At 56.2% G+C, this 47,281-nt stretch carries 37 protein-coding genes; 16 read left to right on the top strand and 21 right to left on the bottom strand.

Annotated features, from left to right (window positions below):
- Window positions 1-378: 378 nt before the first annotated feature.
- The 7 genes from AABO57_26020 to AABO57_25990 all read right to left on the bottom strand — a co-directional run bounded on the left by AABO57_26020 (window position 379) and on the right by AABO57_25990 (window position 10,755).
- Complete coding sequence (locus tag AABO57_26020; GenBank protein MEK6289185.1) at window positions 379-654, bottom strand: DUF4242 domain-containing protein; 276 nt, start codon at window positions 652-654, stop codon at window positions 379-381.
- 358 nt (window positions 655-1,012) lie between these two features.
- Window positions 1,013-4,255: a carboxypeptidase regulatory-like domain-containing protein gene (locus tag AABO57_26015; GenBank protein MEK6289184.1), complete on the bottom strand. Its 3,243-nt coding sequence runs from the start codon at window positions 4,253-4,255 to the stop codon at window positions 1,013-1,015.
- Window positions 4,256-4,382: 127 nt separating this feature from the next.
- Window positions 4,383-5,606 carry a hypothetical protein gene (locus AABO57_26010; protein MEK6289183.1) on the bottom strand — a complete coding sequence of 408 codons (1,224 nt, stop codon included), beginning with the start codon at window positions 5,604-5,606 and terminating at the stop codon, window positions 4,383-4,385.
- A gap of 261 nt (window positions 5,607-5,867) precedes the next feature.
- On the bottom strand, window positions 5,868-6,113 hold the full coding sequence (locus AABO57_26005) for a hypothetical protein (protein ID MEK6289182.1): 246 nt from the start codon (window positions 6,111-6,113) through the stop codon (window positions 5,868-5,870).
- 113 nt (window positions 6,114-6,226) lie between these two features.
- Complete coding sequence (locus AABO57_26000; GenBank protein ID MEK6289181.1) at window positions 6,227-7,387, bottom strand: FAD-dependent oxidoreductase; 1,161 nt, start codon at window positions 7,385-7,387, stop codon at window positions 6,227-6,229.
- Between the two features lie 26 nt (window positions 7,388-7,413).
- Window positions 7,414-8,253, bottom strand: a complete 840-nt coding sequence (locus AABO57_25995; protein ID MEK6289180.1) for a tetratricopeptide repeat protein — start codon at window positions 8,251-8,253, stop codon at window positions 7,414-7,416.
- Window positions 8,254-8,265: 12 nt separating this feature from the next.
- Entirely contained in the window at window positions 8,266-10,755 is a 2,490-nt protein-coding gene (locus AABO57_25990) for a fibronectin type III domain-containing protein (protein MEK6289179.1), read from the bottom strand.
- A gap of 223 nt (window positions 10,756-10,978) precedes the next feature.
- Here AABO57_25990 and AABO57_25985 point away from each other — a divergent pair, with 223 nt between their 5' ends.
- The 10 genes from AABO57_25985 to AABO57_25940 all read left to right on the top strand — a co-directional run bounded on the left by AABO57_25985 (window position 10,979) and on the right by AABO57_25940 (window position 19,748).
- The gene (locus AABO57_25985) at window positions 10,979-12,625 is read left to right on the top strand and encodes a S41 family peptidase (protein ID MEK6289178.1); all 1,647 of its coding nucleotides are present in this window, start codon (window positions 10,979-10,981) and stop codon (window positions 12,623-12,625) included.
- A 106-nt stretch (window positions 12,626-12,731) separates the two neighbouring features.
- Entirely contained in the window at window positions 12,732-13,457 is a 726-nt protein-coding gene (locus AABO57_25980) for a DUF2270 domain-containing protein (GenBank protein MEK6289177.1), read from the top strand.
- Window positions 13,458-13,649: 192 nt separating this feature from the next.
- Window positions 13,650-16,115, top strand: coding sequence for a protein kinase (locus tag AABO57_25975; GenBank protein MEK6289176.1), 2,466 nt, complete (start codon window positions 13,650-13,652; stop codon window positions 16,113-16,115).
- Between the two features lie 67 nt (window positions 16,116-16,182).
- Window positions 16,183-16,422 (top strand): type II toxin-antitoxin system HicB family antitoxin, encoded by a 240-nt coding sequence (locus AABO57_25970; protein ID MEK6289175.1) that lies wholly within the window; start codon window positions 16,183-16,185, stop codon window positions 16,420-16,422.
- A gap of 109 nt (window positions 16,423-16,531) precedes the next feature.
- Window positions 16,532-16,738: a hypothetical protein gene (locus tag AABO57_25965; protein ID MEK6289174.1), complete on the top strand. Its 207-nt coding sequence runs from the start codon at window positions 16,532-16,534 to the stop codon at window positions 16,736-16,738.
- A 131-nt stretch (window positions 16,739-16,869) separates the two neighbouring features.
- Complete coding sequence (locus tag AABO57_25960; GenBank protein MEK6289173.1) at window positions 16,870-17,595, top strand: hypothetical protein; 726 nt, start codon at window positions 16,870-16,872, stop codon at window positions 17,593-17,595.
- Window positions 17,576-18,286, top strand: a complete 711-nt coding sequence (locus tag AABO57_25955; GenBank protein MEK6289172.1) for a hypothetical protein — start codon at window positions 17,576-17,578, stop codon at window positions 18,284-18,286. The genes AABO57_25960 and AABO57_25955 overlap by 20 nt, the downstream gene beginning before the upstream one ends.
- Window positions 18,287-18,481: 195 nt before the next feature.
- The gene (locus AABO57_25950) at window positions 18,482-18,766 is read left to right on the top strand and encodes a hypothetical protein (protein MEK6289171.1); all 285 of its coding nucleotides are present in this window, start codon (window positions 18,482-18,484) and stop codon (window positions 18,764-18,766) included.
- A complete protein-coding gene (locus tag AABO57_25945) occupies window positions 18,766-19,230 on the top strand; it encodes a type II toxin-antitoxin system VapC family toxin (GenBank protein ID MEK6289170.1) in 465 nt (154 codons plus the stop codon). Before AABO57_25950 ends, AABO57_25945 begins: the two co-directional genes overlap by 1 nt.
- Before the next feature lie 41 nt (window positions 19,231-19,271).
- Window positions 19,272-19,748: a hypothetical protein gene (locus tag AABO57_25940; protein ID MEK6289169.1), complete on the top strand. Its 477-nt coding sequence runs from the start codon at window positions 19,272-19,274 to the stop codon at window positions 19,746-19,748.
- A 181-nt stretch (window positions 19,749-19,929) separates the two neighbouring features.
- Here AABO57_25940 and AABO57_25935 read toward each other — a convergent pair whose 3' ends face one another.
- The 4 genes from AABO57_25935 to AABO57_25920 form a co-directional block, all read right to left on the bottom strand.
- The gene (locus tag AABO57_25935; protein ID MEK6289168.1) at window positions 19,930-20,598 is read right to left on the bottom strand and encodes a hypothetical protein; all 669 of its coding nucleotides are present in this window, start codon (window positions 20,596-20,598) and stop codon (window positions 19,930-19,932) included.
- A gap of 189 nt (window positions 20,599-20,787) precedes the next feature.
- Window positions 20,788-22,152, bottom strand: a complete 1,365-nt coding sequence (locus AABO57_25930; GenBank protein ID MEK6289167.1) for a serine hydrolase — start codon at window positions 22,150-22,152, stop codon at window positions 20,788-20,790.
- A 14-nt stretch (window positions 22,153-22,166) separates the two neighbouring features.
- Window positions 22,167-22,613 carry a cysteine peptidase family C39 domain-containing protein gene (locus AABO57_25925; protein MEK6289166.1) on the bottom strand — a complete coding sequence of 149 codons (447 nt, stop codon included), beginning with the start codon at window positions 22,611-22,613 and terminating at the stop codon, window positions 22,167-22,169.
- Window positions 22,614-22,616: 3 nt separating this feature from the next.
- Window positions 22,617-22,937, bottom strand: coding sequence for a hypothetical protein (locus tag AABO57_25920; protein ID MEK6289165.1), 321 nt, complete (start codon window positions 22,935-22,937; stop codon window positions 22,617-22,619).
- A gap of 172 nt (window positions 22,938-23,109) precedes the next feature.
- Between AABO57_25920 and AABO57_25915 the strand changes: the two genes are divergently transcribed.
- From AABO57_25915 to AABO57_25905, 3 genes are all read left to right on the top strand, one after another.
- Window positions 23,110-23,481 (top strand): rhodanese-like domain-containing protein, encoded by a 372-nt coding sequence (locus AABO57_25915; GenBank protein MEK6289164.1) that lies wholly within the window; start codon window positions 23,110-23,112, stop codon window positions 23,479-23,481.
- Between the two features lie 94 nt (window positions 23,482-23,575).
- A complete protein-coding gene (locus AABO57_25910) occupies window positions 23,576-23,791 on the top strand; it encodes a hypothetical protein (protein ID MEK6289163.1) in 216 nt (71 codons plus the stop codon).
- Between the two features lie 27 nt (window positions 23,792-23,818).
- On the top strand, window positions 23,819-25,486 hold the full coding sequence (locus tag AABO57_25905; protein MEK6289162.1) for an MDR family MFS transporter: 1,668 nt from the start codon (window positions 23,819-23,821) through the stop codon (window positions 25,484-25,486).
- A gap of 81 nt (window positions 25,487-25,567) precedes the next feature.
- On the opposite strand, the gene AABO57_25900 is transcribed toward AABO57_25905, so the two are convergent.
- The 4 genes from AABO57_25900 to AABO57_25885 all read right to left on the bottom strand — a co-directional run bounded on the left by AABO57_25900 (window position 25,568) and on the right by AABO57_25885 (window position 30,126).
- Entirely contained in the window at window positions 25,568-26,455 is an 888-nt protein-coding gene (locus AABO57_25900; GenBank protein MEK6289161.1) for a glycerophosphodiester phosphodiesterase, read from the bottom strand.
- Window positions 26,452-26,946 (bottom strand): HIT domain-containing protein, encoded by a 495-nt coding sequence (locus tag AABO57_25895; protein MEK6289160.1) that lies wholly within the window; start codon window positions 26,944-26,946, stop codon window positions 26,452-26,454. The genes AABO57_25900 and AABO57_25895 overlap by 4 nt, the downstream gene beginning before the upstream one ends.
- Before the next feature lie 194 nt (window positions 26,947-27,140).
- Entirely contained in the window at window positions 27,141-28,049 is a 909-nt protein-coding gene (sppA, locus tag AABO57_25890; GenBank protein ID MEK6289159.1) for a signal peptide peptidase SppA, read from the bottom strand.
- 136 nt (window positions 28,050-28,185) lie between these two features.
- On the bottom strand, window positions 28,186-30,126 hold the full coding sequence (locus AABO57_25885; GenBank protein MEK6289158.1) for a 30S ribosomal protein S1: 1,941 nt from the start codon (window positions 30,124-30,126) through the stop codon (window positions 28,186-28,188).
- A 968-nt stretch (window positions 30,127-31,094) separates the two neighbouring features.
- On the opposite strand from AABO57_25885, the gene AABO57_25880 reads away from it, so the two are divergent.
- Window positions 31,095-35,726, top strand: a complete 4,632-nt coding sequence (locus tag AABO57_25880; GenBank protein ID MEK6289157.1) for a putative Ig domain-containing protein — start codon at window positions 31,095-31,097, stop codon at window positions 35,724-35,726.
- 9 nt (window positions 35,727-35,735) lie between these two features.
- Here AABO57_25880 and dacB read toward each other — a convergent pair whose 3' ends face one another.
- Both dacB and AABO57_25870 read right to left on the bottom strand, forming a co-directional pair.
- Window positions 35,736-37,481, bottom strand: a complete 1,746-nt coding sequence (gene dacB / locus AABO57_25875) for a D-alanyl-D-alanine carboxypeptidase/D-alanyl-D-alanine-endopeptidase (protein ID MEK6289156.1) — start codon at window positions 37,479-37,481, stop codon at window positions 35,736-35,738.
- A gap of 196 nt (window positions 37,482-37,677) precedes the next feature.
- Window positions 37,678-38,847, bottom strand: a complete 1,170-nt coding sequence (locus tag AABO57_25870; GenBank protein MEK6289155.1) for a helix-turn-helix domain-containing protein — start codon at window positions 38,845-38,847, stop codon at window positions 37,678-37,680.
- Window positions 38,848-39,682: 835 nt separating this feature from the next.
- Here AABO57_25870 and AABO57_25865 point away from each other — a divergent pair.
- A complete protein-coding gene (locus AABO57_25865; GenBank protein MEK6289154.1) occupies window positions 39,683-40,567 on the top strand; it encodes a tyrosine-type recombinase/integrase in 885 nt (294 codons plus the stop codon).
- A gap of 9 nt (window positions 40,568-40,576) precedes the next feature.
- Window positions 40,577-41,806, top strand: coding sequence for an IS91 family transposase (locus tag AABO57_25860; GenBank protein ID MEK6289153.1), 1,230 nt, complete (start codon window positions 40,577-40,579; stop codon window positions 41,804-41,806).
- Window positions 41,807-42,386: 580 nt separating this feature from the next.
- Here AABO57_25860 and AABO57_25855 read toward each other — a convergent pair.
- From AABO57_25855 to AABO57_25840, 4 genes are all read right to left on the bottom strand, one after another.
- A complete protein-coding gene (locus AABO57_25855; GenBank protein ID MEK6289152.1) occupies window positions 42,387-42,947 on the bottom strand; it encodes a hypothetical protein in 561 nt (186 codons plus the stop codon).
- A gap of 17 nt (window positions 42,948-42,964) precedes the next feature.
- Window positions 42,965-45,493: an RHS repeat-associated core domain-containing protein gene (locus AABO57_25850; protein ID MEK6289151.1), complete on the bottom strand. Its 2,529-nt coding sequence runs from the start codon at window positions 45,491-45,493 to the stop codon at window positions 42,965-42,967.
- A 170-nt stretch (window positions 45,494-45,663) separates the two neighbouring features.
- Entirely contained in the window at window positions 45,664-46,305 is a 642-nt protein-coding gene (locus tag AABO57_25845; GenBank protein ID MEK6289150.1) for a tetratricopeptide repeat protein, read from the bottom strand.
- 11 nt (window positions 46,306-46,316) lie between these two features.
- Window positions 46,317-47,281, bottom strand: a 965-nt coding sequence (locus tag AABO57_25840) for an RHS repeat-associated core domain-containing protein (GenBank protein MEK6289149.1), incomplete at its 5' end; no start/stop codon positions are given.

Raw genomic sequence — 47,281 nt, 5'->3', positions numbered from 1 at the left:
CGGCTCGGAGGTTACGAACGTTCCCGGCGATACGCTTTTCCGAGAACACGTATAGCGGAGTGCCGTGCTGCTGGGCCAGGAGCACGGCATCGGCGCCGTCAACCGTCAGGTGGCCCGCTCTCGTCTCGAGATATCCCGGCGCCTGCCACGATTGCCTTCGTTGTTCTGCCATGAATGTCCTCGAATGAATTGATCAGAGAGGAGAGTCTAAGTGACAAAAGCAGGCGCGAGCAAACACGGAGCGTGCTCTAAAAGAGGCCGCCGGCTATCCGGGTCACCGGAGCAACGCGGTGACGCCGAAAAGAAAAACGGTTCAAGGCACTCACGGTATCTGCGGTCTCAGCGTCCGACCTGTCTCTTGAAATGTTGCTGATTTCGTCACGCTTCGGCGGTGGTTGGATCGATAATCGACTTTATCTCCGAGATGCGGTTCGCGGGAAACCCGCCCTGCTGCGCGTGCGCCCGTATCATTTCTTCGTTGGGGGCGATGTAAACGCAGTAGATCTTGTCGCCTGTCACATAGCTATGGAGCCACTGAATATCTGCGCCCATCTTCTGCAGCACCCCGCAGGAGGTTTGCGAGATCGCTTGCAGTTCCTGTGGCGACAAGGCGCCGGCGCCTGTGATTTCGCGCTCGATTACAAACTTTGGCATAACGGTTCTCCTCTCTTTGGCGGTGTCCGAAAAACTTCAGTTTGTTGTGTCTGTTCCGATGCAGCGAACGACAATCGGAAGTTTGTCGGACACTGAACTCCAACGCAAGTCGAGAGATGGGGCGCGTCAGATTTTTTTCGCGCATACTCACCTCGTCAAAGATTGTGTGAAACTCCGGAAATCCCCTCAACTTCTGTTGGGCGTTCGCCCTTCGTTAGGAGGGCGATCCCGCAACTGTGTCGAGGTGGGTATGCGTGAAAGTGTGACACGCTTGAGAGATCACGCAATCGAGTCGGCAAAAGCTGAGGCCGGCCCCTTCCGAGGTCGGCCTCAAATGAACCAGCCTGTAGCTACCTGGTTAGAAGTTGAACCGCGCACCGAACTGAAGTTGGCGCGCAGGGGCCGCTGCCGTAAAGCCGAACACCTGGGTCGGAGCGCGGCCCTCAATGCCCCTCGGCCTGCCTACGGTGAGCTGCGCGGTGGGTGTGGGCACCGGGATTGCGTCCTTGCTGGGGTCACGGGCGCTGAGGAAGTTGTTGATCCCGATGAAGTTGGTATGGTTGAACAGATTGAACGCTTCAAAGGTCAACTCGAGGTATTTGCCTTCGGCAAAACTGAAACGCCGAGCCAATCGCATATCAACCTGATAGAAGGATTCGCCTCGCCCGGTGTTGCGGCCAACGTTTGAGCCAGGATTACAAGCTGCGGTAGCCGACTCGCGCACGCAGGGACGATCTCGGGTCGAAACTCCGTCGCCGTTGGCATCTACACCGAGCAGGACGTTGAACGGCCGCCCGCTGCCGGCTATGAAGATGGGCGATAGGACCCAATCACCGAAGACTCGTTGGATTGCTGAGCTTCCTTTGAGCGGGCTGCTGAAAACCCCACTGAAAACGAAGCGGTGTCGTTGGTCGAATGCCGACAGGGCGCGGTCCGCGCGCAGATCGATCATGCTCTGCGCCGAGAAGTCGCTGTTAAAGTCTGTGACTTCATCAATCGTCTTCGAGAAGGTGTAGTTTGTGTTGATCGCATAGTTGTGCGAGAACCGCTTCGCCAATTGGACCGTCCCCGCGTGATAGAACGAGTTCGCAGTTGACTCGTAGTTGTTGTCCTGGAGTCTGAGTGGATTGAAGAAATCGGTTGTTTGACCCGCTCCTGGGAAGCGAACGAAAGTCGCCGTGCCCGAGAGGGGGCTTACCGGCCCACTCTGCTTGAACCCGTTTATGTCGTGGTTACGAGTGAGGTGCGCGCCGCGACTGAACAGATAGCTGACTTCAACGCCGTAGCCCGCACCCAGATCGCGCTGAATGGCGAGACTCGCTTGCTGGGTGGTTGGGTTCTCGTAATTCGGGCCGATCCGGAATCGCACTTCAAGCGGCTTGCCCGGTCCCGGCACAACGCCGAACTGCACAAGATCAGCGGCAGTGATTGTGCGCGCCCCGATGACGCCTTGCGCCAGCAACGTCTGGTAAATCGCAATCGAAGTCGGCAGACCCAACGCATTCGATGTGGCAGTCGCGAGAACGATGTTGATATTGCTCGGATCGCCTGAACCGCTCAGCTCGTTCACCACGTTCACAATCTGATTATCAATCTGTCCAACGTAAATCCCATAGCCGCCTCGTATGGCAGTCTTGCCGTCATTCCACGGGTCCCACGAAAAGCCCAGGCGCGGCTGGATGTTGTTCTTGTCCAAGGGGAGCGGCTTAACGTTCTTTTCAAGGTAGTAGCGAAGGCCAAAGCTGAACGTAAAATTCGGGCGTACCTTCCACGTGTCTTGTCCATAGAAGGAAGAGCGATGACTCCCCGAGTCAAAGCCCGATTCGCCGAATCCCTGCTGGTACACGGTTGGAGCGTTAGCGTTGAAGGCTTGCACGGAAGTGATCGGCGTATTGGTGACGGCTATCAGATCGGCGCGGCCTGCCCCAGTCAAGAACCCGATCAACGATGCCCTGACCGCTGTCGGAACGAGCGCGATGAGCGGCAACTGCGGGGTAAAGTTGAACCGCCCGCCGAAGAATGTCTGAGAGTTCGTTGAGTAATCCGCGGCAATGTACTGCCCGCCGAACTTGAACGTGTGAGCGCCGCGAGCCAGCGAGACGTTGTCGCTAATCTCGTAGCGGCGCTCAATCGCAATAGACGGCAGGAAGATGTCACGCCCGAAGTTACCAAATCCATCGATGTTGAATTCCGGGCCGATCCCGTCGTTCGGAATGACATCATTGTTCAGGTAGCTGTACTGCGCCTTCACTTCATTGATCGTAGTCGGGTTGAAGAAGTGGGTTTCCGATAGCAGTATGCCACCGGTGAAAGTGTCTATCGTGCGACCGCGCGAGACCGCAGTCAGCGCTCCCGCGGCCTGGTTCTCAAAATGAGAATCGGCCACGCTGAACCGCGCGTATCCGCTGTCGTTAGCGCTGAAACTATGGTCCAGACGAAACGTGCCGACCACATCGAATGCGTCGAACGGAAATTGCCCGCTCGCTTTCTGGAATAGATCACTGGTGCGCGGCTGGGTCGAAATGGCAGCGCGGATCCCCGCTGACAACGGCCTCAAGGCAGCAGGACCCGCATCGAGGAAATTGAACAGCGCCGTCTGCCCCGCGGTCAGATTGAAAATGCTGGGGTCGTTAAGCAGATTCACAAAAGCGGTCTGCTTCTGGCGCAATCCTTCGAATGCCATGAAGAAGAACGTCTTGTCCCTGGTTATTGGTCCCCCCAGGCTACCGCCAATTTGTTGCCGGTTGAACGGCGATATGCCTGCCGGATTCTGGTCAAAGAAATTGCGGGCATCGAAGGTGTCGTCGCGGAAGTATCCGAACACACTGCCGTGCCAGTTGTTCTGGCCGGTCTTTGAAAGAATGTTGACGACGCCGCCGAATGCGCCCCCATATTCGGCGCTGTAGGAGTTGCGATTGACTTGAAACTCCTGCACGCCTTCCTGGCCTATCACCTCGCGGGCCGCGCCCGAGCCGGTGTCTGTTGACGCGCCATCCACCATGATGGAATTGCCGCGCCCGTTGTTGCCCCCGAACGATAGTCCGGATTGCGGCGTCTGAGCCACGCGAAAATCGCTCGAGTCGTTGATGTTGTCCGAATCGGTGACGCCCGGTGTCAGCAAAGCAAAATCCAAATAGTTGCGCCTGTTGATCGGCAGGTTATCTATCTGAACTTGATTGATGACGGTTGACTGCTGGGTGCGCTCTACTTCAACCACCTGAGCGCCGGCTGCAATGTTGACTTCAGCTTGAACACCGCCCACGCCCAGCGCGACAGGCACATTGCCGGTCTGCCCCACCGCAAGTTGAACGTCGCTGATTGTCTTGGCAGCAAAGCCGGCCGCCTCGACTTTCATGTTGTATGCGCCCGGTGGCAACGACAGAAAGACATAAAGCCCATTCTCGTCAGTCGTTGCTGTCCGAGTGGTGCCTCTGGTCTGGTCGGTGACGGTTATGGTGGCGCCGGCAACTGCGGCGCCGTTCTGGTCGGTGACTTGTCCCCGCAACTCCGATGTCGAGATGGAAGCTTGAGGGAATACCAATTCGACCCTGATCGTCAGAACTAGGACAACTAGAAAAGTGAGCTTTTTCATGTTTCGCATTAGAAGTAACCTCCCGAATTAGCATCCACGGAACTGGATGGGCACGTCAGAAGAGGTTATGGCTTCTAAGGTTTGAAGTCAAGAGAGCGATTTCCCGAGGGTGTGCTAGCAGACAAATCACACCGTTTCAATCTATCACCCTGCGCACTGACCGCCTCTTTGCTCGGGTCGATGTGGTCTGAGGCCGGCGCGGATCGCGGCCGGAGGACTCCATCGCGATTGGTGACGCCGCGCCGGACGCCGCAGGTAGCCGTCCGCCATGAGAAATCTGATATTCGCGGGTGGCGACGCTGTCGATATAGGAGAGGAGGCGCTGAAACAAAACGTCGCTCTCATCCTCGCTCAGGTCGTTCCTTGATTTCTCATTGGTGTAACCGCTCGCCGTTAGCTTGAGTCTCGGATCGTGAATCAGCATCTGGATGAGCAGATTCGAAACCGCAAAATGCAGAGGGCGCGCCACTCGGACCGGCGCCCCAGGGCGCTCGAGCCCCAGCATCACACGCGTCAGCGATGAAAGCTCCGACGTGTCACCGCCGCTGGTCGTTTCAATCTCACTCTCCGCGCGGCGGACGACTATCATCTTGCTTTTTGCCGGACTATAGTCTTTCGAGGCATTTATTATCCCGAGCGTCGCAGGCAAGAACAGCCGATCCTGCGGCCGCGGGTTAAGCGTCTTGTATATCTCGGGGCGAAAAAGCCTCCCGGCGTTGCAAGCCCCGATTACGCAAAGGCGCACCCCAAGGCCTTCAAGTTTTTCTTGCAAAGCTGCGATCGAAATGTACGAGCGTCCCGCTCTGGGCGAAGGTCCGGCCTGCAGCTTTAAGCCATGTCCGTTTGTGCCGTGAGTCTCGAGGATGATTGTCTCGATGCGATCTTCAGGATGCCAATAGTTCCGGGCGATGATCTCATTTAGTGCTTTTCGCCAGCTCGCGTCCTCGATGTAAAGAAACCCGAGCCTCTCATAGACCTCGCGATTGCCGGGCTCCGCAAAGTCGGGGCTGAAGATCACTGCTTTGTGGCGGCCGACGTCAGACACGCGCTCGATTGGAACGCCTGCAGGCCACGCCTCTGGTATCGTGCCGGATCTGGGCGCTGAGCTTTCAGCCGGGATCTTCGCGGGCGGCCTGGCCGGACTGGTCGGGGGCCCGGTCTGTTGAGCGAGCGCAATCCGCGAGGTAACTATTGACGCGGCGAAGACCGCAATGAGAAGCAGGCGCCTTGCCGCGCTCGACAAGAACTGGGACACGCCGGTCTTGCACGGCCGTGACTGATAACTTACCGGCGTCACCGAGTCGAATAGTTCGATGGCGCGCGGAATATTGCGAAGCGAGTTGCAGAATCGAGCTGTCATATCGATGTTCCCGCCGCCAGCTTGCGCTTTGGAGCGACGTCTCGCCGCTGCCGCGGCAACGCGATTATACCGGAAAGCCCGACGAGACTCTTCGTAAGGGTCGGTGTCACATCAAAAGGCATGGAGTTCAGGCTTTAGCCTGGTAGTACCCCTGCTTGATCAACGTACGAACCAGGCTAAAGCCTGAACTCCATGCTGTTATGAGGGCCGGTTCCACGTTCACCGGCCCGAAATGAAATGGAGACTCTTGCTTCGCCAACGTTACGACTTTTTGCTATGTCGGCGGTGTTTGCGGCGATGATGCTTCTTCCCCGAAGACTTCTTCGTCGCTCCGCTGGCCGCGCCCCCTGAGGCCGCGCCGCCCGCAGTAGCGCTGCTGCCGCCGCTCGTTGGTTTCGCCTTCGCGGCAGACCTGGTCTTCTTCGGTGAGTTGTCGTTTTGAACCGCAAACACAGAACCGGCTCCCAGAGCCACTATCATCAAGACTGATAAGACTAGCATTTTCATATGGAACCTCCTTTGCGTTGTTTAGAGTTCAAGCTTTAGCTTGGCAGCCTGAAGGCTGAACTCTGAACCCTGAACTCTGAACCCTGAACCCTGAAAACTGAAAACTGAACTCTTCACAGCACAGCCGTCTCTTCAAACAGATTCCCTTCGGCGAACCTCTCGGCCCCCAGCCTCGACGCATCGGCAAAACTCGACGTTCCGTTCAGCATCAACTCAGAAACTATCTTGCCGGTTGCCGGAGAGTGCATTACGCCGTGACCGCTGAAGCCGTTCGCCAAGAACATTCCTTCTACTCCCGGAGCGCGCCCGATGATCGCGTGATGATCCGGCGTCACCTCATACATTCCGGCCCAGCAGCGGCGAGGATTCACCTCGACATCGGCAAACACCGGCACGCGGTTCACCGCGTGGGTCAGAATCTTTTCGATGAATCCATAGTCGAAATCTGTTCTAAACCCGTAGGTTTGTTCAGGGTCGGGCCAGGCCAGAAGGAAGCTCGATCCTTCAGGCCGAAAGTGAAAGCCGCTCGACATATCGATCACCATTGGAAGCCGCGAAGAGAGCTGAGGGAAAGATTCTGTCTTGACGATCTGACGCCGCAGCGGCTCCACAGGTATGTCCACGCCGGCAAGCCGCGCGACGCCGGCCGCCCACGGCCCAGTGGCGTTGACCACCGAGCGCGTTGAAACATATCCGCGAGAAGTCTGAACTCCCGCAACGCGTGCTTGCCGCACGTCAATGCCGGTCACTTCGGTTTCCAGCCGGATCTTAACGCCGCGCTCGCGAGCGCGCTTCGCGAATCCGGTCATCACGCTGTAAGGGTCAACGAAGCCATCAGTCGGGCAGAAGCTCCCTCCAACCACGTCGTCCGCGATCAGTTGGGGGACGGTTCGCACGATATCTTCCTGCGAAACCATTTCGACATTGCTGAGCCCGCAAGCCCTCTGCTGGAGTAGGTTGGCTCTTAAGTAATCGAGGTGTCGCTCGCTGGTTGCAACGAACATATAGCCGTGAGGCTTATAGCCCGCCGTGTGACCTGTCACTTCTTCAAACTTCGAAAAGAGGTCTATCGAGTAGACCGACATCCTGATATTGATCGGTGTGGCAAATTGAGCACGCACGCCGCCCATGCTCTTTGCGGTGGAACCCATTCCCTGTCGGTCTTCACGCTCGATGATCAAGACATCCGTGCAGCCCGCCTCGGCCAGGTGATAAGCCACGCTGGACCCAACAATACCTCCACCGATGATTACTACATCTGCTGTCTCTGTCATAGCGTCTTGCTGATTCCAGGAGAACTCTATTGCGCGCCTATTGCAGCGCGCACTCGGGTTTCCAATTCGAGTGTTGCTTTCGTCATGCGATGACGCGGCGGAAGCGATTCGATTGCAGTGAGCGCTTTCGCAAAAGCCTGGCGAGCGTCGTTTAGGCGCCCGGCCGCAAGCATTATCTCGCCGCGTCGCGCGAGCCACAGCTCCTTGCGCGGCGATTGTGCGGCAATTTGCTCGAGACGCGACAGAGCCGCGTCGTGGCGCTTGCCGGCAAGTTCCAGTTCTATCGCAAAAAGCTGCAGAGTGACAATGGGACCCAGCTTCTTTATTCCTTCGTCAATCCCGCTTAACGCTTCGTCGTGATGCTTGCTGCCTTCGTCACGCAACGCCTGAGCACGCTCGATGTAATATTCGGGTTTAGGCTTAGCCAGTTGCGCGATTGCGACCGAGTAATCTTTGGCGGCCGCAACGCGCTGGCCGAGCTTTACCAGCACGCGCGCTCGCGTGACAAGCGCATCGACGTGAACTGGGCGCACAGCCAAAAAGCGATCCAACTGACCAATAGCTTTCTCAGGCTTACCTGCATCGTAATACATTCGCGCCCGCGCAAAGTTCACCTCTTCAAGGTGAGGGTTCAATTGCTGTGCGAGGCGATAATCGGCAAGCGCTGCATTCCACTCACGGTGAAGACGGTAAAGCTCGCCCCGCTTCAGATACAACGACGCATTCTTAGGCTCGCGCTTGATCTGACTGGTCGCTACGGCGATTTGCTCGTGCACGCCTTCGTGGGCAGCGATGGGCAAGACCACCGAGGCCACAAGCCACGCCACAACGGCGGCGGGCCGGATGAAGGAATTCAGCCTATTCACTTTCTGGGTCACCTAACGCTTCGGCGTCTTTGCGCTTGCAGTGTTTGAATAAGCGGAATTGCCTGCGGCGTTGAATGCACGAACGCGATAGCGATAAGTCGTGTTCCTCGACAGCCCCGTGTTCGGGAAAGAGGTCACGTTGGAGCCGACCTGAGCAATCTGAGTGAAGTTGGTGCAGTTCACCCCAGAGCATCGCTCGATCTTGAATCCATCCTCGTTGTTTGAACCGTCCGACCAGACTAGATTTATCTGGCTCACTGAGACTGCGGTCGCTGCAAGAGCCGTTGGCGCGGCGGGCGGGGCCTGTAGAGTCGTTGCGCTCGCCGTGTTTGAGTATGCCGAGTCGCCTGCCGTATTGAACGCTCGAACACGGAAATAATAGATGGTAGCAGGAACGAGTCCCGTCACCGAGTGAGCAGTAGCATTCGGACCCGCTGTGGCAATCTGCGCAAAGGTGATGTTGTCGGTTGACTGTTCGATCTTGAATCCGTCTTCGTTTGTTGAACCGTCTGTCCAGGCCAGATTAATCTGGCTGCTTGATACTGCCGCTGCTGTCAGACCTGTCGGCGCCGCGGGAGGAGTGACTGGCGTGGTTCCTTTTATGACGGTGAAGTGATCGGCCACCACACCTGTGCTATTGAGGAACTTTGCGTCGAGCCGGTTGCCGTCCACGTCGAGAACCATCGAGCCAAGCGAGTTGAGCGATATGAACATTGCGGGATGGTTCAGCAATCCGCCACTGGCCTGGCCCGAGCTTCCCGCGACTGCGTACACAGCTCCGTCATGCGGGGCAGGGAGCGCCGACGCCTTCGTATAAGCGCCATTCCCGTCCGCGCGGCCATCCCCGCCGTTCTTCTTCATCGAGTTGTTGAATGTGCTCGACAACCCATAGTGGCCGTCGATCAGAAAAGAGCGCTCATAAGAATGGCTGTGCCCTGTGAGCACGAGATCGACGCCGCCTGCTTCAAGAACGGGCAAGGCATTCTGACGCATCTCGATGAGCTGGTTCTCGGTGTCCGAATTGTGCGAGCCTTTGGTGTAAGGGGGATGATGCCAAAAGGCTATGATCCAAGGTTGCAATGTAGAGGCCAGATCGCTTTGAAGCCAGGTCATCATCGGTCCGGCGGGAGCGCGATCAGACGTCATCGAGTCCAGGCAAATGAAATGAATGTTGCCATAGTCAAAAGAGTAATAGTCTTCGGTTCCGGATGCCAACCCTCCCGCTTCTGCGTTAGTTGGCAGAGTGAAAATCTGGTGGTAAGGCAGACCGGTAGGCGGGTTGGTTGACTGCGCCGTGTCATGATTGCCGATTGTCGGCCAGAGCACGGAATTCCTGAGCACCGTCGGATACATATTGAAGACGGCAGCCTGATACTCGCTATCGGTGCCGTTGTCATAAGCATTATCGCCCAGCATCAGCCAAAGGTTTGTGCGAGTCGCGCCGGTGAAATTCAAGTAAGCATCTCGCACCGCCTGAGCGTTGGCGTTTGCCGTGCCTGAATCACCGAGCACCCATATGTGCGTGGGTTTCTGCGCTCCCGTGGCTGGCGAGCTCGCGAAGAAATGATTAACGTCGCCTCCAGCAAGCGTCCCTGTGGCCGTGCCGACAGAATAGTAGTAAGTCGTATCCGCGGAAAGTCCCGTTACTGTGACCTCGTGCTCTGTAGTCAGCGCCGGGTTGTCTGCATTTAAGTTCAGATTGCCCTGAGAAGTGCCGTATCGAACGCGGCTGTCCGTTGCAAGATCAGTCCTCCATTTCACAATCACGCTCGCCGGCGTGCCTGTTTGCAGGTAAGGTCCTCGCGTTACAACTGGAGTTGCCGGGACGTCGGAGCCGGTGAGCTGAAGATCAAAACTGATGTCCGAACTGGTGACATTGGCTTGATGAATCTCAACTGCTAGTACGTTGGTGCCGCTTGCCAGAAGGCTTGGACTTATTGTTGTTTGAAAGAATGTAGACTCATCCGCGCCGCCAATCGCCAAAGTTGCCGGCGTTGTATGACTGACGGTCCCCGAAGGCATGTTGGTCCGCCACACTTCCGTGCCGTTGAGATAGACAACTGCCCCATCGTCTCTCAAGACCCGCAGGGTGAGGCTCGTGAAGATAGAGGCATCGGCGACATTGAACGAATGTCTGAAGTATGTCGTGATGAACTTGTTGTTGATGTCGGGTCCATAACTCACCAGGGTCGCTTCACCGCCGTCGCCATACCCCAACTGCGCGGGGCCGGAAGCCCAGCTATTACTGTCAAAAGAAGGCGCGCGCCAGGCCGTCCCCTGATTGGAACCGTTGTCCAGGTATTTCCACGTAGACCCGGCGGCAACAATCGTAGTTTCCGCGGCTCGCGCTTCGGTCGTCCAAAGGCCGCCCAACACAATGAGAATGAGCGTGAAAACAATCTGCAAGCGCGCGCTCCGAGCGAACCTGTTTGTTGATACCAAAGAGAAATTCGGCAAAGCAGCGGGCTTCCTTCGCGCGGATGAGAGTCTCTTTGCCAGCATCAAGGCCTCCTTTTGGCGTAAGCTTCCATATTGGGGGTAACTCATAGGTGAGTAACAATCGGGCATAGCTTACCACTGTCGAATAGGGATGGCTACGGTTTGACGACCAGAAGAGGGTTAATGAAAGAGCGAACAAACGCCGCATCGAACCCCACGCCGCCGGACCGCACTTTTGACGCTTTCTGTCTTTTGTACTATTCTGAAACCAAGGAGCTCTTGAAGTATGAAGAATAGGGCGCTGCCGCTGCTGGCGATCGCGGTGATCGCATTGTCAACGCTGGCCGGCGGATATTATGTATCGGCGCGCCCCCCGCACGTAACCGATGCCGAGACGGACTTGACCGATCAACTGGCGGACGACTTCAAGGAGGCGCTCTCCGAGATACAAGAGAGCTATGCCGGCAAGGTTGACCTCGAGAGTCTAGGCAAGAACTCGATACAGGGGATGCTTCATCAACTCGATCCTCACTCCGCGTTCTTCACCAAAGCTGAGTTTGACGATGTGCAAACCGAACAGAGCAGCCGCATCTACGGCATCGGTGTTACGATCGCCAAACGCTATGACCATGTCTACATTCTCTCCGCAACTCCGGGTGCGCCCGGCCATCGCGCCGGGCTTCGCTATGGCGATGCGATCGTCGCTCTCGACAAACAAAACGTTGACGAGTGGACCACCCAGCAAATCATGCATCGCGTGCGCGGCGAAAAGGGCGAGCCGGTCGAAATCACCGTCGAGCGCGCAGGCATACCGAACCCAATAACCGTCAACGTGCGACGCGATGAAGTGAAGCTGCCTTCCGTGCGCAATGCTTTCATGGCAGGGCAAGGAGGCACAGGCTACATCGCGTTGACCGGCGGCTTTTCAAGCAAGACCGACGAGGAGCTGACCGAAGCGCTGGCGCAACTCAAGAAAGAGGGCATGCGCCAGCTAATTCTGGATCTACGCAACAATCCGGGCGGACTTCTGGATGAGGCGATCAAAGTCTCGAAGAAGTTCCTTGCGCCCGCCGAAAAGATCGTCGAGGTGCGAGGACGTGACGAGCAGAGTTCGGCTCACACCTACGAGGTCCCCGACAACAACGTGCCCGAGACGATGCCGATGGTCGTGCTGGTGGATCGCTCGACGGCTTCCGCTTCCGAAATCGTAGCCGGCGCGGTGCAAGACCACGACCGCGCGTTGATAGTGGGAGAGAACACGTTCGGTAAGGGGCTTGTGCAAGGGGTCTTTCACTTGTGGGGAGGAACCGGGCTGGTGCTTACGACCGCGAAGTACTACACGCCTACCGGCAGATCGATTCAGCGCAACTATTCGAACGTTTCCTTCTATGACTATTACTTGAATCGCAGCGGCGATCGGAGCGCGCCGGAAAACCCGCAGCACGGAGATGGGTTGCGCACCGACCTGGGCCGCACGGTTTACGGTGGAGGCGGCATCACGCCCGACGTGGAAGTCAAAGCTCCGCCGGTATCCACCCGCTTGTTCTACGGGATATTCGACTTCGTGAGGCAGTTGGTGGCCGGCCAGATGGGGGGCTTGCGAGAGTATCGAATCGCCGAGTGCCAGTACAAGATTAAGGTTTCGCCCGAAGACATCAATCGCTATCCGGTAACCGACGTGCTGTTAGCCGCGTTCCGCCAGTACATATCGAACAAACCGCAGTTCAACGTTTCAGAAGAACGCCTCAGCGCCAACCTGAACTATATTCGCGCGCAGATGCGGCGCGAGATCATCACCGCTGCTTACGGACCGGAGGCCGGCGACGAAGTCTACTTGTCAGACGACGCGCAGTTCCGCAAGGCGTTCGAATCGCTCGACCGCGCGCGCGTGCTCGCCGAGAATGCAACTCGAGCTCGCGGCGAGAGGCAGTGACCATGGCGCACGCGGCGCGCTCAGTTCGTCAAGATCCGAAGTAGCAGTCTCATTAATCACACAGCGACCCTCTCAACTTTAATCCGTCTCACATGCGAGGCCCGTTATGATAACCGAGAAAGACATAACCATCAGGCCTGACTCATCCTCGAAACCTGGGCCGCCTATCTTCCCAACGAACTCCGTCGAATTCGTCAACGCGATTTCCCATTACTATCGAGGCGAGCTGTCGCGGATGATGAGCTGGCGCGACCGGCTCGATCGAACAACCAACTGGGCCATAACCGGAGTCGGCGCGATGCTGTCGATCTCGCTGTCGTCATCGCAGTCGCACCATGGAGTTCTGCTGTTTGCGATGGTGCTCATCTTCTTGCTGCTGTTCATCGAGTCGCGCCGCTATCGTTTCTTCCACGTCTATCGCACGCGCGTTCGCTTGATCGAACGCAACTACTACGCGCGCATTCTCGCCCCGCGCGACCTGATGGACCCGGCCCATTGGATGAGTCAACTCGGCGAAGACTTGCGGCTGCCGCGCTTCTCGATGACGAGCAATCAGGCGATGGCCAGACGCCTGCGCCGCAACTACATCTGGCTTTTCTTGATCCTTCTGCTCGCGTGGCTGCTCAAGACGACGACTAGCGTGCTGCAAGCTACCGGGGCCGCCGAGATGGTTCATTCCACCGGAGAGTTGTTCAAGAACGCGGCGATCGGCTACCTGCCGGGTTGGCTCGTGGTGATCCTCGTTCTTTTCCTCTATGGCTGGATGTTTTACATCATGCTCAAGCATCGAGAGACGAGCGGCGAGCTGGCGTACGGCGAAGTGCACGTGTGAGAAAGACTGGGGAAAACATTGAAAATTGAAAAATGAGAATTGAAAATTGCAAATTGGCGGGCGGCCCAAATTTTCATTTTTCAGTTTTCATTTTTCAATTTTCAATGCTTCCTTTCCAAGTTGCTCCCTGCCTTGCGCGTTCGCTGATTTGCATCATACTGTTAATCACAGGCTGGATCACCGGGGTTTAACATGACAGGCACCAACGTGCTTCACTACAGGATCGGCGAACGTCTCGGCGCAGGAGGCATGGGCGAGGTCTATCGTGCGGAAGACACCAAGCTAGGCCGCCACGTCGCGCTCAAGTTTCTGCCTGCCTCCTATCAATATGACCCCGACCGCCACGAGCGTTTCCTCACCGAAGCGCGCGCCGCGTCGGCGCTGCGCTCACCCTATACCGCCTCGATCTATGATCTCGGCGAATACGAGGGCTCGAGCTTCATCGTGATGGAGCTTGTAGAAGGTGAAACTCTATCGAGTAAGATCGGCCGCGGCCCCATCGCCGTCTTCCAGGCGATTGACATCGCCATGCAGGTCGCGGATGCGCTTGATGAAGCTCATTCGGTCGGCATCGTGCACCGTGATATCAAGAGCTCGAACCTGATGATTACTGAACGCGGGTTGGTCAAGGTGCTTGACTTCGGGCTCGCGAAAGTGACGGGCAGCCTCCTCGGTCCGCCGGGTAGTGACAGCGACCAGACGGAAAAACTCGGACAGGAGACGGTCACCGGTCTCGTGCTCGGCACGGTCTCGTACATGTCACCTGAGCAGGCGCTCGGCAAACAGATTGACCACCGGTCGGACATCTTTTCTCTCGGAGTTGTGGCTTATGAAATGTTGACGGGGCAGTTGCCTTTCACCGGCGAGAGCACGACTGCGGTGATTGATCGAATAATCCACCGCGAGCCGCCGGCGCTTGCGAGGCTCAATTACAACGTGCCGCCTGAATTCGAGCGAATCGTTCGCAAGACGATGGAGAAGGACCCGGCGTTTCGCTACCAGTCCGCTCGCGAGATGTACATAGACCTGCGCAATCTTCAGCGCGACCTCGACCTAAACAATCGCACTGGCGCCGTCAATTCGCAGCCAACTGAACATCAGGCCACGGCGCTACTCTCGGAACCAAGGCCAATCGCGGACGTCACGGCGATGGCGGCCAAACTCGAAAATGCCGTTGCGGTGATGACCTTTTCCAATATCACCGGAGAGCCCGCCGATGAATGGATCGGATCGGGGATCGCCGAGACGGTGACCTCCGACCTTAAGAAAGTCCGCGGCCTATCGGTCATCGGCCGCGAGCGCACATACGAGGCGCTCAAGGATCTGAGTACGGGCGCGCTCAAAGAGTTCGACGAGACGATCGCGATCGACATCGGGCGGAGGCTCGCGGCGTCGTGGATACTCGGCGGCGGATACCAGCGCATCGGCGAGATGATCCGAATCACCGCTCGGGTCATCGACGTCAACACCGGCGAGGTAATCAGGACAGTAAAGATCGACGGGAATATTAAAGAGATTTTCGATTTGCAAGACAAGATAGTCTACGAGCTTAGCAAGGGCCTGAACCTCGAGCTTGGCACGTCCGAGATCACTGATATCGAAGCCGACGAGACGCAGTCGGTCGAGGCCTACGAAAGCTTCTCGCGCGGCATGATCAATCTGCGCACCGGCAGCCGCGATTCGCTCGACCGTGCGATTCACTACTTCGAGAAGGCAGCCGAGCTTGACCCGAACTACGCCGGAGCGTGGGCGGCGTTGAGCGTGGCGTATGATCTGAAGGGCGGATTCCTTAGCATCCCCGAGCTGTCGCAAAAGGCGGTCGAGTATGCGGAGAAGGCGGTCAAGCTGAACCCGCGCCTCTCGCAGGCGCATCAGTTTCTCGGAGGCGCCTATAACACGCTTGGCCGCTACGATGAAGCTATCGCAGAGATCAGCGAAGCGGTGAGGCTCGAGCCAAACAACGCCGGCGCTCACGGTTCGCTTGCTCGCGCATACTGGATCGGCAAGGGGATGGTCGAGGAAGCGATCGTCGAGCTCGAGCACGCGGTGGCGATCAACCCTCAAGCGGGTTACTCATATCTTCAGCTTGTGTTTTTGCACACGCTCGTCGGCAACTACTCGCGCGCCGAAGCGGCCGCCAAACACGCGATCGAACTGCAAGAGAAATTCATCTCGGGCAAAGAGGGGCTTCAGGTTGTCGGTGCGCACACGCGGCTTGGGTATTGTTACTATCGGCAGGGCCGCTACGATGAAGCGATTCAGGAATATGAACGCGAGCTCGAGTTTCTCAAGTCAAGCGACCATGCGCTGCGTGACCGCTCGCTGACCGAGCTCGAACAGAAGATGGGCGCGGCATACCTCAGGAAAGGCATGACTGAAGAAGCCGGGCAGCACTTCAAGAGCGCGATCAAGCGATTCGAGGATCGGTTAGGAAAAGGGAGCGGCGATCCGTTTACGAAGTATTACATGGCTTGTTTGTACGCGCTTAAAGGCGACGCCGACCGCGCGCTGAAGTGCCTGGGCGAGTCGCTTGGCCCACTCAAAGCGATCAACACCCTTCGAGCGAAGACCGACCCAGACTTCGAAAACCTCCGCGAGGATTCGCGTTTCCGTGAGCTTATTGGAGAGCCGGCTCCAAGTGAACAAGATCCCCAATAGGAGCGGAACGGACGAAACAGAGATTCGATTATGCCTCGTAAGATCCGAGAATTGATCGGAGACCTGAATGAATGAAAGCGCTCGCTACATAAAGATTGTCGAGTGGTCCGATGAAGATCAATGTTTTGTGGGTCAGTGCCCAGGCATCATTGGCCCTTGTTGCCATGGGACTGATGAAGCACAAGTCTATGCAGAGCTTTGTCAGATTATCGATGAGTGGATTGAAATCCTGAAAAAAGAAGGAAAACCGTTACCGCCACCAACAGCCGGTAAAGACGCAGCAAAGAAGCTGTTGGATGCAGCGTGACGACCTCCCGGCCGTTCGTTTTGTGTCTGCTTGAGCGACCGAGCAACGCTTGACCCGTTTTGCCCTAAGCCTTAACGTGTAAGGACAGAATGACTGAAGGAGACAGAATATGTACGCGATCGAATTTCAAACCAAAGTAAAGGACGGAAGCATTACTATCCCTGAAGAGTACAGGGATCAACTTAAGGGCAGCGTGCGCGTCATCCTTTTGGCCGAGGAGAGCACAGAAAAGTTCGATATGATCGAACATCTTTTGGCAAACCCCTTGAACCTGGAAGGCTTCAAGCCTCTAACACGAGAAGAGATTTATGAGTAGCGGTAGTCAGACCTGTTTTATCGACACCAATATCTGGCTATACGCCTTTATTCCCAGCCAGGACGCAGATAAATCAGCCAACGCAAAAGCAATAATTCGACAAAGGATAGAGGTTCATATTCCCAATCACCATGCTATCCGACGAAGAAAAGAATCGAATAATAGAAAAAATCCAGCTTGAAGAAGAGCTCAGGAAGACTCTGTCAAAGAAAGAGCCTTCACGCCGGTCTTTGATAAGCACGATCTGGGAGAAGGCAGGCAGCGGCCTGGGTCTATTGCTCATAGGCGCAGTAGTAACCGGAATCCTCGTGCCCATATTTCAGAACCGCCAAAAGACGTTAGAGTGGGAACGGCAAATCAGGTATGAGAACGTAAAATACAATTTGGATATGAGGCGGGATTGCTTGAAGGAGTTCATGCTGGTCGGGACTTATCTTTCAGAAGTGATCGAATTGGTTGAACCCTACAAGAACGACGAGCGAATACCCGACAGGGAGTTTGAACGATTGCAGGAGAAAATCTTTGGGATACAGAGCAACAGATTCAAACAGAACGCCAAGATAAGGGCCATGCTCGTCTACTTTTCAGACTTCGACGCCGCTTCGAGGTTATTCGACGAGCATACGAGGGCCACGACCATATACCTGGAGAACAATATTGAAAGGTTTGTGTCCCTGAAGCACTCGCTGCCGGCCACGACAAATCGCAGCAACCCGGGAGACCTAAAAGAACTGCGGGATTTGAGGAGTGAGATAGACAACATCAGTGACTTGAACGAAAAGTTCAGTCTGGTTGTGAACCATATGCTTCAGGATATCAGAACAAAAGAGGAAGAATATGCTAAAGCTAGATTCTAGGCTTTTGCTTGGAGTGACGATGCTCTCTCTATCCGTAACAGCCGGCTACTCATTCGATGGAGGAGGGCGAAGTGAAATATCGCCATATTCCTCTAAGGACCTAATCACGGCGGAGAGAGTAAACAGGCAAAAAGATTTGGCGCGCACCTCGATGACTGCGACCTATGAACTAAACGGCGCGAAAGAGAACATAGGGGAGGTTGGTCTTACGTGGACCAAAGCCGGGGTTAGTGGGGAAACGGGTTATCAACTGAAAGGAGTGATGAACGGACGATCCAGAGTTGTTGACTTCAGCGAGATTCAGGAACTATCAATTGTCAAAACTGAGACGACGAGTTCGAAGGTCAGGGTTCTAATCAAGGTAATCGCCTTCCCCAATGTTTCCGCGGAGCAGCTTGTGAACGAGCGCCCAACTTATTCTGAGTTGAAACAGAAGTATTCCAGAACGCTGGAGCTGTGGGTGGACGTCAAGACGAAGGCCTCGGGCGATTTCTGCTTTGTGGGAAAACAGGTCGCTCCTCGGCCTCTGGAGGACTTCAAGAATGCCGTCCAATTTGAGTACTCGGGTTTGAGTAAGGATGATAGCCACTCCGGAATGTGGAAGGGAGGCGGGGAAGGTATCTGGTGGGCAATACCATCGGTTATTAGGGATCCGAATTACCCTTACAGACGGCCAATCAAGTTAGGCTGAAACTATGCCGTATCGAAAGAGGTCTTGCCCACGGCGGAGCGGACCGAACCGTCGAAGATGTGCATGAAAAGTTTGGAGTCAGCAAGTGAACTTCAATTTGGACCCAGCAAGTGAACTCCACGAAATTCGTAAACACAAAGCGCTACCGCGACGCGCCATCGTGGTAGAATGAACCCTGCCTGCAGGGAAAGTACGATGACCGCGACAGACGTGTTAACCGAGATTCGGAAACTGACTCTGGACGAAGCCCGCGAAGTTGCCGCGCGGCTAGCAAACTACTTGCGCGAACACGAGAGCGCAGCGCTCGCCGCAGAGGAAACCGAGGCCCGAGAGGATGAGTTTGAAGGCCAGCTATTAGCCAAAGGCGTGATCAGTCATATCCCCACTCGCGACGAGACCGACGAAGAATTCGACAAGTTCGAGCCGATTGAAGTTGCAGGCGAACCACTTTCTGAAACCATCATCCGCGAACGCCGCTGATGCCAGCGTACTTCCTTGACAGTAGCGCTTTGGTCAAACGCTTTGCTCAAGAGCAGGGCAGTGCGTTTGTGCTGAGGCTGTTGCGTCCTTCAGCAAAGAATCGTCTCTATGCCGCAAGAATCACCGAAGTCGAGGTTTGCGCGGCTTTGGCGAGACGGAGAAAGGCAAACATGATTAACGCCGTCCAGGCGGCCAAAGGTTTGCGACGATTGCGTCATGATCTGCCCCGAAGGTTCACTCAAGTCGCGATAGGAGAAGGCGTACTAGTCGAGGCTTGTCGTCTTGCTGAGACTTTTGCGTTGCGCGGATACGACGCTGTTCAGTTAGCGGCGGCGATAGCGGCGAACAATGAAAGAGTTTTGAACGGACTTTCGCGGTTGATTGTGGTGTCGGCAGATGGAGAACTGAACGACGCGGCGCGAGCTGAAGGCTTCAACGTTGAAGACCCTAACAATCATCCTTAAAGCGAAGGCCGATGGCTTCGACCTGTGCGGAGATTTCAAACATGACCGATGATCAAGCCAACGTTCCGAACATAGCAGAGATATTGGGCCGGGTGCTTCGAAACATAGATCCCCAGCTCCAACCACTACTTCTCGCAAAGCTCGAGAGACTCGCCGCTCAGCGGTATCGAACCTGGGCAACCGATCACCCCGATCAATCCGTAAGAGAAGGCCTGCTAGCTTGCGCAGATCGCGAAGAGGAAATAGCCAGGCGGGTTGAGTCGCTTAACCCATACGCTTCTGCTATCCAGGACAAGCTTCTGTCCGGTAATCCTGAATTGTTGGAATTGAATCGCACCTTGTTCAAAGACCGCCCCCTCAAGATCCAGTTCGCGATGCAGGTTGCCGGCGAGCGCGCGGGAGCGGCGGCGTGGAAAGCCTTTGCCGCGGGCGCATCAGATCCGACTGCTAAGGAGCTGCTGCAAAGTTGCAGCCCTTTGGAGCAGGCAAACGCCGACTTCCTTCAAACCTTGTTGTAAGTGACACACCTGGTTCGCGGGCTGATCGTCCTCGCGAGCATAGCAATCGGCGATTCGCCACTCGGATCAAATGATGATCGGGCGGCAATACTTTCACAGGTTGGCGCGCTTCCTGAAAGAGAAGAAACAAGAGGGAGGCGACGAAGCCTCCCTTGCTCAAGAACCAAGTGGTTCCTAAAACCTATTTCAACTCGACCAGAATAATATGAGCAGGCTTGGCGGTTGTATTCTCAACAGAGTGATTTTCCGCCGCTGCCCAGGTCACTTCTCCCCGCTTGCCGCCGCCTTCTCTGGTCTTTCCGTCAGCAAGCGTGAATTTGGCTTTTACATCCGTCAGGTAAATCGCCACGCCGTTTGGATGTTCGTGCTGCTTAGTCTTGTCGTGCGCCTTGAATTTGACCCTCAGCACGCGCACTCGATCGTTCTCGAACACGACTTTGTGGTGAGCGGGGTCCACCTTCACGGGATCTAAAGCTACTTTGGCTGAGCTCATCGCCGCCCCGCCTTTTAGCTCGACCAATATCCCTTCAAGCGTCGCGCTGCCAACGTTCTGGGGCAGGTGCTTCCCCGCGTCGGCAAACTGGACGTCACCCGCCTTGCCGCCGCCATCCACCTTGCTTCCATCGGGGAGGGTAAACTTGACCTGGGCGTTGTTCAGGAAAACCACGACGCCAGCCGGATGTTCGTGCATTACGGACTTCTCTTTCGGACCGTATCGTATCTTGAGCACTCGAACCTGGTCATTGTCGAGCATTACCGTGTAATGCTTGCCGTCTACTTTGACGGGATCTTGTGCAAGAGCAATCGGAGCTGCAATCAAAAAGAAAGTGAGAAACAGAATCCTACGCATGTCCGCCTCCTTACCTGGGAAGATCTTTGAATTCACCTATTGTGCGGCGCGAGACTATCTCAATCTGCAAATGGCCGTCAATGCCTCGGGAGTCTCATTTCGCGGGTGGCTCCGAGGCGTCTTCCAGTCAGCCGTCAGAGCGTTGTCCAAAACCTCGCCTCGGCCGAGATCGGTCTGAATCGGAGCTGCCTAATTGATCTTCTTCGCCGTTTGGTCTCCGCCCTGATGCAAGATCAGATGCGTGACCTTTCCGGTGTCGTCTTTGACAAAGGTGACCTTTGCGTCCACGACCTTCAGGAAGAACTTAGTTTCAGATTCGGGGAACAACTCGAGCTGCGGTTGCCCGGTAGCCTGTGCCATCAAACGCCCGCCGTCTTTGCTTACGGTGATGATGAAGGTCGGGGTCAATTCGTACTGTCCGACATAAGCATCGTAGATCTTCGGGTCGACGTTGACCTCCTTCGTCGAACCCGGGATTTCATACTTCTCGCCGAATAGAATTGCGGCAAGATCCCGGCTTATCGGGCCGGGACCGGGGGAGCCGTAGTCGGCGTTGCGCAGAACGACCACAGTGACGTTCTCGTTAGGAAAGCGCGCAATGAACGTCGAGAAGCCGTTGATCCCTCCGCCATGACTGACCATCTTGCGGCCGGACCTTGTTTGAACCCCGAGGCCGTAGCCGTAGTCGTTCTTGACCGGCGTCATCATCAGCTCGCGAGACTTTGCCGATAGCAGCTTGTCGGAATGGAGCGCTTCGTTCCACAAAAACAGATCCTCGACCGTCGAATAGAGCGAGCCCGCCGCGTAAGGTTGAGTCATATCAATGTACACGGAGTTGACCATCTTCCCTTTAGCGAGCGAATAGCCAGTCGCGCGCTTCTTCAGGATCGTGCCGTGATGATCGTAGCCGCTGTTGGTCATCTTGAGCGGTTCGAAGATGTTCTTTTGCAGGAAGCTCTCGTAGGATTCGCCCGCGGCTTTCTCGCTGATGTAGCCGAGCAGGAAATATCCCGAGTTGCTGTAGCTCCACTTTTCACCCGGTTTGAAATCGAGCGGCTTGTCTTTGAATCGCGCAATAATGTGCTGCGTGGTGACGGGCATCATCATCTTCGGGACGTAATCGAAAAAGTTCGTGAAGTTCGGAATGCCGCCCGTGTGGCTCAGCAGGTGATGGACCGTGACTTCGCTCCAGGCGGCTGGGCAGTTTTCGAAGTACTTGCAGATCGGATCTTGCACGCTCAGCTTGCCGCGCTCTTGCAGAAGCAGAATCGCCGCGGCGGTGAATTGTTTGGTGATTGACCCGAGCCGGAATTTAGTCTGCGGCGTGTTGGGCACGTCGAGCTCGACATTCGCCAGGCCGTAGCCCTTGCTGAAAATCACTTTGCCATCGCGGGCGACGAGCACCGAGCCGATGAAACGCTGCTGGTTGACGAGCGCGTTCATGTATTCATCAAACTTCGGAGCAACATCCTGCGCTGTAACGCTCGCGACGAGAAGCAACAGCAGCGCAATCGAGACGGCGCTCCGACGTAGAGTAAGTCTGGTTGTGTTCATAGTCCTCTCTCGGATTAGGGATTCGTGGATCTTATTATTACTGCCTCCCGCTGTGCAGAGTTCCAAGCTATTTCGAACGTGGATTGGCCTATCGGGCGAGGACCGGCTACGTGTAGCGGGTCGTGAACAAGCATCTGATCTCTTGTTATTTCGACAACCACCACCGCGTGAAAGGCGAAGATTCCTTCGACGGGACGCAGGTCTATGGCCACAATCGGCCAGCCGCCGCTCCGGACAACGTCCGTTAGATCCTCAAGACCCCAGTCGATTTGATACTCGACGACCACTGGAATGTCTTTCAAACCGTTCGAGATCTGGTTAAGTGTCGTTCCGACAGCAGTGTGGCCACACCGATGCCTAATGTCCGCCTCACTCAGTGAGTGCCCGAGACCAGCGAGCACCATTCGCACGCACGCAGGAACGCAACTTGTTGGAAGCTCCTGGGGAAAGAGAGGCAGCACGCCTTATTCGCCCTCAGCGTTGATTTGGTTCAACCTTTTGATCAGCTCGTCGCGAGTGGGTCTACCAAGAAAGACTCCCGTAGCGGCACTGACATAAACATCAGCAACCAGCGCTACCATTGGCTTGGCTGCCGTGCTGAACCATACCGGAACGAGCCAAGCGAAGCTCTCTTCTACAAACGTGGCCTCGGCGGGATAAAGCGCGTCGCCAACATTCGTAAGCAACCACCGGCCAACGACCCGCCGGGCGGACTCGGCATCGGGCAAGGCCAGTGGCGGAGCGTGTCCCTCAGAAGCGGATCGTGTGTTCTTAGCGTTGTCCATCTTCAATGAGTCTCGCGATACGATTGGCTCATTCTAGCACAGAAGAACCGTTCTTGGGTTAACCTTGCAACCTCAGCCGCCGTCATTAACTGCGATGAATTTGCCGCAGCGACAACGGGTGGCTATCATAAGCGATGAACGACTCAGTGACTTTCCCGAACAGGAGACCGCAATGGATCACTCGGCAGGATTCCTGGAGCTTGTCAACGACGCGAAGAAACGCGTGCGCGAGAACACTCCCGAAGGCGTGCGGAAGAAGCAAGACGCCGGTGAGAGCTTCTACTTCGTCGATGTGCGCGAGGATAACGAGTGGCAGAACGGCCACGCCGCCGGGGCCATACACCTGGGAAAAGGAATAATCGAACGTGACATCGAGAAGGCCATCCCGGATCACGACGCCGAGATAATCCTCTATTGTGGCGGCGGGTTTCGCTCGGCGCTCGCAACGGATGCGCTCCAGAAGATGGGCTACAAGAATGTGATCTCGATGGACGGCGGGTGGAAGCGATGGCGCGAGCTTGGCTATCCGATTGAAACGGATTAGCGGTATGTAGTTCCGGGTCCCTGGTTCGGAGTTCAGGGTTACTCTCTTGAAGTGAACCGTCATCTACAGCGCGCCGGTCTCGACCTCTCTACTCATGACAAAGCGTAAGTACATTGCCGAAGACGAGGCAGACCACGACGGCTACGCCGATACCCAGTGTCCTGAATGCGACGCCACGATTAACGCCCGATTTCAACGCGGCCGCAGCCGGCGGCGCCTTCAGTGCCCTGTCTGCCGAAGCCACGTCACCGTATCGATCAAAGAAGAAGAAACGCCCCTCATTCAACTGCGTCGGGCGGGCGCCGAATGAGGCCAAATAGAAAGAGGGGCCAGAGAAATGGCTTCTGAACTTATCGAAGCGACCGTTGTAGACCAACCACACGTGATACTTTCCAAACGCCGGCGGCGGGTGGTTACGGCCGGCGTGATGCTCGGCATGTTCCTGGCCGCGCTTGAAGCAACCGTCGTCGGCACGGCGATGCCTACAGTGATCGCGTCGCTCGGCGGACTCGATCGCTATAGCTGGGTGTTCTCGGCTTACCTGCTGACTTCAACCGTGACCGTGCCGATGTGGGGAAGACTCTCTGATCTCTACGGAAGGCGATTCTTTTATCTCGTGGGCATCGCGTTCTTTCTCGTGGGCTCAGCGCTTTCGGGAGCTTCGCAATCAATCACCCAACTGATCGTCTTTCGCGCGATTCAAGGACTGGGCGCGGGTGCATTGATCCCGCTCAGCATGACGATCAACGGCGACATCTACACGTTGCGCGAACGAACGCGAATGCAGGGGCTCTTCAGCGGCGTGTGGGGATTGGCTTCGATACTGGGACCGTTGGCGGGTGGCTTTATTACGGATCACATTTCATGGCGCTGGGTGTTCTACATCAACATCCCCTTCGGTTTGGCTGCGGCTGTAGTGGTCGGAATCGCGCTGGTCGAGCCGAAGCAGACTCAGCGGCCGGTGATCGACTACGCGGGCGCGACGTGGCTGACGATCGCAATCACGCTGTTGCTGCTGGTGCTTGTCGAGAGCGGAGACCCGGCCGTCTGGGGCAATCCGCTGACGCTTGTCGCGGTTGCGGGCATCGTGATCTTCAGCGCACTGTTCATCTGGACCGAGCGCCGCGCTCGCGAACCGATTGTTCCGTTGTCGCTTTTCAGGAATCGCATCATTGCCGTCGGCTCGATTACAGCCTTCATGGTCGGCGCAGCGATGTTCGGCGCGCTGTCGTTCATCCCTCTTTTTGTTCAAGGCACGCTCGGCGGCACGGCGACCGAAGCGGGCGCGCTGCTCACCCCGTTTCTGCTCGGCTGGGTCACAATGTCGGTTATTGGCGGGCGATTGATGTTCCGAATAGGTTATCGGCCGACGATTCTCGCGGGGCTTTTCGTTCTGGTCGCCAGCTTTGGTGTCCTTACAACCTTCGGCAGGACCACCGCGCGCGCCTGGCTTATCGGTGACATTCTGGCAATGGGCATCGGAATGGGGTTGGTGATGTTTGCGTTGCTGATCACCGTGCAGAATTCGGTTAGCCGAGGCCAGCTTGGCATCGCGACGTCGCTCAACCAGTTTGCGCGTTCGATTGGTCAAACGGTGGGCGTAGCCGTGATGGGAACGGTGATGACCATCAGCCTCGCTTCACACATCGCCGAGATTCAGAACGAGAGCGGCTTGCCGGAAGAAGACGTCGCTCGCGTCGTTCACAATCCAAGCGCGCTGATTGACCCGATTGCTCGCGCGGCTCAGAAGCCTGAGTTGATCAAAGCGATGTCGGGCGCTCTAGCGGGCGCCTTGCACAACGTGTTTCTGACTGGTGTGGTGTTCGCAGTGCTGGCGCTGGCTTCGGGCTTCTGGCTTCCCGCGGGGCGGATAGAAGTGGAGACGGAAGCCGCTCGAGAAGCGGAAACCATTCCGCGCACCCCAGCCGAGTGCGAGCGGTTGTTGATGGCTGAAATGACCACGATCGATTCGGATAACGAACCGGCCATGGCTGAGAAGGATTAAGAACGAACATCAATCTGCTTCTGAGTCTCGTTCCTTCGTCGACATCCCACGTCGAGCCGTAGTGTACCTGGTGGGATGATTCTAATTTCCGTTTTGCTTGCGAAGTAAATCGAGAAGCATCGTAGGCCTGTCAGTCTTGATTGCGTCCACCCCCATCAGCGCCATCGCCTGAGCCGTTTCTGGGGCGTTCACCGTCCAGGTCCATACCTCGACCCCGGCCTTGTGCGCAAGCTCGACGATCTCGCGCGAGATTTTCTTGTACGACACAGAGATCGAGTGCGGCTTGAACTTGAGCGCTCGCTTGAGCGACTCCGGCAGTGAAACCGTGCCATCGTACTCGGGATTTATGTGAAGCTTCAAATGCGAGCCCAGGCCCTTCCGCAGTTTCTTTGCTGTGTCGAGACCCGGCGCTTCGAGCACGACTCGGTCCAGCGCGGGAAACGGCTTGAGGATGGCGATTGTTTTGTTGACCAGATCGTTGAACCTGTCGCATCGCTTAAGTTCGATGTTAAGCAGCCCGGATTGCACGCTGGACAGAAGCTCGCTGAGCGTAGGCACTCGCCTCCCGCCGAGGTCTTCACCTACCGGCACAAGCGTCTGTTTGATCAGCTCAGAATACGTGAGGTCCGAGACCAGACGCGTGCACTGGGGCGGCGCGAGCCCTTCCATTCGACCGAAGTACTGATCGTGATACACCACTACGACGCCGTCGCGAGTGAGTCGAATATCTGTCTCGATTCCATCGGCCCCTATCTTAACCGCCCGTTGAAACGCAGCGATGGTGTTCTCGGTTGACTCGAGCGCGCCACCTCGATGGGCGATGACCAAAGGTCTGCTGGTCCCGGATGCCGGCTTTGCGTTGGCCGTCGGCAGATTGTTGGTCGCCGGCCAGAGCGCCGCTAAAGCAAGCAGAATCGAAAGCGCAAAAGTTGATCGAAACCGAGCTTCACCTCGGTGGTGTGCTCTCATGCTATGTCCTGTGCTTCGAAATGCTTTTTCAACTTTTGATGAGTCGTCGCCAGATCTTCCGGCAGCACGCGGGTTTCGCCGACGATCGAAACAAAGTTCGCATCGCCGCTCCAGCGCGGGACTACGTGCAAGTGAAGATGATCCGCGACGCCGGCGCCTGCGCTCCGACCCAGGTTCATCCCGATGTTGAAGCCGTCGGGACGATATTCCGTCTCTAACGCAACCTGAGCCTGCTTCGCAAGCTCGATCATTTCCGTTGTCGTAGCTTCGCTGACTTCGCTCAGCGAGGCGCGGTGTTCATAAGGCACGATCATCAGATGGCCACTGGTATATGGGAAAAGATTGAGAATAACAAAATTCAGCAGCGCCCGGTGGACAACGTAGTTTGCGGTGTCCTGGCCTTCTTGTTCGAGCCGACAGAACACGCAGCCTTCCGTTTGATCAACCGAAGCTATGTACTTGTAGCGCCAGGGGCTCCAGAGGTGTTCCATTGTTGGTCCGTAGTCCGTGGTCCGTAGTCCGTGGTCCGTGGTCCGTAGTTCAGTGGTCCGGAGTTCAGTGGTTCGTAGTTCACTGTTGGAACTTGCTGTTGCCAGCAGATCGATTGCCGACGCTGGCCTATTGATGGCCGACTACGGACTACGGACCACGGACTACGGACTACGGACCACGGACTACGGACTAATCATTTCCAAAGATACTCGAACTGAAGAGTCGAGCCAGGCGGCTGAAGCGTGTTGTTTGAAATCATTTCGCCGACGTCGGTTGATGTAAGCAGATCAAGAATCGAACCCCGCCGCGGCCTTGGCGGCGTGACGATTTGCGGTTCACCCTTGATGCCCACGAGCTCCGCAGTAGCCTTCAACACCGCGTCGTAGTTGCCGAGCCCATCGATCAGCTTTTCGCGAAGCGCTTCTTCGCCTGTGTACACGCGCCCATCCGCGAGCTGTTTTATTCGTTCGCGCGTTAGTTCTTTGCGGCCATCGGCCACCGCGCTGACAAACTGCTCGAACATCTGATTGATCAAGTTTTGCAGATATGCGCGCTCTTTCGGCGTGATCTCGCGTGTAGGTGAGCCGACATCCTTGAGCTCTCCGCTCTTGATCACCTCCGGTTGCATCTGAGCCCATTTGAGCAGATTGCCGTAGTTAACCCACTCGGCTATCACCCCTATCGAGCCGGTGATCGTTCCCGGGTTGGCGTAGATCTTGTCCGCCGCGCAGGCAACATAGTAGCCGCCCGACGCGCCGACCGAACCCATCGATATCACGACCGTCTTACCCTTCTCTTTGCGAAGCCACTTGACTTGATCGGCTATCTCTTGCGAAGCCGCGACTCCGCCGCCCGGCGTGTCCATACGCAGAAGTATCGCTCTTACCCGCGAATCGTCACCGTACATCTTGAGTTGTTCATTGATGGTCTTCGAGTTGAAGATCACACCCTCCAGGTACACGACGGCAATGCGATCACCGCCCAGACCGACGAATCCGCCGTCGCGCGAAAGCAGCAACGCCGCGAGCAGGATAATCGCGACGAAAACGACAAAGCCGAAGCCGGCAACGATCAGGACGGTTGTCAGACTAAATCTCTTCATACATGTGTTCCCATAAACAACGACGCGACCCAGAGCGTGTCCGGGTGTGTTGTGTCACCCGGACTCTGGGTCGCGTAACTACCGAAGTGTGATAGCCGCGAAGCCACATCTTCTCGATGAATTGAAAATTGACCGCTTACTCTTCGTCCTTCTTCTCCGAAGAAGCAGTCAGCAAATTAGCGATGTCGCCCAGCGTCGCCATGCCCGAGCCGGTCTCGTGATAAGAGCGCACGTCTTCGGGATCATTTTCCTTGCCCACGGCTCGCGCGGATAATCCGATCTTCTTCTGTGCCGGATCAAGTTTGAGTACTTTGAACGGAAGCACCTGCCCGATCTTCACCGCGTCCTCTGGCTTCTCGACCCGCGAGTCGCTCAATTCTGAAACATGACAAAGGCCCTCGATGCCTTCCTCGATCTCGACGAACGCGCCGAAGTTCGCGAAGCGCACAACGCGCCCCTTGATCACGTCGCCCAGTTTGTGCGTATCGAAGAAACGATCCCACGCGTTGGGCTCGAGGTCTTTGATCGAAAGACTGAGCCTTCGCCCGTCAACGTCGATGTTGGTTATTACCGCATCGACTTGCTGGCCCTTCTTAAGCACGTCCGACGGATGCTTGATTCGCTTGGTCCACGAAATGTCCGAGACGTGCACCAGACCGTCTATTCCGTCTTCTATTTCGACGAAGGCGCCGAAGTCCGTAAGCGAGCGGACCTTGCCGGTCACCCGCGAGCCGACATGATAACGAACCGGCAGCGTCTCCCAGGGATCAGCGGTGACCTGCTTGAGGCCGAGACTTATGCGGCGGCTGTGAGGGTCTGCTTCGAGAACCACCGCTTCCACCTCCTGGCCGATCGATAGCAGCTTAGACGGATGCTTCAGTCTCTTCGACCAGGTCATCTCGGTCACGTGGACGAGCCCTTCTACGCCGGGTTCGATCTCAATGAAAGCACCGTAGTCGGTCAGGCTGACGACCTTGCCGCGAACGTGCGAGCCTTTGGGAAAGCGCTCGGCCACGCTCTGCCACGGATCGGGCAGAAGCTGTTTGTAGCCGAGCGAGATGCGCTCCTTCTCGCGGTCGAACTTGAGCACCTTAACCTGGATTGAGTCTCCGACCTTGATTATGTCATTAGGCGACTGGATGCGGCCCCAACTCATATCAATGATGTGCAGCAGCCCGTCGATGCCCCCGAGGTCAATGAACGCGCCGTAGTCGGTGATGTTTTTGACCGTGCCCTCAAGCACCACGCCTTCTTCGATGTTGCCGAGCGTCTCGGTTTTCTTTTTGTTGGAGACTTCCTCCAGCACCGCCTTGCGTGAGACAACGACGTTACCGCGTTTGCGGTTGAGTTTTATGACGCGGACTTCGATCTCTTGCCTGAGGAAGCCTTCGAGATTGCGCACCGGCCGAATGTCTATCTGGGAGCCTGGAAGAAACGCCGGGACACCGTCGAGGTCAACGTTGAGTCCGCCTTTGATGCGCTCGACCACGCGGCCTTTTATGGTTTCGTGGGTCTGATGAGCCTGACGGAGCCGCTCCCACGATTGAACCTGCATCGCGGCTGCGCGCGACAGAATGGCGTAGCCGTCCTGGTTCTCTAGGCTCTTGATGAGCACGTCGACTTCATCCCCGCGCTTAACGGTCAGGTTGCCCTGGCGATCGATAAACTCCTCGCGCGCAACCACGCCCTCTGACTTGTAGCCGATGTCCACCAGAACGTTTTGATCGGAGATGCCCACTACGATGCCGCGTACAATCTCGCCTTCCTGGCGGGACGCCGCGCTTTCTTTCTCGTAGGTCTCGAGCATCGCGCTGAAGTCTTGTGCGCCGCTCGTCTCAGCGTCGCCAGTGTGTTCCGGTGAAGCGGCAGTTGCCGTTTCGCTGTTTGTTGACGCGCTGTTTGGTGACGCGGCAGTTGCCGCCTCACTGCTGGGAGCCGTCTGGTTTGTATCGGCCGCAGCGCTTGGCTCAACCGCTGCGGTGTCTGGGCCGGTGTTCTCCTCAAGCGTGACGGTCTCTTCTTTGGCGCTGTCTGCCGCCGCGCTAGCACCGGACTGGTTTACATTCTCTGTCGCCATTAATCGCTACTCCTCCCAAACTCCCGTATTGAATTCATCGGAATGGTGTCACCGGACCGATGGAACTGTTTTGCCTCATAGTATGCTTGATCGGCGTTTAACCTTCAAGCCGTCAGGCAGGTATGAAGTCCGAGTGTCAACGCCGTCGTGAGGAGAGTCTTTGCGCGGTTGCGCTGCGAAGCTACCTTAAGAATGCCGACGCCCGGCTCACCCATTATGCAAGGTGAGCACCATCACTTCGGCTCAAGGTCTAGCTGATGCTGCGGAACTCTCTTGCTCCGAGAGAACGGGGCAGGACTCTGAGTACACGCGCCTGTGTGTTCCTCGCTTCATAATGCTTTGCGGCAAGGCTGAACTCTACACTCTCGGTTTAGGTGTGTCAAGCATTGCACAATCGGCAGCGCCGCACCGTCGAAGCACCAAGCGCGGGTTGCAATCAGAGTGGGGATTGCTTGTCTTAACTCCTTCGGAGCGTCCTGTCTTTAGCAACGGGGACGGCAGCTTCTGACGTTAGTCACAATTCCGGCGGGCCCATTCTACCTTACCGTTTGCGGTCGGCCACGAAGCTGAGCGAAGAGTGTTGGACGCGATGAGCCTCCTGACCAAGGTCCCTCTCACCGGACCTAAATGGGTACATTCTTTCTACTTGCGGTGAATATGGGCTTAAGGTATACTTCGCGACCTTACTACTCGTTGCGAGTTTCAGAGCACGTCGGAGGCCTTAGTGGAAGCCGCGAGTGCCCGTGGAACTCATAGTTACCTGAGAATTCATGACGACTACGCACTCATATCGACAGGCGGCCCGCCAAGCTACCCGGGGCGATCTCTCTTTGTCAGTCAGGATGGCAGCTCATCGGCACCCTGAGTAGCAGTCAACCTGAAGGAGAGTCCTCTGTTTTCGATCTAGCCCTCCACGGTCACAAAGCAGGCAGTACCGACCGTGGCTTTACAAATTGAGGTCTGTATTGATGGTTCGTTTGGTGTTCCGGTCCGTGCTTGCGCTCCTGGTTTCGACTGCCTTTAGCGCTTCAGCTCGCACTCATTCACACAATCAATCCGCCCCATCCAATGGGCGGGCCGGATATTCGCTGATCCTGGTTGACGCAAGTTCAAAAGCCGGGCTTGCGGAAGCCCGCGACTTCATCACTTCTCAAGGCGGCAGTGTCGCCATAGTCCTTCCGCCGCACGCAATAATGGGATGGCTCAGTCCGGAAGCGGACTCGCGAATTCTGGGACGTCACGGGATACGCTCGATTCACCGATCACCTGTCGGTCCCGCGCCCTCAGGCTTCACCGACCGCGAAACGCAGATAGCGATCAACGCGTTCAACGACATTGCATCTGGGCGCAGCGCTAAACGCCGATCGCGTGAATCTGAGCAGCAGGTTGGCCCGGAAGCTGGGCGGCCAGGAATGGTCGAGTGCGCGCTTCCTCATCCACCCGTCAATAAGGATGAATTCATCCGCAATCTCAGAATGCTCGGCGCCGAACAATCCGTGCTCGGCATTCAGTCGACCGTCACGCCTCAATACTTCAGTAACAGCGATGTGATGGATGGCTCTGTTGCGGTAGCCGTCTTTCTGGTCGAGAGTACGGGTGGCGTCGATCCGGACCTCTACTCATGGTCACAGGCCGATCAGAATTTTGCCGCCGCGCAAGTACTCGACGGGCTGAATTGGTGGGTCGAGCAATCGCGAGCGTTCAACCTTTCGCGCCCGCTGCAGTTCACGGTTGTAGTCTTCGACGCCAACAACCCGGTTTGCCGCGTGCCGTATGAGCCGGTGCTGCGGCCCGGTAGCGACGCTCCTATCTGGATCAACCAGATAATGAGCAATGTAGGCGCCTCGGCCGGCAACGTTTTCGAGCGCGTCGCCGCGTTCGACTGGGCGTTCAGGGATCAGAACCGCGCCAACTGGGCATACTCGATGTTCATTGCCTACAACCCGGCGCCGACTCGAAGCTCATTCACCGACGGGCGCGCGTCCTGGGCCTATATCGGAGGTCCATACACGGTTAGCCTTTTCCGCAGCTTTGGCTGGCAACTCTCACGAATAGCCGCGCACGAAACCGGTCACATCTTCTATGCCTGCGACGAATACTTTCAGCCAGGGTATCAGGTATGCAGTTGCACCTGTGCCCCGGAAGTCAGACCCGACGCGCTCAACGGAAACTGCCAGGACCTCGCTTGCACTCGAACTTCCACCGATTGCATGATGCGGCTCAACGAGTTGGCCCTTTGTCCGTTTACGGTAGCCCAGATCGGCTGGACGTCAGCCGTCCCCAAGCCGGCGCCAACAGCTCCGAGTGGTCTGGTCGCCGGCGCGACCTCGCCCACGCAGGTCGCCGCGGTGTGGCAAGATACATCGGGGGTCGAGGATGGATTTCAGATCGAACGCCGCGGGGGATCGAGCGCGGAGTTCAGCCAGATCGGGGTCGTTCCAGGCAACACGACCACCTTCATCGACGGCAACGTACTTGCCAACACGGCTTATGCCTATCGGGTGCGGGCGTTCAATGGAACGGGCACATCGCAGTACTCTAACGAAGCCGCGGTTATCACGCCCTCCACCACGCCGGTGCTTACGATCGGCACAGGAGATTTGCCGGAGGCGACCGTTGGCGTGGCCTATAGCCGGACAATGGCGGCAGTCGGAGGTAAGCCCGACTTCTCCTGGTCGATTGAGAGCGGGAACCTACCGCCAGGTTTGGCATTAGGACAGGCCGGTTCAATCTCCGGAACGCCCTCAACCGCCGGGACCTTCAACTTCGTCGCGAAGGTGACAGACAGCAACGGCAACTCTGCCACCAAAGCGCTGACCCTCATAGTCAAGTCCGCGGCGCCTCTGACGATCACCGCCAACCAGTTGCCGAGGGGATCTGTAGGCGTGGCCTACAGCCAAAGCATCGGAGCATCTGGAGGTCAGACCCCTTACACGTGGTCGATTCAGTCGGGAAGTCTGCCGGATGGTCTAACGCTCAACCAGAGCGGCATCATCTCAGGGACGCCGGAGCGTTCGATGGCTGCAAGCTTCGCACTACAACTCACCGACGCCGTGAGCGCAAGCGTCTCAGCAACTCTTTCAATCACTATCAACCCGGCGACTCTGGTGCTGGCCATAGACACCAAGTCTTTGGCAGACGGCGTTGTCGGCGAAGCCTACTCGCAAACCCTCGCGGCTTCCGGGGGCACCTCTCCTTATAAATGGGACCTCACGTCGGGAAGTCTTCCAGACGGACTGCACCTTTCAGACGCGGGCGTCATAGCGGGCACGCCGACCACGCCGGGCGAGTTGACACTCGAGGTGCGAGCAACTGATCAGAGCAGTCAATCAACCACAACGACGTTGTCGATTGACGTGGACCCTCCACCTGAGCTGACCATTCTGAGCCCCGGCGCGCTTCCGGTCGCAGCATTGGGGGTGCCCTACCGGTACGACCTCAAGGCGACTGCGGGCACTGCACCCTATAGCTGGGTCAAGAAGAAGAAAAAGAAATTTGGTGCGTTCCCGGATGGGATAACACTCTCGTCGGACGGCATACTATCTGGAACGCCGACCGCTCAGGGCGTTTCCAATTTCACCGTGTTAGTAAGCGACTCTGCCGACAAGCAAGCGTCCAAACCGCTGACGCTTGAAGTCGGTCCGCCGCCGCCCCCGCTCCTAATAAGGACCGAGTTCCTTCCGCAAGCATTGCAGGGTATTTTGTACAACGCCGCGTTAGAAGCGTCCGGTGGCCTCGGGCCGTACACCTGGACCATAGACACCGGTGCACTACCGGACGGCCTGACCTTGAGCGGCGACGGTAAGATCTCCGGCCGGCCGTCAACGGCAGGCGCGACTTCCTTCGTGGTCCGATTGAAGGACTCGCTGGGCACTTCCAGCACGAAGTCTCTTTTCCTGCTCGTGACCCAGCCGCCCCCGCCGCTGGTGATCCAGACAGTCTCGCTTCCCGAAACCACGGCAGAACGGGTCTACTCCCAGACGCTTCAGGCAACTGGCGGCGTACTGCCTTATACCTGGAGCATAGCGAGCGGAAGTCTGGGAGCCGGATTGAATCTCTCGGCGGGCGGGACAATCTCGGGTACGCCTGTATCGCCGGGAACCAGCGTCTTCGTAGTGCGTGTGTCAGACTCCGCTCAACAAACCGTAACGCGCACGCTAGCAATCACCGTCAAGCCCGCCGATAAGCTAGCGCCCTTCGGCGCGCTCGAGACACCCGACTTCCGCGCCACGTTGAATAACCTCGCGAATGGCAGCGGATGGGCGCTCGACAACGTAGGTGTTGTTCAGATAGACGTGCTCGTAGACGGACAGAAGGTTGGCGAAGCAATCTACGGTTTGAGCCGTCCTGATATTGGAACCAGTTGGGCCACCTTCCCGAACGCCTCGCGTTCAGGCTTCGGTTTCCAGATAGACACAACGAAGTTTTCCAACGGCGACCACACAATAGCCATACGATTGCTGGATGCCGCCGGTAACACTACGGTGGTGGGCGCGCGCCCGATCGTGTTCCAGAACCAGGTCTTCACGATCAGCACCAATGACATCGCGAAAGGAAAGAAGGGTGAACGCTACAGCTTGCAGCTTGGCGCGACTAACGGAAAGCCGCCCTACTCTTGGACACTGGTATCCGGCTCGTTGCCTTCCGGCCTCTCACTAAACGCGGCCGGATTGATCTCAGGCACTCCCACGGTGTTTGGGACTTTCCCGTTCGTCGTTCGGGCAACCGATTCAATCGGCGCTATAGCCATCGCCAGCTTCACGATCACTATCGTTCCTGACATCGAGCCGCTACGAGTTGTCAGCAACGGTGATATCGAACAAGGTAGCACCGGAGTCGTCTATTCCGTCCAGCTACTATTCACCGGAGGCGTACCACCGCGCACGTGGATAATGAATACCGGCTCGCTACCGCCTGGGCTCACGCTCGGCACCACCGGTCTTATCACAGGTGTTCCGACCCAGGTAGGGACGTTCAATTTTACGGTGCGTTTGACTGACTCCACCCAGACGACCGTCACTTCTCAGCCGCTCCGAATCACGATCGTTCCTGGGCCGTTACAGATACCCACGAGCGGTGATCTGACGAAGGGCACAGTCAATGTGTTCTATTCCTTCACGCTTCAAAAAGCGGGCGGGCTTTCGCCTTACACCTGGGCGCTTGTCAGCGGCGCGTTGCCAACGGGGCTCTCGTTGAACCCAAATTCCGGGGTTATCTCCGGCACTCCCACTGAAATTGGTACGTTCCCATTCACCGTGCGGTTGACGGATTCACAATCGCCGCCCGAAAACTTAACGTCCGGCACGCTCAGGATCATAATCGACCCCCCGCCATTGATCATTTCCAGCATCGGAGACCTGCCCGGAGGCAAGTTGAACACCGACTACTCGAACCTGCTAGTGGCAACTGGCGGGAGGCCTCCTTACACGTGGGCCCTGGCGAGCGGGGCGCTCCCAACCGGACTGACGTTGAACACGGCTACGGGAGTGATTTCGGGCAAGCCTACCGCAACCGGGCTCTTCATATTCACGGTGAGGGCGACTGATACCACGCCCACCACAGTCACGTCTTCACAACTCAGGATAACAGTGTTGCCTTGAGCGGGAATGCTACGGGCTTCGCCCGGTGAAGCTTGCAAGCATGATGGCGATCGCGTCCAAGTCCTCTCGCGGCGAGGTCGGCGCGGCGCGCTGAGCCTGGGTCCCGGAAGCTTCCCGGAGCGCGGCTGATCGTTCGGCGTTGTAGTAGTTGTTGAGCATGATAGAGAAAGCCAGGCGCTCGCCGGCCGCTGTCGTCACGTAGCCAGAAAGCGTGTATACATAACGAAGCGAACCCGTCTTAGCGCGCACGTTGCCGGTCGCCGCTGTTCCCTTCATTCGGTTCTGAAGCGTCCCATCCACGCCGGCCACCGGTAACGAGTTCCGATAGACGTCGGCCCATCGACTACGGCTCATGTAGGCAAGCAGCGCGACGGTCGCTTCGGGAGTAATAACATCTCGCCGCGAGAGGCCCGATCCTTCTTCGAGCAAAACGTCGCCCTTCCTGATGCCGACTCGATCCATGAAATCATTTAACGCTTCGATGCCCAGCTCTTCGCTGGTCTGCCCGGCGCGCTGATCGTTCGCGATTTGAGGCGGCAGCGGAAACTGTGAAGCTCTCCTCGAGCCACCCGGGGCGACGGTTCCCGGCATGCTGCTTCCAACCCACTCGCCGAACCGAGTCTTCTCTCCCACTTGAAGCAGCAGCAACTGGGCATAGAGGTTCTGCGAGGGCTTCAGCGTCTCGCGCACGATATCGCCCAGCGGCATTGACTCAACTGAGCCCAGCTCGATCAACTTTGCCAGATCGACTGGCGTAACCTCACGATACTTCCAATCGATCACGCGCGTTCGACCCGTGATAACAATCCCGCGCGCGGCGAGGGCATCCTTGAACAGGCTCACGAACAAGCCTGCGGGATTGTGAACCGCAATCGCGCTGTAATAACCGGTGTTGCTGTCAATAGGAAGACGCCCCGAAACGTATATGAAGTTTTCACCAACCGGACGATAAACCACGATGCGAGACTCAGTGCCTTTGAGTGCGGTCTGAGTTCGATTGATCAATGTGACAAACGACGTCGGCGGGCCGGTAGTGATCCGGCACGGCATGCCCACCCGGTCAGCCGGCTTTACGAACAAGTCCAGTGAGTTGTCGTCTATCGTGAGCGCCGACACCTCGGCGCCGTAGTAAGCTTGAAGATCGTCCCACTCCCATCCGGATCCGAAAGGCGGCCCTGCGAAGTAGCTCTCATCGCCGACGAGGTCGCCTTCGATGCGCCGCACTCCCGCATTAACCAGTTGCGCGATGAGCGGATCGAGTCCCTTCATGTAGTCGCCGCCATTCAATCGCGCAGCCATCGTAGGATCACCTCGGCCGTATACAATCAAGTCCCCCTTGAGCGTGCCTGAGGCGTCCGGCCTCGTGCTTGAGTAGAGCGAAGTCCGTATTCGAAAGTCGACGCCGAGCCGTTCAAGTGCGAGCGCCGAGGTGTATAGCTTCGCATTCGAGGCTGGATTGAAATACTTCTGCGGGTTGTGTTCGAAGATCGTCTTCGCAGTATCAAGCGAAAGCACTTTGACGCCCCACGCAGCGGGCGCGAACCTCGGCTGCGCGATGTGAGCTGCGATGCGCGCGCGAAGCGAATCGAGTGTTTCAGGCTGTTGCGCGCCGGTCTGCCGCGGACTAGCGGGGTCGGGCGTCTTGCTCTTTGATGGCGTCGCCGCAACGCTCGTCAAGCCCACTGAGTGCAAGCAAAGGAGCAAAGCGACCACTGCGCGCTGAGCAGAAACATCTTTCGTCGCAGACCGGATCATCGATTCACCTTTAGGAACTTCTCGACTGGGTCTTTGACAAGGTACAACTCTGGAGGGAGCAACCGCAACTTGCCTGCCGGCTAAATACCGACGAAAGTAAAACGGCTAACAATACAGTTGACTCACCGGCTTTCGAACGCCTCTCCCAGAATAAAAAGTGGCCATCCGAGCGGATGGCCTTAAAGCCAAAATCAAACTATAATGGGCGGATACTACCCAGCTCGATATCACTTGTCAAACTAGGCTGACCGCTGTAGGCGCGCTTCCTGTATTTGGAGGGGGTGAGATCAAAGTATCTCTTGAAGTGGCCCACAAAGCCTTTCCTATTGCCGTAGCCTACTAATGCCATAATTTGCTTAATGCTCAGGAAGCTCATTGCCAGAAGATGACGAGCTTTTTCCAGTCTGAGTCTTATGAGATATTCCCCTGGTGATAGTTTGGTTTCATTTTTGAAAAGGCGAGAAAGGTGAGACGGGGACAGATTTACTACCTTTGCCAATTCGCTTAAAGACATCTTCCGCTCAAGGTTTGTATTCATGAAGTCGATCACGGTCTGAATTCGTAGATTGCCAATCGTGTTTTCCGGGGCTTCTGGTTCAACGACACCTTCGTATTCTCCTTCAACCGGTGGCAGCGGGATCGCAACGGTAGAGCGCCGCTTTCGTTTTGATCTGACCTCCGACAACGTGTCTTGCCATTCAGGATAATAGCGGGTAAGAGGCGATGCGATGACTAATGAAGAAACGTTTTCCGCCTCCTGCAACCGGCCCACTTCTGACAACTCAACTGCGTAAGAGTTCAAGCAGTCAAGGTAGACATTCGGCGGCGCAAACCTGATGAGAGGCAATATTCTTTCAACGTCAGCGATTGCGGATTTGTGATACCCCTCGATGGATTTCAATGTTGTGATGCCTCTTATTGCTTGGAGGCTGGCGGGGCCTAGACCCTCAATTCTGATCGTTTGTTGGTAGAAGTAAAACGCAGAATCAAAGTCCTTCTTGTGAAATGCTAATGCGCCTAGTGAAAGGATGGACTTCACCTTGTAAGGGTCGGGTGCCCGATCAACAGCAATTTCGAATAGTCTTCTGGCTTCGTCTTGATCTCCGTTTCCCATACTGTTAACTGCAACAGCTAAGAAAAAGCCGCCAATTGCTTGATAGCGTTTGATTGGAACATTGGAAAGAAGTAAACCGATTTCCTTTACTTTGTCGAACTGCCGCAATGAATGTGCTTGCTCACCCACCCGGATAAGGCGATTGCCTAATTGCTCATAGTTACCCGTGCCACTCAACACTTCCTGATAGAATCCAGCATATTTCGCTAAAGGAGTGAACATGAAAAGACTACTTTTTGTCGCTTTGCTCATGTTGTGCTTGTCCTTTCCTGTATTGGGAGGGCACACAGTAGCGGGCGATTGGTGTCAATGCTCCGCGCCAGGCTGTCTTTGTGAGCCAGGCGAACAGTCCATCAAGCCAAGCACGGACGGAGCCTTGAGGAAATCTACTCAAGATGTACCTATTGATTTCGATTTGGGTTCAGAGACGCTGTTAGTTTTAGCTGTGCTGCTTCTGATGCTTAGATACAAACCCTAAGCCTAAGCGATCGGGCACAACTGAAGCATTTCTCGCTCTCGCGGCGATTAAGTATCTGTGTGTCGCGTCGCAGTGTATCACACAACACGAAAGTCGCAAGCGGGAAAGCGGGTTTGGGCAGGTATACAATCATGCTAATAGGTATGCAATCATGCTGATTAAGCCGCTAACATTTCATTGAAGCTCCGGCGTGAGGCCTGATTCCATCGCCGGCGGAACTCTGATGGAGCAATGTTGCCGTTCAGAGAATCCGCGCCGTAGCCCGAAGCTTGTGGGTCGCGAGAGTAGTAGTCTAAGCGGAAGGGTCATCCGATAACGCGGCATTATGTTCGTCGAGGCCAGCGCGCGTGCCACTCAAAAAAGCCAGTGGCACTTGCGCTGCTCCGACAACATAATGCGCGTTGAACGAAACCGCTACGCGGTAGCAGCTACAGTGTTCGTTCTCGCTTTATGCGTCGCAGAGCAGGCCTTGGTTGCTGACCTTCCTGCTTCGCTTTTCAATCCTCGCCCTCGCCCCCTCGCACGACTTCGACCATTTCTTTTAGAGACCCCTTCCTGAAAGATATTCTCTTTCTTGGCAAAACTCTCGTTCACGAAAGGAGCCTCTTTATGGAATCTCTACGTCAGACTGCGCCGCCAGGTCAAACCACAACTTTGCGGCAACGTATGCTCGAAGACATGATCGTCCGCAACTTCTCGCCAAACACCCAGCGCGCCTACGTCGATCGAGTCGCCCAGTTCGCTCGCTACTTCCGGCGCTCTCCCGAACTGCTCGGACCCAAACACATCCACGCCTACCAGGTCTTTCTCGCCCAAACCAAGAAAGCCTCCTGGTCCACCTTCAACCAGGCTGTGTGCGCTCTCCGATTCCTCTACCGAATCACTCTGGAAAAGGACTGGGTCATCCGGCACATCCCTTACCCCAAACAGGAGAAAAAGCTCCCGGTTGTCTTGAGCCTCGAGGAAGTCATCCGGTTGTTTGACGCAATCGGAAGCCTCAAGTACCGCGCCATCTTGATGACTGCTTACTCGGCCGGGCTTCGCGTCTCTGAGGTTGTCTCCTTGCGGGTCTCCGACATCGACTCCGGGCGAATGGTCATCCGCATTCAGCAAGCCAAGGGCCGTAAGGATCGCTACGTGATGCTCTCGCCCCGGCTGCTGCTGGTGTTGCGCGAGTACTGGAAGGCGGCCCGCCCCGCCTTCTGGTTGTTCCAGGGGTCTGGGCCTGACACTCACATAAGCACTCACTCGGTCCGCGACGCCTGCCGCAAGGCTGCCAGTTGTGCCGGCCTCACCAAGCACGTCACTCCGCACACGCTTCGTCACTCATTTGCCACTCACTTGCTTGAAGCCGGCGCCGACGTGCGGACGATCCAGATTCTGCTCGGTCATCGCAGTCTGCGCACCACCGCCGTGTACACCCATGTATCGGCTGATACGTTGCGGGCGACGCCAAGCCCGCTCGATCTGCTGCCTGATTCAACCCGGCCGTAGGGGGCTGCGATGCCCAGGCCAAGGCTGGAAGTCGCCGACGTCTTTGGGCGGCACGGCGCGTCATTCCTCGAAGCATATCCGGCCTCCCGAACGCAGCGGCGCACGATGCGAGCGATCCAGCAATGCCGCACCGCCACGTTGGGTGGTCACCTGGATCAGTGTGACTCTTGCGGTCACATTCGCCCCTCTTACAACTCCTGCCGCAATCGGCATTGCCCCAAGTGCCAGTCACTGGAACGCGACCGATGGCTTGCCGAGCGTCAAACCGAGCTCTTGCCTGTCCACTACTTTCACGTCGTGTTCACTGTCCCGGACCACATAGCGTCTATAGCCCTGCAGAACAAGCGAGTCGTCTACAACATACTCTTCCGTGCGGCGGCTGAGACGCTCCGCCGCATCGCCGCTGATCCCAAGCATCTGGGCGCCCAGATCGGATTCCTGGCCGTGCTCCACACCTGGGGTCAAACTCTGTTGCACCATCCTCACATTCACTGCGTGATTCCTGGCGGCGGCATCTCGCTCGACGGCTCGCGCTGGATCGGCTGCCGCCCGAAGTTCTTTCTCCCTGTCAAAGTCCTTTCCCGCTTGTTTCGCGGCTTGTTCCTTCACTACCTCAAGCTCGCCTTTGACAAAGATCAGTTGAGCTTTCACGGACAACTCGCTCACCTGTCTGACAACTCAGCGTTCGCTCGGCTGCTGGGCCTGTGCCGCAACAATAAATGGCACGTCTACGCCAAGCGCCCGTTCGGGGGACCGGCTCAAGTGCTCAACTACCTTGGCCGGTACACTCACCGCGTGGCTATCTCAAACAACCGCTTGCTGAGTTTGCAAGACGGCAAGGTCGCCTTTTCGTGGAAGGACTATCGAACTGGCAACGCTAACCGAACCATGACTCTGGCCGCTTGCGAGTTCATTCGCCGGTTTCTGCTCCACGTGTTGCCCGACGGCTTTGTCCGAATCCGTCACTACGGCTTGCTGAGCAACTGTCACCGTAATGAGAAACTCGCTTTGTGCCGCCAACTCATCGCGGAGTCACAACCAGTTGAAGATCTCTCCGCTGAGCCTGTACCTACAGAACGCCTGGCTGGTGATTGGAAGAAGAGATATGAGCTGCTGACCGGCGAGTCTTTGGAGATGTGTCCCCTCTGCCACAACGGGCGAATGCTCCGCGTCCAGCTACTTGAGCCCGGCGCTCAGCTTGCCAGGCGATTTCAACCCGAGGTCGTCGATTCATCATGACCGCCAGCACTTCCGGCGACACCTTGCGACTAGCAACGGCTCGGGTTCTCGCGCGGGCTCAGCAGAGGTGTGCGCGTGTCCACTTGTATCCACCTATCTTGGGAGTTGAATCTTGTCTGGGAAGGCCCTCTTACTTCTTCAACGTGGAGTTTCTCTGCCGGTCCCAACCTTGTATCCTCAGCTCACAAACTCGAGAGGCTCTAGCACGGCCCAAATACGAGGTTGGCAAACGGCTCACAACCGGCCAATCCCCATAGCCCGTCTGAGGTTTCGGTAGCCCGTCCGCGGTTTCCTTCAACAGATTCTATCGGAGGTGCGCGCCAGTTCTCGACTCCGGGAGTAGCTTTGTTACCGCAATCTTCGGGCGGCAAGGCGCGCACCTCCGATAGAATCTTATGGGTTATCGTACGCCCCGATATCTTCCTCGCGCTTGCGGCGGAAACTACACCGCCGCCGCGCGCTCCGGTTCCCCACCCCCGGCGCGCCACTCCGGTCGCCCCCCCTCGAAGGGGGGCTCGCGCTGGAAGGTTGTTGACCCGTGGCTTTTTCTTAAGGCCACTAGGCTTCCGCTACTGCCAGACTAGTGAGTGACCTTTAAGCTAGCAGGCTTAGATTGCAACACGCCGTTTTCCATTGCCCACACTTTCAGACCAGATGGCGCAAACTCACGCGGGATGGGACTGTGATACCGGACTGTCGCTTTATAAATACCTGGCGACTTAATCCCATCACCCCGTAAGTCTAACAATCGCTCTCTCTCAACGGATTCACCTGGACGGATTGTGATGAAGTCTTCTGCTGGGAATGGAGGATGGTCGAGAGCATCTTCCAGAAACCTCCGCTCTCCTAGTTCACCTTGAACTACGGAGATAGAGATCGTGAAGCTAGAGGAACGCCCCCAGCCCATCTTTTTATAGATCGCTATTGGCGATTGGCTCACGTTTCTCAACTTGATCTTCAACGTAGGTGTTTCATCCAAGCGGAAGCTTTCTTTATCAAGCTCGACTGAAAGCTGCAACCCATCTTTGGTGTCCGACGGTTCTGTCTTTCGCACATCACGATGTTGATTCTTCGCCATGACGCTGACCATTAGGGTCACTAAGAGAGCAGCCAGAGAAGTGCTATTTATGATCTGTCTCATGGTTATCACCTACCTCCTTACTTGTTGAGCCCGGGCGGACGATGTGGGGTCTTTATTCTGTCCCGGAGATACTTATCATAGCCATCCGGACTCCTGGCGTTGCCCCCACTCAGTTTTCGATACAGGCCTAGTTGATATCTAATCGCTCTGCGTTCGTTGAGGTCGCTCCGTGCGTCTGTCCACTCTGTTCCAAACCTCGCTGCGTAGGCTCCGATACTCTGTTTGTAGTCCCCAACGTGCTTACCCTCATGGCCAATCTGAGATGCAAACACATCTGCACTCGCAGACGTTATCTGCGCCGTGAGAAACGTTCCCGTGCCTAAATCGACCCCCTCATTACTCAGCCGGGAAGAATCCACACCCTTAATGCCTTCTGCATAGAACCGGTCACCTGGTTGGACACCCTGCCCGACGGCTGCTACCGCAGTGATGTTGCCGATCATCTGCTTATCCGTAGCGGTGAGGCTCTTGGCGTTCGCATTTATCTCACTAGCAGAAGCCTGCGCATTCTTAAGGACTGTGTCCCGATACGCTTTCGATTGCCCCGTTGCAACATAGACCGTCACATTGTTGCCGAGTATTTTGACCTGCCCAAGGACCTCAAACTTTATTGTGCGAGCCTTCTTCTTTTCCTCTTCAGACTGGTTAGCAGGTTCATTCTCCCCTCCGGTTGGATCTATGTACTTCAGCGGGTTGTTGTACGCATAGCAGTATCGATGCCAGCTTTGGGGATCCTCAGGATCACCGCTTTCTAGCAGCGGGTCGACTGAGGTGAACCGGCCCTGCGCACTTCCGTAGTACCTCATGCCGAAGTAATCCAGCCCCGATTCATTGTCTCTTTCTTTTTGGGTGAACTTCTGCCGAACGGTGTCCGCAACGTAGCCCTGCCCCGCAGTTCGACCTCCAACGCCGGCTTGAATCTCTTCGCCAAACGGCAGGTAGTCATGACGCGGGGTCGTCCCGTCTGACTTCATCACTACGCGCGTGCTACCCAGGTGATCGCTTGTCAAATAACTTGTTCCGCCGCCGGACGGAGTGCCAGATGTGTATTCAGCTATCAACTGACCGCCAGCATTATACACGAACACAGTGGTCCCACTGCTGTCGATTTTCTTCACTCTGTGGCCATCACCATCGTAGTAATAGTAATTCGTCGCCTGCCCGGTCTTGGTGTACTGTGTCTGGCGGTTCTCCGCGTCATAGACGATTCCGTTCACAGGAGTCGTTGGGTCCGAAGTCAGATTGCCAGCATTGTCGTAGCCGTAGTTCTGTCCACCTGCGATGCGATTCGTCGACTGGCTTATTGTCGGATTCGGGCCAAGCACGTTACTGGTCGTGTTCACTACATCGAAGTTCCGATTTCCAAAGCGATCATAGGTGAACGCCTGCTTCCACTGCTGACTACCCGCGCAGGTCGTCCCACTGTGCTCATCGGCCGTAGACAATCTGTTCAACGAGTCATAGCTGTAGCATTGGGTCAGCGTCAGTCCGGGCGCAGCGATCGTCTGCGAGAGAAGGTTTCCGTTATTGCTCGTGGTTCCATATCCATGATCCAGCTTCAGAATGCTCGAATCCGTTCCAGATGTACCTAAGCCTATCTGCGTCGGCTGCAGTCTGTTATTGAAAGTCGCGTGCTCCCACTTGCCATTCCCGAGCTTCATCGCGCTGATCGGCCCGTGCGCCGCATACTGAATCCGATTCGTATCATCACTCGCTGTCGCTCCGGCATAGTACGAAGTCCCGCCTTGATTCTTCAGGCCAGCGATTCTGCCTCCCGTGTCGTATTCAGTCTGCACTACTCTCCCCGAAGGGTAAGTCTCGCTGGTCATCTCGCTCGCCAGATTGTAGACGTAGCTGAACCCATAGTCCTGCGAGTCCGTCTGCTGATAGCTAAGATTGACGCGGCCAAGCTGATCATAGCCCTGATAGCTGCCTGCGCTCGTGCCGCCATAAGTGACGGCAACCAACCTGCCCGTAGATGACCCGCGAGTGTAAGAGGGCGCTCCGGTGGGCAGCGACTGACTGTCGTATTTGTAAGACACTGCCGGAGTGTCATTTGAGTACGTCCGGCTGGTCACGCGATTCAAAGCGTCATAGGCATAAGTCGTCGTGATCGAGCGCGCATCGGTCTTCGTCTGCAAATTGCCATTGTTGTCGTAGGTATATTGCACGTGCCCGCTCTCAGGATTCGTAGCATCTGCTAAGCGCTTGAGTGAGTCATAAAGGAAGCTGCGCGAGGACTGAGTGCCTTGTGTGACCGTCACCAGATCATCGAGCACGTCGTAAGCATAAGAGGTTGATTGCAAAGGCTGTGGAGGATTCGCCGTGTTATCGAGATTGCCGCTCGAGTCCGGCTCATCAACTCTGATCAATCTGCCGAGTCCATCAGTGACACTGCGGCGCTTCTTTCCCGCTTGATCGGTCACCGTTGTCGTGTTGGCCAAATAGGTTGTCGTCACTACTGCAGTGTCCGCAGTCGTCACCGTCGTTACTCGGCCGAGTGCATCGTAAGCCGTGTCAGCATAACCATAAGTTCCGTCACTCATAGTCCGATAAGGATTGTTGCTTCGCGGCTTTGTTTGGCTGGCATCTTCCGCCGGGCAACTCGAGACATGCGGCGAGCATTGCCTCACTTCTGTCACTCGCAGATAAATAGAAGGTGTGACGTAACACGTGCAGTAGAATTCCCGATTAGGCTGGACCATTCGTTGGTTGCTTAGTCTGGCCTCAAGCGTCGTAACGTTCTTGATGCCATTCGATGTCCTTGCTTCGCTGCTTTGTCGAGCCAATGACGGGCATACTTCTTACTCCGCCGCAGACCTTCGCCCTCCATGTATGCTATGCCAAGATTATACTGAGCCTTAGCATCGCCGTGACGAGCTGCTTTTTGTAACCACCTGACTCCTTCTCTTAAATCTTGCTTGGTCCCTAGACCCTCAAGGTACGCCACCGCCAGGTTGGTTTGTGCGCATACATCACCAAGTTCAGCACCTCTTTTATATAGAGAAAGTGCTTTTCGTAAATCAACTTTCACTCCCAGTCCTTTTTCATAGAGGAGTGCGAGATTGAGCAATCCTTCTTTGTCGTTATTACTCGCAGCTCTCTTGTACCAAAACAAAGACGATTCAATATTCCTTTCCACACCCAAGCCAAGTTGATAGGAATTACCCACAAGATTCTGACAATGCGCTTCTCCAGCTTTTGCAGCTTCGAGTAAGCAAGGAAACGCTTTTCTATAGCTCTTCTTCTTTCCTTCCCCATAGAAATATTGCTGTCCGATCTCAGCCGCTTCTTCTTTAGAATTAGCCATAATTTTAGCCTGCCTGCTGTTCTTGAATTTGTCCGCCGATTTTGGCATCGAGCTGATTCTCAGTTCTCACGATCCTGTGGGCGCTTTGGCACACGGGGCTTAAAGTTAGGCGGTTTTTTAGATCCAGACGGTGGTTTCGTATGTTTATCATGATGTCTCTTGTTTGTTTTGTGTTCTTTGTCTCGTGGCTTATCAGTTGGCCTTGCCATTGGAATCGGAGCAGGACGAGCCATTGGTTGAGATTGCGGCTGAGCCTGAGGCTGTGCTTGGGGCTGGGCCTGCGGTTGGGTCTGAGTACTTACTTGAGGCGGAGCCAAGGGCGGAATCGTAGCATCCGGCTTTGGCGCAGGCTCGGTTCCTATCCACTCGCGTACTCTTCTAACCCATCCCCATTCTCTTATGTCTCTAATTATCGGTATGCCTTGGCCCCAATCTCGAAAGCTTCCTTCGGCCTCTATGACCTTCCTCGCTAGAGCTTCCGCCTGATCAGATGGGATGGTAAGCGGTGGGGCTGGTGGACCGACTCTCGACCCACCGTGCTCTCGCTGCTGTGGGTCCGGATCAAGCGGGTCATGCCCGTCTGGGTCCACGTACCGAAGTGGATTGTTGTAGCAGTATTGGTACTTGTTGAGCGACTGCGGATTGCGAGGGTTAGCGTAGAAAGTCGGGTTTACTGATGCCTGGTCCGCGAAGTCGAACAGTTCGTCAGGCCCGCCTGTAAATTCATCCGGGCTAGTGAACCTTCCCTGTGCTGACGAGTAGTACCTCGCAAGGAAGTAGTCCAATCCCGACTCACTGTCTCTTTCTTTTTGGGTGAACTTCTGGCGAGTCTTATCGCTCGACCCATATCCAGTCACCAATGACCGGCTACCGTGATCTGAACCGATCTCCTCGCCAAACGGCAAGTAGTCGTACCGAGCTTTGACGACGCCGCTCGAATCGGTCACCACTCTGGTGCTGCCAAGGTGATCGCTTGTCAAATAACTTGTTCCGCCGCCTGACGGAGTGCCAGATGTGTACTCGG

Source organism: Acidobacteriota bacterium (assembly GCA_038040445.1).
GTDB classification, from domain to species: domain Bacteria; phylum Acidobacteriota; class Blastocatellia; order UBA7656; family UBA7656; genus Onstottus_A; species Onstottus_A frigus.
Note: the sequence above shows the minus strand (reverse complement) of the source record. Positions and strands in the feature narration are given on the sequence as shown.

What these genes read in the sequence shown, in the direction of transcription:
- AABO57_25990 (MEK6289179.1), bottom strand. Translation starts at nt 10,755, where the DNA reads ATGCTGGCAAAGAGACTCTCATCCGCGCGAAGGAAGCCCGCTGCTTTG.
- AABO57_25845 (MEK6289150.1), bottom strand. Translation starts at nt 46,305, where the DNA reads ATGCCAAAATCGGCGGACAAATTCAAGAACAGCAGGCAGGCTAAAATT.
- AABO57_25915 (MEK6289164.1), top strand. Translation starts at nt 23,110, where the DNA reads ATGGATCACTCGGCAGGATTCCTGGAGCTTGTCAACGACGCGAAGAAA.
- AABO57_25955 (MEK6289172.1), top strand. Translation starts at nt 17,576, where the DNA reads ATGCTAAAGCTAGATTCTAGGCTTTTGCTTGGAGTGACGATGCTCTCT.
- AABO57_25865 (MEK6289154.1), top strand. Translation starts at nt 39,683, where the DNA reads ATGGAATCTCTACGTCAGACTGCGCCGCCAGGTCAAACCACAACTTTG.
- AABO57_25855 (MEK6289152.1), bottom strand. Translation starts at nt 42,947, where the DNA reads ATGAGACAGATCATAAATAGCACTTCTCTGGCTGCTCTCTTAGTGACC.
- AABO57_25905 (MEK6289162.1), top strand. Translation starts at nt 23,819, where the DNA reads ATGGCTTCTGAACTTATCGAAGCGACCGTTGTAGACCAACCACACGTG.
- AABO57_25910 (MEK6289163.1), top strand. Translation starts at nt 23,576, where the DNA reads ATGACAAAGCGTAAGTACATTGCCGAAGACGAGGCAGACCACGACGGC.
- AABO57_25885 (MEK6289158.1), bottom strand. Translation starts at nt 30,126, where the DNA reads ATGGCGACAGAGAATGTAAACCAGTCCGGTGCTAGCGCGGCGGCAGAC.
- AABO57_25960 (MEK6289173.1), top strand. Translation starts at nt 16,870, where the DNA reads ATGCTATCCGACGAAGAAAAGAATCGAATAATAGAAAAAATCCAGCTT.
- AABO57_25940 (MEK6289169.1), top strand. Translation starts at nt 19,272, where the DNA reads ATGACCGATGATCAAGCCAACGTTCCGAACATAGCAGAGATATTGGGC.
- AABO57_25950 (MEK6289171.1), top strand. Translation starts at nt 18,482, where the DNA reads ATGACCGCGACAGACGTGTTAACCGAGATTCGGAAACTGACTCTGGAC.
- AABO57_26005 (MEK6289182.1), bottom strand. Translation starts at nt 6,113, where the DNA reads ATGAAAATGCTAGTCTTATCAGTCTTGATGATAGTGGCTCTGGGAGCC.
- AABO57_25895 (MEK6289160.1), bottom strand. Translation starts at nt 26,946, where the DNA reads ATGGAACACCTCTGGAGCCCCTGGCGCTACAAGTACATAGCTTCGGTT.
- AABO57_25870 (MEK6289155.1), bottom strand. Translation starts at nt 38,847, where the DNA reads ATGAGCAAAGCGACAAAAAGTAGTCTTTTCATGTTCACTCCTTTAGCG.
- AABO57_25850 (MEK6289151.1), bottom strand. Translation starts at nt 45,493, where the DNA reads ATGAGTGACGGAACTTATGGTTATGCTGACACGGCTTACGATGCACTC.
- AABO57_25930 (MEK6289167.1), bottom strand. Translation starts at nt 22,152, where the DNA reads ATGAACACAACCAGACTTACTCTACGTCGGAGCGCCGTCTCGATTGCG.
- AABO57_25860 (MEK6289153.1), top strand. Translation starts at nt 40,577, where the DNA reads ATGCCCAGGCCAAGGCTGGAAGTCGCCGACGTCTTTGGGCGGCACGGC.
- AABO57_25975 (MEK6289176.1), top strand. Translation starts at nt 13,650, where the DNA reads ATGACAGGCACCAACGTGCTTCACTACAGGATCGGCGAACGTCTCGGC.
- AABO57_26015 (MEK6289184.1), bottom strand. Translation starts at nt 4,255, where the DNA reads ATGCGAAACATGAAAAAGCTCACTTTTCTAGTTGTCCTAGTTCTGACG.
- AABO57_25980 (MEK6289177.1), top strand. Translation starts at nt 12,732, where the DNA reads ATGATAACCGAGAAAGACATAACCATCAGGCCTGACTCATCCTCGAAA.
- AABO57_25965 (MEK6289174.1), top strand. Translation starts at nt 16,532, where the DNA reads ATGTACGCGATCGAATTTCAAACCAAAGTAAAGGACGGAAGCATTACT.
- AABO57_26000 (MEK6289181.1), bottom strand. Translation starts at nt 7,387, where the DNA reads ATGACAGAGACAGCAGATGTAGTAATCATCGGTGGAGGTATTGTTGGG.
- AABO57_26020 (MEK6289185.1), bottom strand. Translation starts at nt 654, where the DNA reads ATGCCAAAGTTTGTAATCGAGCGCGAAATCACAGGCGCCGGCGCCTTG.
- dacB (MEK6289156.1), bottom strand. Translation starts at nt 37,481, where the DNA reads ATGATCCGGTCTGCGACGAAAGATGTTTCTGCTCAGCGCGCAGTGGTC.
- AABO57_25970 (MEK6289175.1), top strand. Translation starts at nt 16,183, where the DNA reads ATGAATGAAAGCGCTCGCTACATAAAGATTGTCGAGTGGTCCGATGAA.
- sppA (MEK6289159.1), bottom strand. Translation starts at nt 28,049, where the DNA reads ATGAAGAGATTTAGTCTGACAACCGTCCTGATCGTTGCCGGCTTCGGC.
- AABO57_25935 (MEK6289168.1), bottom strand. Translation starts at nt 20,598, where the DNA reads ATGCGTAGGATTCTGTTTCTCACTTTCTTTTTGATTGCAGCTCCGATT.
- AABO57_26010 (MEK6289183.1), bottom strand. Translation starts at nt 5,606, where the DNA reads ATGACAGCTCGATTCTGCAACTCGCTTCGCAATATTCCGCGCGCCATC.
- AABO57_25945 (MEK6289170.1), top strand. Translation starts at nt 18,766, where the DNA reads ATGCCAGCGTACTTCCTTGACAGTAGCGCTTTGGTCAAACGCTTTGCT.
- AABO57_25900 (MEK6289161.1), bottom strand. Translation starts at nt 26,455, where the DNA reads ATGAGAGCACACCACCGAGGTGAAGCTCGGTTTCGATCAACTTTTGCG.
- AABO57_25985 (MEK6289178.1), top strand. Translation starts at nt 10,979, where the DNA reads ATGAAGAATAGGGCGCTGCCGCTGCTGGCGATCGCGGTGATCGCATTG.
- AABO57_25880 (MEK6289157.1), top strand. Translation starts at nt 31,095, where the DNA reads ATGGTTCGTTTGGTGTTCCGGTCCGTGCTTGCGCTCCTGGTTTCGACT.
- AABO57_25920 (MEK6289165.1), bottom strand. Translation starts at nt 22,937, where the DNA reads ATGGACAACGCTAAGAACACACGATCCGCTTCTGAGGGACACGCTCCG.